59 protein-coding genes (2 of these 59 only partly in view) are annotated in these 54,031 nt (G+C 63.5%); 33 read left to right on the forward strand and 26 right to left on the reverse strand.

The window, feature by feature from the left end:
• Positions 1 to 157, reverse strand: the 5' end (the start) of a protein-coding gene (locus ACIQUB_RS14630) for an MFS transporter (RefSeq protein ID WP_113239285.1). It extends 1,142 nt beyond the left edge of the window; 157 of the gene's 1,299 nt are visible here — the first part of the coding sequence; it begins with the start codon at positions 155 to 157; its stop codon lies beyond the left edge, outside the window.
• 95 nt (positions 158 to 252) lie between these two features.
• Here ACIQUB_RS14630 and ACIQUB_RS14635 point away from each other — a divergent pair, with 95 nt between their 5' ends.
• The gene (locus ACIQUB_RS14635; RefSeq protein ID WP_113239284.1) at positions 253 to 1,125 is read left to right on the forward strand and encodes a LysR family transcriptional regulator; all 873 of its coding nucleotides are present in this window, start codon (positions 253 to 255) and stop codon (positions 1,123 to 1,125) included.
• Here ACIQUB_RS14635 and ACIQUB_RS14640 read toward each other — a convergent pair whose 3' ends face one another.
• Positions 1,126 to 2,031, reverse strand: a complete 906-nt coding sequence (locus tag ACIQUB_RS14640; RefSeq protein ID WP_113239283.1) for a LysR substrate-binding domain-containing protein — start codon at positions 2,029 to 2,031, stop codon at positions 1,126 to 1,128. It lies immediately after the preceding gene.
• Between the two features lie 124 nt (positions 2,032 to 2,155).
• On the opposite strand from ACIQUB_RS14640, the gene ACIQUB_RS14645 reads away from it, so the two are divergent.
• Positions 2,156 to 2,920 carry an SDR family oxidoreductase gene (locus ACIQUB_RS14645; RefSeq protein ID WP_113239282.1) on the forward strand — a complete coding sequence of 255 codons (765 nt, stop codon included), beginning with the start codon at positions 2,156 to 2,158 and terminating at the stop codon, positions 2,918 to 2,920.
• Positions 2,921 to 3,048: 128 nt separating this feature from the next.
• Positions 3,049 to 3,798 carry an SDR family oxidoreductase gene (locus tag ACIQUB_RS14650; RefSeq protein WP_113239281.1) on the forward strand — a complete coding sequence of 250 codons (750 nt, stop codon included), beginning with the start codon at positions 3,049 to 3,051 and terminating at the stop codon, positions 3,796 to 3,798.
• Between the two features lie 61 nt (positions 3,799 to 3,859).
• Here the strand turns inward: ACIQUB_RS14650 and ACIQUB_RS14655 are convergent, their stop codons facing one another.
• The gene (locus tag ACIQUB_RS14655; protein WP_113239280.1) at positions 3,860 to 4,714 is read right to left on the reverse strand and encodes an NmrA family NAD(P)-binding protein; all 855 of its coding nucleotides are present in this window, start codon (positions 4,712 to 4,714) and stop codon (positions 3,860 to 3,862) included.
• 112 nt (positions 4,715 to 4,826) lie between these two features.
• Between ACIQUB_RS14655 and ACIQUB_RS14660 the strand changes: the two genes are divergently transcribed.
• Complete coding sequence (locus tag ACIQUB_RS14660; protein WP_402930409.1) at positions 4,827 to 5,726, forward strand: LysR family transcriptional regulator; 900 nt, start codon at positions 4,827 to 4,829, stop codon at positions 5,724 to 5,726.
• A gap of 37 nt (positions 5,727 to 5,763) precedes the next feature.
• Here ACIQUB_RS14660 and ACIQUB_RS14665 read toward each other — a convergent pair whose 3' ends face one another.
• Both ACIQUB_RS14665 and ACIQUB_RS14670 read right to left on the reverse strand, forming a co-directional pair.
• On the reverse strand, positions 5,764 to 7,131 hold the full coding sequence (locus ACIQUB_RS14665) for a PepSY domain-containing protein (protein ID WP_113239279.1): 1,368 nt from the start codon (positions 7,129 to 7,131) through the stop codon (positions 5,764 to 5,766).
• Between the two features lie 58 nt (positions 7,132 to 7,189).
• Positions 7,190 to 7,618 carry a DUF2946 family protein gene (locus ACIQUB_RS14670; RefSeq protein ID WP_402930411.1) on the reverse strand — a complete coding sequence of 143 codons (429 nt, stop codon included), beginning with the start codon at positions 7,616 to 7,618 and terminating at the stop codon, positions 7,190 to 7,192.
• Between the two features lie 306 nt (positions 7,619 to 7,924).
• On the opposite strand from ACIQUB_RS14670, the gene ACIQUB_RS14675 reads away from it, so the two are divergent.
• Together ACIQUB_RS14675 and coaBC are read left to right on the forward strand one after the other, a co-directional pair.
• Entirely contained in the window at positions 7,925 to 8,848 is a 924-nt protein-coding gene (locus ACIQUB_RS14675; protein ID WP_113239278.1) for a DMT family transporter, read from the forward strand.
• An 87-nt stretch (positions 8,849 to 8,935) separates the two neighbouring features.
• A complete protein-coding gene (gene coaBC / locus ACIQUB_RS14680) occupies positions 8,936 to 10,147 on the forward strand; it encodes a bifunctional phosphopantothenoylcysteine decarboxylase/phosphopantothenate--cysteine ligase CoaBC (protein WP_113239277.1) in 1,212 nt (403 codons plus the stop codon).
• Here the strand turns inward: coaBC and ACIQUB_RS14685 are convergent.
• Entirely contained in the window at positions 10,134 to 10,943 is an 810-nt protein-coding gene (locus ACIQUB_RS14685; RefSeq protein ID WP_113239276.1) for a class II glutamine amidotransferase, read from the reverse strand. The genes coaBC and ACIQUB_RS14685 overlap by 14 nt on opposite strands.
• 39 nt (positions 10,944 to 10,982) lie before the next feature.
• Between ACIQUB_RS14685 and ACIQUB_RS14690 the strand changes: the two genes are divergently transcribed.
• From ACIQUB_RS14690 to otsA, 6 genes are all read left to right on the forward strand, one after another.
• Positions 10,983 to 11,258, forward strand: coding sequence for a hypothetical protein (locus ACIQUB_RS14690; RefSeq protein ID WP_402930414.1), 276 nt, complete (start codon positions 10,983 to 10,985; stop codon positions 11,256 to 11,258).
• Between the two features lie 533 nt (positions 11,259 to 11,791).
• The gene (locus tag ACIQUB_RS14695) at positions 11,792 to 12,469 is read left to right on the forward strand and encodes a FadR/GntR family transcriptional regulator (protein ID WP_402930416.1); all 678 of its coding nucleotides are present in this window, start codon (positions 11,792 to 11,794) and stop codon (positions 12,467 to 12,469) included.
• Complete coding sequence (locus ACIQUB_RS14700; protein WP_113239274.1) at positions 12,466 to 13,761, forward strand: MFS transporter; 1,296 nt, start codon at positions 12,466 to 12,468, stop codon at positions 13,759 to 13,761. The genes ACIQUB_RS14695 and ACIQUB_RS14700 overlap by 4 nt, the downstream gene beginning before the upstream one ends.
• A gap of 82 nt (positions 13,762 to 13,843) precedes the next feature.
• Complete coding sequence (locus ACIQUB_RS14705; protein WP_402930418.1) at positions 13,844 to 15,373, forward strand: S10 family peptidase; 1,530 nt, start codon at positions 13,844 to 13,846, stop codon at positions 15,371 to 15,373.
• Positions 15,374 to 15,463: 90 nt separating this feature from the next.
• The gene (otsB, locus tag ACIQUB_RS14710; RefSeq protein ID WP_113235951.1) at positions 15,464 to 16,261 is read left to right on the forward strand and encodes a trehalose-phosphatase; all 798 of its coding nucleotides are present in this window, start codon (positions 15,464 to 15,466) and stop codon (positions 16,259 to 16,261) included.
• A gap of 58 nt (positions 16,262 to 16,319) precedes the next feature.
• Positions 16,320 to 17,696: an alpha,alpha-trehalose-phosphate synthase (UDP-forming) gene (otsA, locus tag ACIQUB_RS14715; protein ID WP_113235950.1), complete on the forward strand. Its 1,377-nt coding sequence runs from the start codon at positions 16,320 to 16,322 to the stop codon at positions 17,694 to 17,696.
• Between the two features lie 26 nt (positions 17,697 to 17,722).
• Here otsA and ACIQUB_RS14720 read toward each other — a convergent pair whose 3' ends face one another.
• Positions 17,723 to 18,622 (reverse strand): choline sulfate utilization transcriptional regulator, encoded by a 900-nt coding sequence (locus ACIQUB_RS14720; RefSeq protein WP_113235949.1) that lies wholly within the window; start codon positions 18,620 to 18,622, stop codon positions 17,723 to 17,725.
• Between the two features lie 99 nt (positions 18,623 to 18,721).
• Here ACIQUB_RS14720 and ACIQUB_RS14725 point away from each other — a divergent pair, with 99 nt between their 5' ends.
• Genes ACIQUB_RS14725 through ACIQUB_RS14735 form a run of 3 tightly spaced genes read left to right on the forward strand, consistent with a single transcriptional unit; the run spans position 18,722 to position 21,477 of the window.
• Positions 18,722 to 19,672, forward strand: a complete 951-nt coding sequence (locus tag ACIQUB_RS14725; protein ID WP_113010949.1) for a choline ABC transporter substrate-binding protein — start codon at positions 18,722 to 18,724, stop codon at positions 19,670 to 19,672.
• Between the two features lie 23 nt (positions 19,673 to 19,695).
• Complete coding sequence (betC, locus tag ACIQUB_RS14730) at positions 19,696 to 21,210, forward strand: choline-sulfatase (protein WP_113235948.1); 1,515 nt, start codon at positions 19,696 to 19,698, stop codon at positions 21,208 to 21,210.
• Positions 21,211 to 21,267: 57 nt separating this feature from the next.
• Positions 21,268 to 21,477, forward strand: a complete 210-nt coding sequence (locus tag ACIQUB_RS14735; RefSeq protein WP_018898137.1) for a molybdopterin-binding protein — start codon at positions 21,268 to 21,270, stop codon at positions 21,475 to 21,477.
• Between the two features lie 27 nt (positions 21,478 to 21,504).
• Here ACIQUB_RS14735 and ACIQUB_RS14740 read toward each other — a convergent pair whose 3' ends face one another.
• The 6 genes from ACIQUB_RS14740 to ACIQUB_RS14765 all read right to left on the reverse strand — a co-directional run bounded on the left by ACIQUB_RS14740 (position 21,505) and on the right by ACIQUB_RS14765 (position 27,225).
• Positions 21,505 to 21,792 (reverse strand): putative quinol monooxygenase, encoded by a 288-nt coding sequence (locus tag ACIQUB_RS14740; RefSeq protein ID WP_113235947.1) that lies wholly within the window; start codon positions 21,790 to 21,792, stop codon positions 21,505 to 21,507.
• A gap of 350 nt (positions 21,793 to 22,142) precedes the next feature.
• Positions 22,143 to 22,667 carry a tRNA (N6-threonylcarbamoyladenosine(37)-N6)-methyltransferase TrmO gene (gene tsaA / locus ACIQUB_RS14745; protein ID WP_113235946.1) on the reverse strand — a complete coding sequence of 175 codons (525 nt, stop codon included), beginning with the start codon at positions 22,665 to 22,667 and terminating at the stop codon, positions 22,143 to 22,145.
• Positions 22,667 to 23,452 (reverse strand): ABC transporter ATP-binding protein, encoded by a 786-nt coding sequence (locus tag ACIQUB_RS14750; RefSeq protein WP_113235945.1) that lies wholly within the window; start codon positions 23,450 to 23,452, stop codon positions 22,667 to 22,669. The genes tsaA and ACIQUB_RS14750 overlap by 1 nt, the downstream gene beginning before the upstream one ends.
• 10 nt (positions 23,453 to 23,462) lie before the next feature.
• Positions 23,463 to 24,494 carry a FecCD family ABC transporter permease gene (locus ACIQUB_RS14755; RefSeq protein ID WP_402930424.1) on the reverse strand — a complete coding sequence of 344 codons (1,032 nt, stop codon included), beginning with the start codon at positions 24,492 to 24,494 and terminating at the stop codon, positions 23,463 to 23,465.
• On the reverse strand, positions 24,491 to 25,528 hold the full coding sequence (locus ACIQUB_RS14760) for an iron ABC transporter substrate-binding protein (protein ID WP_402930426.1): 1,038 nt from the start codon (positions 25,526 to 25,528) through the stop codon (positions 24,491 to 24,493). The genes ACIQUB_RS14755 and ACIQUB_RS14760 overlap by 4 nt, the downstream gene beginning before the upstream one ends.
• A 113-nt stretch (positions 25,529 to 25,641) precedes the next feature.
• Complete coding sequence (locus ACIQUB_RS14765) at positions 25,642 to 27,225, reverse strand: peptide chain release factor 3 (RefSeq protein WP_065689223.1); 1,584 nt, start codon at positions 27,223 to 27,225, stop codon at positions 25,642 to 25,644.
• A 90-nt stretch (positions 27,226 to 27,315) separates the two neighbouring features.
• Here ACIQUB_RS14765 and dut point away from each other — a divergent pair, with 90 nt between their 5' ends.
• Positions 27,316 to 27,786 (forward strand): dUTP diphosphatase, encoded by a 471-nt coding sequence (gene dut / locus ACIQUB_RS14770; RefSeq protein WP_113235942.1) that lies wholly within the window; start codon positions 27,316 to 27,318, stop codon positions 27,784 to 27,786.
• Positions 27,786 to 28,685 (forward strand): GNAT family N-acetyltransferase, encoded by a 900-nt coding sequence (locus tag ACIQUB_RS14775; protein WP_113235941.1) that lies wholly within the window; start codon positions 27,786 to 27,788, stop codon positions 28,683 to 28,685. The genes dut and ACIQUB_RS14775 overlap by 1 nt, the downstream gene beginning before the upstream one ends.
• Positions 28,686 to 28,694: 9 nt before the next feature.
• Here the strand turns inward: ACIQUB_RS14775 and ACIQUB_RS14780 are convergent, their stop codons facing one another.
• Entirely contained in the window at positions 28,695 to 29,153 is a 459-nt protein-coding gene (locus ACIQUB_RS14780; protein WP_113235940.1) for an Lrp/AsnC family transcriptional regulator, read from the reverse strand.
• 102 nt (positions 29,154 to 29,255) lie between these two features.
• Here ACIQUB_RS14780 and ACIQUB_RS14785 point away from each other — a divergent pair, with 102 nt between their 5' ends.
• Positions 29,256 to 30,161, forward strand: a complete 906-nt coding sequence (locus ACIQUB_RS14785; protein WP_113235939.1) for a DMT family transporter — start codon at positions 29,256 to 29,258, stop codon at positions 30,159 to 30,161.
• A gap of 22 nt (positions 30,162 to 30,183) precedes the next feature.
• Here ACIQUB_RS14785 and ACIQUB_RS14790 read toward each other — a convergent pair whose 3' ends face one another.
• The gene (locus tag ACIQUB_RS14790) at positions 30,184 to 30,699 is read right to left on the reverse strand and encodes a Dps family protein (RefSeq protein WP_018902719.1); all 516 of its coding nucleotides are present in this window, start codon (positions 30,697 to 30,699) and stop codon (positions 30,184 to 30,186) included.
• 256 nt (positions 30,700 to 30,955) lie between these two features.
• Here ACIQUB_RS14790 and ACIQUB_RS14795 point away from each other — a divergent pair, with 256 nt between their 5' ends.
• The 3 genes from ACIQUB_RS14795 (at position 30,956) to ACIQUB_RS14805 (ending at position 33,101) form a co-directional block, all read left to right on the forward strand.
• Positions 30,956 to 31,573 carry a LysE family translocator gene (locus ACIQUB_RS14795; RefSeq protein WP_047506924.1) on the forward strand — a complete coding sequence of 206 codons (618 nt, stop codon included), beginning with the start codon at positions 30,956 to 30,958 and terminating at the stop codon, positions 31,571 to 31,573.
• 132 nt (positions 31,574 to 31,705) lie between these two features.
• On the forward strand, positions 31,706 to 32,668 hold the full coding sequence (cysK, locus tag ACIQUB_RS14800) for a cysteine synthase A (RefSeq protein WP_112987792.1): 963 nt from the start codon (positions 31,706 to 31,708) through the stop codon (positions 32,666 to 32,668).
• A 133-nt stretch (positions 32,669 to 32,801) separates the two neighbouring features.
• Positions 32,802 to 33,101: a putative quinol monooxygenase gene (locus ACIQUB_RS14805; protein WP_113235938.1), complete on the forward strand. Its 300-nt coding sequence runs from the start codon at positions 32,802 to 32,804 to the stop codon at positions 33,099 to 33,101.
• A gap of 77 nt (positions 33,102 to 33,178) precedes the next feature.
• On the opposite strand, the gene ACIQUB_RS14810 is transcribed toward ACIQUB_RS14805, so the two are convergent.
• The 10 genes from ACIQUB_RS14810 to ACIQUB_RS14855 form a co-directional block, all read right to left on the reverse strand.
• Entirely contained in the window at positions 33,179 to 34,711 is a 1,533-nt protein-coding gene (locus ACIQUB_RS14810) for a YifB family Mg chelatase-like AAA ATPase (RefSeq protein ID WP_113235937.1), read from the reverse strand.
• Between the two features lie 637 nt (positions 34,712 to 35,348).
• Complete coding sequence (gene gshB, locus ACIQUB_RS14815; RefSeq protein ID WP_018899338.1) at positions 35,349 to 36,296, reverse strand: glutathione synthase; 948 nt, start codon at positions 36,294 to 36,296, stop codon at positions 35,349 to 35,351.
• Between the two features lie 133 nt (positions 36,297 to 36,429).
• Positions 36,430 to 36,918 carry a cupin domain-containing protein gene (locus ACIQUB_RS14820; RefSeq protein ID WP_112981616.1) on the reverse strand — a complete coding sequence of 163 codons (489 nt, stop codon included), beginning with the start codon at positions 36,916 to 36,918 and terminating at the stop codon, positions 36,430 to 36,432.
• 149 nt (positions 36,919 to 37,067) lie between these two features.
• Positions 37,068 to 38,171, reverse strand: a complete 1,104-nt coding sequence (locus ACIQUB_RS14825; protein WP_402930432.1) for a sn-glycerol-3-phosphate import ATP-binding protein UgpC — start codon at positions 38,169 to 38,171, stop codon at positions 37,068 to 37,070.
• Between the two features lie 2 nt (positions 38,172 to 38,173).
• Positions 38,174 to 39,022 (reverse strand): sn-glycerol-3-phosphate ABC transporter permease UgpE, encoded by an 849-nt coding sequence (gene ugpE / locus ACIQUB_RS14830; protein WP_018899335.1) that lies wholly within the window; start codon positions 39,020 to 39,022, stop codon positions 38,174 to 38,176.
• Between the two features lie 14 nt (positions 39,023 to 39,036).
• Entirely contained in the window at positions 39,037 to 39,921 is an 885-nt protein-coding gene (ugpA, locus tag ACIQUB_RS14835; RefSeq protein ID WP_113235935.1) for a sn-glycerol-3-phosphate ABC transporter permease UgpA, read from the reverse strand.
• Positions 39,922 to 39,987: 66 nt separating this feature from the next.
• Positions 39,988 to 41,316, reverse strand: a complete 1,329-nt coding sequence (gene ugpB / locus ACIQUB_RS14840) for a sn-glycerol-3-phosphate ABC transporter substrate-binding protein UgpB (RefSeq protein WP_112981618.1) — start codon at positions 41,314 to 41,316, stop codon at positions 39,988 to 39,990.
• A gap of 123 nt (positions 41,317 to 41,439) precedes the next feature.
• Positions 41,440 to 41,823 (reverse strand): YraN family protein, encoded by a 384-nt coding sequence (locus ACIQUB_RS14845; RefSeq protein WP_113235934.1) that lies wholly within the window; start codon positions 41,821 to 41,823, stop codon positions 41,440 to 41,442.
• Positions 41,813 to 42,673, reverse strand: a complete 861-nt coding sequence (gene rsmI, locus ACIQUB_RS14850; protein ID WP_051110797.1) for a 16S rRNA (cytidine(1402)-2'-O)-methyltransferase — start codon at positions 42,671 to 42,673, stop codon at positions 41,813 to 41,815. The genes ACIQUB_RS14845 and rsmI overlap by 11 nt, the downstream gene beginning before the upstream one ends.
• 56 nt (positions 42,674 to 42,729) lie before the next feature.
• Positions 42,730 to 42,903, reverse strand: a complete 174-nt coding sequence (locus ACIQUB_RS14855) for a hypothetical protein (RefSeq protein ID WP_402930437.1) — start codon at positions 42,901 to 42,903, stop codon at positions 42,730 to 42,732.
• A gap of 99 nt (positions 42,904 to 43,002) precedes the next feature.
• On the opposite strand from ACIQUB_RS14855, the gene dnaN reads away from it, so the two are divergent.
• The 7 genes from dnaN (at position 43,003) to ACIQUB_RS14890 (ending at position 47,966) form a co-directional block, all read left to right on the forward strand.
• Entirely contained in the window at positions 43,003 to 44,121 is a 1,119-nt protein-coding gene (gene dnaN, locus ACIQUB_RS14860; protein WP_026283155.1) for a DNA polymerase III subunit beta, read from the forward strand.
• Between the two features lie 109 nt (positions 44,122 to 44,230).
• A complete protein-coding gene (gene pmtA / locus ACIQUB_RS14865) occupies positions 44,231 to 44,827 on the forward strand; it encodes a phospholipid N-methyltransferase PmtA (protein ID WP_018899329.1) in 597 nt (198 codons plus the stop codon).
• A 1-nt stretch (position 44,828) separates the two neighbouring features.
• Complete coding sequence (locus tag ACIQUB_RS14870) at positions 44,829 to 45,416, forward strand: histidine phosphatase family protein (protein WP_402930440.1); 588 nt, start codon at positions 44,829 to 44,831, stop codon at positions 45,414 to 45,416.
• 1 nt (position 45,417) lies between these two features.
• Positions 45,418 to 46,125 (forward strand): orotidine-5'-phosphate decarboxylase, encoded by a 708-nt coding sequence (pyrF, locus tag ACIQUB_RS14875; RefSeq protein ID WP_113235932.1) that lies wholly within the window; start codon positions 45,418 to 45,420, stop codon positions 46,123 to 46,125.
• 29 nt (positions 46,126 to 46,154) lie between these two features.
• Positions 46,155 to 46,442, forward strand: a complete 288-nt coding sequence (locus tag ACIQUB_RS14880) for a DUF1330 domain-containing protein (RefSeq protein WP_112820396.1) — start codon at positions 46,155 to 46,157, stop codon at positions 46,440 to 46,442.
• 109 nt (positions 46,443 to 46,551) lie between these two features.
• Complete coding sequence (locus ACIQUB_RS14885; RefSeq protein WP_113235931.1) at positions 46,552 to 47,532, forward strand: complex I NDUFA9 subunit family protein; 981 nt, start codon at positions 46,552 to 46,554, stop codon at positions 47,530 to 47,532.
• A gap of 284 nt (positions 47,533 to 47,816) precedes the next feature.
• A complete protein-coding gene (locus ACIQUB_RS14890) occupies positions 47,817 to 47,966 on the forward strand; it encodes a hypothetical protein (protein WP_018899325.1) in 150 nt (49 codons plus the stop codon).
• Between the two features lie 61 nt (positions 47,967 to 48,027).
• Here ACIQUB_RS14890 and ACIQUB_RS14895 read toward each other — a convergent pair whose 3' ends face one another.
• Entirely contained in the window at positions 48,028 to 48,825 is a 798-nt protein-coding gene (locus ACIQUB_RS14895; protein WP_113010933.1) for an undecaprenyl-diphosphate phosphatase, read from the reverse strand.
• A gap of 282 nt (positions 48,826 to 49,107) precedes the next feature.
• Here ACIQUB_RS14895 and ACIQUB_RS14900 point away from each other — a divergent pair, with 282 nt between their 5' ends.
• From ACIQUB_RS14900 to ACIQUB_RS14920, 5 genes are all read left to right on the forward strand, one after another.
• Positions 49,108 to 49,800 (forward strand): glutathione S-transferase family protein, encoded by a 693-nt coding sequence (locus ACIQUB_RS14900; RefSeq protein ID WP_047506891.1) that lies wholly within the window; start codon positions 49,108 to 49,110, stop codon positions 49,798 to 49,800.
• A gap of 11 nt (positions 49,801 to 49,811) precedes the next feature.
• A complete protein-coding gene (gene queG, locus ACIQUB_RS14905; protein ID WP_402930445.1) occupies positions 49,812 to 50,972 on the forward strand; it encodes a tRNA epoxyqueuosine(34) reductase QueG in 1,161 nt (386 codons plus the stop codon).
• On the forward strand, positions 50,972 to 51,844 hold the full coding sequence (locus tag ACIQUB_RS14910; protein WP_113235929.1) for an SDR family oxidoreductase: 873 nt from the start codon (positions 50,972 to 50,974) through the stop codon (positions 51,842 to 51,844). Before queG ends, ACIQUB_RS14910 begins: the two co-directional genes overlap by 1 nt.
• Before the next feature lie 406 nt (positions 51,845 to 52,250).
• Positions 52,251 to 52,613 carry a septal ring lytic transglycosylase RlpA family protein gene (locus ACIQUB_RS14915; protein ID WP_113235928.1) on the forward strand — a complete coding sequence of 121 codons (363 nt, stop codon included), beginning with the start codon at positions 52,251 to 52,253 and terminating at the stop codon, positions 52,611 to 52,613.
• Between the two features lie 162 nt (positions 52,614 to 52,775).
• Positions 52,776 to 54,031, forward strand: partial view of an RsmB/NOP family class I SAM-dependent RNA methyltransferase gene (locus ACIQUB_RS14920; RefSeq protein ID WP_113235927.1) — the 5' portion only. Its footprint extends 34 nt past the window's final position; 1,256 of the gene's 1,290 nt are visible here — the first part of the coding sequence; its start codon is at positions 52,776 to 52,778; the stop codon falls past the right edge of the window.

Genomic DNA, 54,031 nt, shown 5'->3' on the forward strand with positions numbered 1-54,031 from the left:
TGCTGGCGCGCCTGTAGGCCGGCGTGCCGCGCAGCAGGAACTGCTTTTCCTGCGGCTCGCTTCCCTGCTGCTGGGAGGCGACATTCTCGATGACGATCAGATAGGGACGGGAGGAGATTTCCGAGGAGACGGACTGCTTGTCTGCGGCGCGTGGCATTGAGGACCAACCTTTCACGCCCTTTGATCTAGCCAACCGATCATCATTTGTCCAATATATGAAACTGGCTTTCTTGATATGTTTTGGAGATACCGATGGAGCTGCGCCATATCCGCTATTTCCTTGCGGTGGCCGAGGAGCAGAATTTCACCCGCGCCGCCGCCAAGCTCGGCATCGGCCAGCCGCCGCTCAGCCAGCAGATCCGCGATCTCGAAAACGAGATCGGCGCCGCGCTGTTTCACCGCGTGCCGCACGGCGCCGAGTTGACGGAGGCGGGATCGGCGTTTCTGCCGGAGGCGCGGGCCGCGATTGCCTCGGCCGAAAAGGCGAAGCTGGCGGCCCAGCGGGCGACGCGCGGTGAGACGGGGCGGCTGGCGCTCGGATTCACAGCGTCGTCGGCCTTCAACACCGCCGTCAGCGGCACGATCCGCCGGTTTCGCGGGCAATGGCCCGATGTCAGCCTGTCGCTCACCGAGATGAACAGCAACTGGCTGATGGAAAAGCTGATGCGGCAGGAGATCGACGCCGCCTTCATCCGCCCCGGGCTGGAAGACCCGAGAGATGTGCACCTGAAGCGGCTGGCGGACGAGCCGATGCTGATCGCGCTGCCGGCGCACCATCCGCTGGCGAAGCTGAAGACCGTGCCGCTTGCCGCACTTGCGGGCGAGCCCTTCATTCTCTTCCCGCGCACCGTCGGGCTCAGCCTCTACGACGATATCGTGCGCGGCTGCCGCGATGCAGGCTTCGAGCTTGTCGTGACGCAGGAGGCGCCGCAAATCCCGTCCGTCATCAATCTGGTCGCAGCCGATCTCGGCGTGTCGATCGTGCCGGGTTCGCTCGCGCATCTCAAACTCGACGGCGTCGCCTACCGGACGATCGAGGGACCGCCGCTGGTGGCGCGGCTGGGGCTGGCGATGCTGAAGGCGCGGCGGTCGCGCGTCGTCGGCAATCTGATGAGCCTGATCTGATCAGCCTGATGGATCCCAGTAAGGCGGATCGCCGAAGGTCTTGCGCAGATGATCGGCGACGGCGCGCAGCTTGGCGGAGGGATTGCGGCCCTCGGGATGAGCCATGTAGATGAACTCGGCCTCAGGCTTGTAGCCGACGTCGATCTCGCTCAACCGCCCCTCGCTCACCGCCGGGCCGGCGATGAAGGCGGGGAGCAGCGCGATGCCGAGACCGGCCACCGCCGCATCGCGGATCATGTCGCCATTGTTCATGCCGAGCACCTGGCTTGCGCGCACGACGATCGCGCCATCGGGCGTCTGGAAGCGCCAGTCGGAGACGCCGCGATTGGTGTAGAAAATCCCCTTGTGGCCATCGAGATCATTGAGCGTCTTCGGCGTGCCGTGTCGCTCCAGATAATCGGGTGACGCGACCAAGAGACGGCGGCTGCGGCTGAGCTTCCAGACGACGAGGCGGGAATCGACGATCGGTCCGTTGCGGACGATGGCGTCATAGCCTTCCGAGGAGACATCGACGCGGCGGTCGTCGATATCGAGCACCAGCTGGATCTCCGGGTGTTTGGCCAGAAACGGATAGAGCGCCGGGCCGAGATGCATGCGGCCGAAGGTGACAGGGGCAGCGATCCTGAGCGGCCCGGAGAGCGTGCCGCGCCGCTCGGCCATCTCGGCCGTGGCGTCCTCGATCTCGCGGACGATGCGGGCGGCGCGTTCGAGAAAGGCGGTGCCATCCTCTGTCAGCGTCAGCTTGCGGGTGGTGCGGTGGAGCAGCATGCCGCCCAGCGAGCGCTCCAGTTCGGCCAGCCTTTCGCTGACCACCGACTTCGACAGGCGAAGGCGCCGCGCCGCCTCGCTGACGGAGCCGGATTCCACCACCGACACGAATGCAGTTATTCCCTCAATCCTGATCATCGTTCGGCATTTCCGAATTCGAGTTCCGCTATTTGGAGACTAATCCGAACAAAAGGAAAATGCCATCTTCCACTCATCGAACGGGGTGGCAAACGCCACCCCAACCCAAAAAGGAGATGGAAGAATGAACCGCTTGAATGGAAAAGTCGCCATCATCACTGGTGCCAGCGCCGGCATCGGCCGCGCAACGGCCAAGCTCTTTGCCGCCGAAGGCGCCAAGGTCGTGGTCGGCGCCCGCCGTCAGGCCGAGCTCGACAGCCTGGTCGAGGAGATCAAGGCAGCCGGCGGAGACGCAGTCGCCGTAGCCGGTGACGTGCGCTCGGAAGATTACCACAAGGCGCTGGTCGCCGCCGCTGTCGAACGCTACGGCAAGCTCGATATCGCCTTCAACAATGCCGGCATCCTCGGCGAGGCCGGCCCGAGCACAGGCGTGTCCGAAGCCGGATTCACCGAAGCGGTGACGATCAACCTGACGGCCTCCTTCCTTGCCGCCAAGCACCAGATCGGCCAGATGGAACAGAATGGCGGCGGCTCGGTGATCTTCACCTCCACCTTCGTCGGCTACAGCTTCGCCTTCCCCGGTGTGGCAGCCTATGCCGCCAGCAAAGCCGGCCTGATCGGCCTGACCCAGGCGCTGGCCGCCGAATACGGCCCGAAGAACGTGCGCGTGAACTCCGTGCTCCCCGGTGCCGTCGACACCGACATGTATCGCGAGATGAACGATACGCCGGACAAGCAGGGCTTCGTCACCAACCTGCATGCGCTGAAGCGCGTGGCAACGCCTGACGAACTGGCCCGCTCGGTGCTCTACCTCGCCTCCGACGATTCGAGCTTCGTAACCGGCACGGCCTCGCTGGTCGATGGCGGCGCCTCGATCACCCGCACCTGATACGCATACCCGCTCGATCACCTTCGCCTTTCGGAGGGGGTGATCGCAACCGAACCGCAAGGCATTCTGCCGACCGCCCCCCACAACACATCACGGGCGAACCGCCCACCCCACAAGGATATCAATCCATGTCACGCCTTCTGAACAAGACTGCCCTCATCACCGGCGGCACCAGCGGCATCGGCCTTGAAACCGCCCGCCAGTTCATCGCCGAGGGCGCCCGCGTCGCCATCACCGGCAGCAGCGCCAACAGCGTCGCCGCCGCCCGCGCCGAACTCGGCGACAAGGCAATCGTCATCCAGGCCGATGCCGGCAATGTCGCCGGGCAGCAGGTCGTCTCCGAAGCCATCAAAAACGCCTTCGGCCATCTCGACATCCTCTTCGTCAATGCCGGCGTGGCCGAGTTCGGCCCTGTCGAGCAGTGGAGCGAGGCCGCCTTCGACAAGTCGATCGCGATCAACGTCAAGGGTCCGTTCTTCCTGATCCAGGCGCTGCTGCCGATCTTCTCCAAGCAGGCCGCGATCGTGCTCAACACCTCGATCAACGCGCACATCGGCATGCCGAACTCCAGCGTCTATTCGCTGACCAAGGGGGCGCTGCTGACGCTCGCCAAGACGCTGTCTGGCGAACTGATCGGCCGCGGCATCCGTGTCAACGCCGTCAGCCCCGGCCCGATCGCCACGCCGCTCTACAGCAAGCTCGGCGCATCGGAAGCGGATTCCAAGGCGATGGCCGATCATATCCAGTCGCAGATCCCGGTCGGCCGGTTCGGCGACGCCGCCGAAGTCGCCAAGACCGTAATCTTCCTCGCCTCCGACGAGGCCGCCTATATCGTCGGCAGCGAACTCGTCATCGATGGCGGGATGAGCAATCTCTGAGATCGGGTATCAAGCTCGCACGAAAGGCCGCGGATGTTTCGTCCGCGGCCTTTCGTTTGTGTCAGGCGGCTTCGACCAGCCGACGGATGGCTGTCTCCAGCGTTGTCGACCCTCTCTCGGGCTGGCCTTCGAAGCGGATCCAGCCCTCGTTGAAACCATCGATCATGCGGATGCGCGGCATCGGGTTGCGCATGCCCTGCCCCTTGAACAGCGCCTCCCAGCTCTCGCGCGCGACGATTTCCGCGCCGACCGGCTTGCCGAGAACCTTGGAGAAGGCGGCTGCGATGTCGGCGGGTGTTACCTTCGCCGGTCCCTGCAGCTCGACTATGCGCTTGCCGCTCCAGCTCTCCCGCAACAATGACGCGGCCCTTTCGCCGACATCGGCGACCGAGACCATCGGATAGGCCTGGTCGAGCGGCTGGAGAAAGCTTGCGATGACGCCAGCCTCCCGCGCGGCGGCCACATCCCAGGCGGCGTTCTCCATGAACCAGGCGGCGCGGAGGAAGGCGATCGGTAGCGGCAGCGTCGAAAGCTCCTGCTCGACGAGACCCAGCTGGCTGAGCAGATTCAGCTCCTCGGCCTGCGCGCCGATCGTGGAGAGGCAGACGACCCTCTCGGGCCGCGCCCGCAGCAGCGCCGTCTTCAAGGCGGCAATGACGGCACGCACTTCCGGGAAGCCTGATGTCGGGTCGAAGGTCGGCGGGATCAGCAAAAAAACGCCCTCCGCACCGGTGAAGGCGGCGGTCAGCGCATCTGCATCGGTCATTTCGGCCAATGCCAGTTCGGCGCCCTTCTCGCGCCAGGCCTTGCCTTTTTCGGCGTTGCGAAGGATGGCGCGGACCGGCAAGCCGGCCTGCAGCAGCTGCGTGGCGACGATGCCGCCGACCTGTCCGGTTACTCCTGTAATGGCGAACATTGGAAACTCCTTTGGTTCAGTTTTCCGTTCGCCCGCAAAATGATCCTTTCCGATCTTTGATTGAAGTGCGCATATGTCATAGTATTGGTGACTGAAAATCATGGATGGATCGATGTTCGACGGACCATTGCTGAACGGAGTGAGCGTGCTGGCGGCGGTGATCGAAAGCGGCAGCTTCGCGCGGGCGGCGGACGCGATGGGCTTGTCTCCGTCAGGCGTCAGCCGCGCCATCGCCCGGCTGGAGGGCCGCATCGGTCTGCGTCTGCTCGACCGCACCACCCGCACCATGCGCCTGACCGACGACGGCGCCCGCTTCTACGAGCAGGTGGCGCCACTGCTGAGCGGCATAGAGGAGGCGGCGATGGCGGCCTCGGGCGTGGCGCAGTCGGTGCGCGGGCGGCTCAGGGTCAATGTCGATCCGTATTTTTCGCGACTGGTTCTGGGGCCGAGGCTGGGCGCGTTTCTCGATCTCTATCCCGAGCTGCAGATCGAGATCATCACCCGCAACGAGATCGGCGATCTGGTGGCAGACGGCATGGACGTGGCGGTGCGCTTCGGCGATCCCGCGCAGACCACGCTGATCTCGCGGCTGTTGATGCGCACGCGGGTGATTACCATCGCAGCGCCTGCCTATCTCGCCAAGCATGGGCGGCCGGCGGCGCCCGGCGATCTTGCCGACCACACCTGCATCCAGTTCCGAGATTCGCTGACGGGCCGCCCCTTCGAATGGGAATTGCGGCGTGGTGCCGAGGTCGTGCCGATCGAGACGCGCGGGCGCATTCTCGTGAACGACGCCGGCACGACGCTCGCCACCTGCCTTGCCGGGATCGGCGTCGCGCAGGTGTTTTCGCTTGGGATGCAGGACTATCTGGAAAGCGGCCAGCTGATCGACCTGTTTCCGGATTGGCCCGACGAAACCTTCCCGCTTTACGCCTTCTATCCGTCGCGCCAGCATGTGCCGGCGAAGGTCAGGGCGTTCATCGATTTCTGTGTCGGGATCGTTCAAGAGTAGGGAGTGAGGAGGCAGCGACGATGCCTCCTCACGGCTTTCAGATCGATCGGCGGCGGCGGGTTCTCACATAGATCCAGTCGAGCGCCAGCATGACGACGAGCGACAGGCCGACCAGCGGGAAGATGATGCCGCCGATGGCGAGGATGGCGATCAGCCCGCGAAACACCCGCTTGTCCGCCGGCATGGGCGGAACGGCGAGCGAGCCTGCCGGGCGGCGCTTCCACCACATGACGCCGGCGGATATGGCGAGCACTGCGATGCCGATGCAGGCGGTGAGCAGGACGAGCTGGTTCGCCAGTCCGAACTCCTGCCCCATATGGACGTTGACGCTCCATTCCAGCGCCTTGCCGAGTGGGCCGTAATCGGCGTAGCTCATGTCGATCAGCGGTTTTCCGGTGAACTGATCGAGATGGACGACGCGCTGCTCGGCGAGATCGTCAGGATAGACGGAGCCGGTGTAGACGCCCATCGCATCCACGGGGATGTTGACGGCATAGCCGCGATGCAGGCCGAGGCGGTCGAAGGTGGCGACGGCTTCGTCCAGGCTGATCGGCACCGCGCCATGCTGATGGCCCGGGGATTGCGGGACCTGCGCCTGTTCGAGCGACCATGTGGTCTTGGCGATATGGTCGATATGTTCGTCCGACATGGGGACGGCGACGCGTACGCCGGCAGGATAGCCGAAGTTGTTTCCATTCGCCCACTCGTTGACCTTGGCGCCCCAGACGCCGGACCAGGGCATGCCCGTGACGGCGAGGAAGACGATGACGCCACCGACGAAAAGGCCGAGGACGGCATGGGTGTCGCGCCAGAAGACGCGCTTGCGCGGCGTGCCGCGAATGCTGAGCACCCCTCCGGTCTGTTTGCGTGGCCACCAGAGATAGATGCCTGTGCCGACAAGCAGGATCGCCCAGCCGGCCGCGATCTCGATCAGCGAGCGGGTGAAGGAGCCGAAATATTTGAGGCTGTGGAGATAGCGCACCGTCCACATGATCGTTCCGCGATCGGGCAGAGCGCCGAGGACCTTGCCGCTATAGGGATCGACATAGACGGCGATATTGCCCTCGGCCGCGGTGTTGATGGTGATTTCCGCCGATGCGCCGGGATCGACGGGATCGGTGAACTTGATGGCCGTGCCGGGATGGGCGGCAAGGGCGGCGTCCACCATCGCGGATGGTGGTCGCGTTGCCTGCTCGCTGATTGCGACGCGCTTCAGATCGGCATGAACGACATTGTCGATCTCGTCCTTGAAGAGATAGAGCGCGCCGGTGACGGCAAGCGAGAGCATGAAGGGCAGGACGAGAAGACCTGCGTAGAAATGCCAGCGCCAGACGGCGCGGTAAAGATCGGACGGGGAGCGCACGGCAGCGCTCGCACCTTCCCGACCGATGGTGAAATCGGACATGATATGTCTCCTGATGATAAAAAAGGAAGCCGGCACTGAGAGCGCCGGCAATCGGACGTCAGGAGATTTGTGGTGGCGCGCGCGGTTGGCCGATCAGGCCACGCAGGGTGGGCGTGATGGCGCTTTCGGCGGTGACTACGATCGCGGTCGCGCCGACGGCATCGACGCGGAGGATCGCTGGATCCGCACCGAGGATGGCCGGCACTGCGTGGGCGGCGAGACGGCAGAGCGTGCAGCAGGGGCAATCGGCGGCCTTGCCATGCGATCGATCATGCGATGTGCCGTCGTTGGTGTTTTCGGCATGATCGACGTGGTCGATGATGCTTTCGCCTGCCATGGAGCAGATCGATTGCAGGGGATCCATGGCGGCGCTCGCCATCGACCCCTGTGCCTGGCCCGACAGCAGGCCCTGGATCAGCAGCAGGAGGGCGACGAGCAGCGTGATGGCGCTTGCCGATGCCCTATCCCCCAAAACTGTCCTGATCATCCCCATATCCGCTGCATGCCACAGCGCGCGGATAATGTCACGCTTGCCGCCGGCGACGCCAAAGCTGCATTCTTTCCATTTAATCATCAACTTAGGCGATTGACGTCGGGGGATGCGACCTTTGGCCACCTCGCGGCCGGATCATTCACGGACGATTTGCGATCGTGACCTGTCCCCTTCCCGCCTGCGCCATGTCGTAGGTGGACGCTTGCACCTATTCGATATCAGGCATAGTGGCATTTCAAGCTCTTCGCCTATCCTGATTCCTTCCCATTTCCTGCGGCTCTATCCGTTCCGGAGACCTCCATGCTGTTCGGCATTCTCTGCGGCATCGCCACCTGCGCCTTGTGGGGGCTGACCTTTGTCGTGCCGCGCGCCATCGCGCCATTCACGACGCTCGATCTGACCGTGGCGCGGTACGGGCTGTTCGCACTGACCAGCGTGGTGCTGATGGTCCATCCGCGTTTTCGGCCCCGCGGCATCAAGCTCAAGCCGATGATCACCGCGCTGCTGCTCGGCGGTATCGGCTATGTCGGCTATTTCATCAGCGTCGCCTATGCGGTCCGGTTCGCCGGCGCCGCCATTCCGCCGCTGGTGATCGGAACCATGCCCGTGATCCTGGCGATGATCGCCAACTTCCGCGATCGTTCCGTCTCGTGGCGTCTGCTTGCACTGCCGCTGATGCTGATCGCGGCCGGGATCGCCTGGGTCAACGTCGCCGTCTTCGCATCGACGCCAACGGGCGACCGAGTGATGATCGCCTATGGCATCGCGTCCGCGGCGATCGGGCTTGTACTCTGGGTCGTCTATGGGTTGGCCAGCACCGCCACGATGCAATCGCCCGATGCGCCGGACATCCTGCAATGGACGGGCCTGCAGGGCATTGGCGCCGGGCTTGGCAGCCTTGTGCTGATCCCGCTGACATCGCTGAACACGCCGATCGTCTTTACAGACATAGATCTCATGCGCTTCCTGCTATGGTCGCTGATCATGGGGCTCGCCGGCGCATGGCTGGCCACGCTCTTGTGGATGATCGCCTCGAAGAGGCTGCCACTGGCGCTCGCCGCCCAGCTGATCGTCGCCGAAACCGTGTTCGGCCTCATCTTCGGCTTCGTCTTCGAACAGCGCCTTCCAACCCTTGCCGAAGCCGGCGGCTCGTTGCTGCAGCTTGCGGGCGTCGGCATGGCGATCGCGATCTTCAGCCATGTCAGGCAACAGCAGCACGCGTGAGAGGTGGCACGAACCGCTCGCGTCGATTGCTTATTATCCGCCAAAGGCTTAGGGTTTTCGCAGCAAACTCTACGTTGGACAAGCGGCATGGTTCTCGGCGGCAAACGCATCCTCCTCATCATCTCCGGCGGCATCGCGGCCTATAAGAGCCTCGATCTGATCCGGCGCCTTCGCGAACGCGGCGCCTCGGTCCGGCCGGTGATGACAGCGGGCGCGCAGCAGTTCATCACACCGCTTGCGGTTGGTGCCGTGGCGGCGGACCATGTGTTCACCGATCTGTTTTCACGGCAGGACGAGCAGGATGTCGGCCATATCAGACTGGCGCGCGACTGCGACCTCGTGCTGGTGGCGCCTGTGACCGCCGACCTGATGGCGAAGATGGCGAACGGACTGGCCGACGATCTCGCCTCGACGGTGCTGCTCGCCACCGACCGGCCGGTGCTTCTGGCGCCGGCAATGAACCCGCATATGTGGAGCAACGCCGCAACCAAGCGGAATGTCGCGACGCTCCATAGCGATGGCATCCATTTTATAGGACCGATGGCCGGCGAAATGGCGGAAAGCCGCGAGGCGGGCGTGGGCCGCATGGCCGAACCGCTCGATATCGCCGCCGCGGCGGAACGATTGCTCGACACCAACCCTAAGCCGCTTGCGGGGCAAAGGGCGATCGTCACATCTGGGCCGACGCATGAGCCGATCGATCCGGTGCGCTATATCGCCAATCGCTCATCCGGCCGGCAGGGCCACGCGATCGCTTCGGCGCTGGCACGGCTTGGCGCGGATGTGACGCTGGTCTCGGGCCCGGTGACGATCGCCGATCCCGCCGGTGTGAAGACCATCCATGTCGAGCGCGCCGAGGAGATGCGCGACGCGGTGCTGACGGCACTGCCCGCCGATATCGCGGTGATGGTCGCGGCGGTCGCCGACTGGCGCGTGGCATCCGCGTCCGATCAGAAGATCAAGAAGCATCCCGGAGAGTCCATTCCGACGCTGGCCCTGACCGAAAACCCCGACATCTTGAAGACGATCGGGCATCACACATTGCGGCCGAAACTCGTGGTCGGCTTTGCCGCCGAGACGCAGGATGTCGACAGCAATGCGAAAGCCAAGCTGGAGCGCAAGGGCGCGGACATGATCGTCGCCAACGACGTCTCGCCGGCAACCGGCATCATGGGCGGCGTGCGTAACCGTGTGAAGATCGTCACGCGCGATGGCATCGATCAATGGCCCGACATGGCCAAAGAGGATGTCGCGACGAAGCTTGCGGAACTGATCGCCGAACGGCTCAGGCGGGGATAGCGACGGGCGTGGCTTTGGCCGGCGCTGCGACCGGCTGGAACGGCGTGACGTCGAGGCCGCTATCGGTCAGCGTGACCGCGCTGCCATCTGGAATTTCCGCCCATGCATCGACATCATCGTTGAGCGGCTCGGAGACGAGGCAATAGCCTTTGCCAACAGGAGATGCGTAGAGCGTCGGCGCCTTGCGATCGGTCGCGTAGCGGATGGCATAGAGCGCGTTGCCATCGGAAAAGGCCGCCGTGTAGCGCACCAGCGCGGAGCCGAGAATGTTTTCCGACAGGCCCTCGACGAAGCGGATCATTTCCGACATGGCCGCGATCGGCGTCTGGCGTAGGCCGAACTGGAGCGCGAGCAGAAACATCAGCTCGGAATCGGTGGTGCCGCCGCGCGCGTTGAAAAGATCGTCGTCAAGCATCGCTTCCATCGACCGGCGCAGGCGCTCGAAGCCCGCTATCTGGCCGTTGTGCATGAAGGACCAGTTGGCGAAAACGAAGGGATGGCAGTTATCGCGCCGCGTTCCGCCGCCGGTCGCGGCCCGGACATGGGCTAGGAACAGCGGCGAGCGAATCTGCCGTGCTATGCTTTTCAGGTTGCAATCCGACCAGGCCGGCAGCGTGTCGCGATAGCGGCCGGGCTCGGGGTGATCGCCGTACCACGCGATGCCGAAGCCATCGCCATTCGTCGCCGTCTTGGCGCGGGTGGCACAGTGGGATTGCTCGATCAGGGAGTGCGCAGGCGAAGAGACGAGCTCCTCCAGATAGAGGGGTTCTCCGCGATAGGCTGCCCAGCGACACATGCTATTCACTCCGCAACCCGCCCTGATCGTGGCGGGACAATGCTGAAACGCATCGACGATTGTCGAATCCGATGGTTAATAAGAACTAAACAAGCATGTGGCTTGCAAGCCGAACATGACGTTTTTCTGACATTGACGGCGATCAACTTCCGCAATGCAGCATTTTGTTTTGTGAACGTGGTTGTGAGCGGCCCGCGCGAACCGGGTGCGCAATGCCAGCATTGCGCGCGGTGTCTTGATGAAAGTCGAGGTATGGCTTATATTCAAGGAGTGGAAGGCAGGTTGGTGCCTGCCTTCCACTTGCTTAGGCTTTGAAGCTAACCCGGACCTCAAGCAGCCAGCTGGTCCGGGTTTTTCTTACCCTAAACGTGAAGCTAAGTGGCAACCACATAGCTCACCTCCTTGTGAGAGGGCGAGGCCGATCGCCGCGGTCGAGGTTGCCCATCTTCCCCGATCCCGCCGGCTGGCGCGGCGGACGCTGCTTTGCCACTCACGCCGCAAGCAATATCATCCCTTGGTTGCAATCTCCATTACCACCAAATTAGGCCTTGCATCCCGCTGAAATGCTCTTACCTTTCTTCTATCGGAAACAGAACGAAAGGAAGGTGATCCAATGTCTAATGAGATTTCGGACCTCGTAACGGGCTTGGAAGTGGTGACGAAGGCGAGGCAGCCCTCGCTCTGAAACCCGCCTTCCTGGGATCGCCATAGCGGTCCGGCCGGTTTTACAGGCCAAAACTCATGGAAAGGGTCGCTAGCGCGGCCCTTTTTCCGTTTCAGGTCGCTAATTGACCAAAGGCAATTCCATCGCTATTCATAAAGTCATCAGATGACTTTATGAGGCGCCCATGCAGCCGCTTTCGAAAACCAATCTCGCGGAAACCGCGACAGAGGCGATCCGCGCTGAGATCCTTTCCAAGCGCTGGGCCGTCGGTGACAAGCTGCCCAATGAGGCCGCGCTCTCCGCCACGCTCTCCGTCAGCCGCGGCACGGTGCGCGAGGCCGTGCGGGTGCTCGTCTCGCAAGGCCTGCTTGAGACAAGGCAGGGGTCGGGCACCTATGTGCTTTCGACCACCGATACCGCATTGCCGTTGACCATGGCGCGGCGCGCCGGGCTTCGCGATCTCTTCGAGGCGCGATGCGCGCTCGATGTCGAGGCAGCCAGACTGGCGGCGCTGCGCCATACGCCGCAGACGATCACGACGCTGCGCAAGCTGCTTGTCAGCCGCGGCAATTTCGAGGGCGGCGACAAGATAGCCTTCATCGAGCGCGACCTCGCCTTCCACAAGGCGATGATCGCCGCATCCCAAAACCGCGCGATGATCGAGATCTACGACTTCTTTTCCGCCTCGATCGCCGAGACCATCGAGGCGACCCTGGGCGAGGATATTCCCGAGCCCGACATGCAGGCCCACGCCGCCATCATCGACGCGATCGCCACCGGCGACGCCGAAAAAGCCGATGCGGCGGTGCGCGCCTTCATGGCTCCCGTAGTTACAGCTCTCGACCGGATGATCCTTTCATGACTACGCCTTTGCAAGACACCGCCCATCTCTACGATCACGCCGAGGAGCAGCTGATCGATGCGGAAGCAGACAGCGTGCCGCAACCGCAGCCGCCGATCGGAACGAGCGCGACGGGACGGTTCATGCTCGGTGCCAGCCTCGTATTGATCGCGTTCAACCTGCGGCCGCTGTTTTCCAGCGCCTCGACGCTACTGCCCGAAATCCGCAGCGAGCTTGGCCTGTCGGCGCTGGGCACCAGCTTGCTGACGACACTGCCTGTTGTCTGCCTCGGCGCCTTTTCGCCGCTGGCCCCGAAGCTCGCGCAACGCATCGGCGCCGAGCGGACGCTGCTCGGTGTGCTCCTGCTGCTGGCGCTCGGAACGGCGCTGCGCGGCCTCTCCTCCATCCCGCTTCTGTTTATCGGTTCGGCGCTTGCCGGCGCCTGCATTGCCATCGGCAATGTTCTGCTGCCCGGTCTGGTGAAGCGTGACTTTGCAGATCGTGCGGCGCTAATGACGGGTTTTTATACAATGGCGCTCTGCGCAGGTGCGGCTGGCGCTGCCGGATTTACGCTACCGATCGAGCGCGCCTTCGGCGGTTCGATGGCGGCGGCACTGGCGATCTGGGCTCTGCCCGCCCTCGTCGTCGGCCTGATCTGGCTGCCGCAGGTGCTCTCGACGAAAGCGCAGGTGAAGCGCAGCGGCTTTTCCGTCGAGGGGCTGTGGCGGGACAGGCTTGCATGGCAGGTCACGCTGTTCATGGGGCTGCAGTCGGCGCTCGCCTACTGCGTCTTCGGCTGGCTGGTGCCGATCCTGCGCGAGCGCGGCATGGATGGCGTCACGGCCGGCGCGATCGTTTCCGTCTCGGTCATGGTGCAGGCAGCCTCCTGCCTTGTCGCGCCGCAGATTGCGGTGCGCGGCAAGGATCAGCGGGTCATCAACGCGGCGCTTTGCGGCATTGCCGTGGTCGCGCTGCTGGGGCTGCTCTTCGCGCCGCTTTCGACGGTTTGGCTCTGGGCGGTGCTTCAGGGGATCGGCCAGGGTGGGCTGATCGCGGCGGCGATGACGACGATCGTGCTGCGCTCGCGCGATCCGCATGTGGCGGCGCATCTTTCCGGCATGGCGCAATGCGTCGGCTATCTTCTGGCCGCCATCGGGCCACTCGTCGTTGGCCTCATCCGTGGTTGGACGGGGAGCTTTGCCTGGTGCGCGGTGCTGTTCGTGGCGCTCGGAACGGGGGCCGCCATCAACGGCTGGAATGCCGGGCGGGCGATGCATGTGAATGCGCGGACGGTCGAAAAAACCGCTGATTAAGGCCTTCACCATCTGTTGATGCCCTCTGCGGCTGCGCCGATGCTAGGCTCCGGGCAAAGATGGCATTCGCGGAGGAACAATCGTGCGCTTTCGATCCATTGTCCTGGCCACCATCCTGGTCACCGGGCTCACCGCCGCAATCGGCCCATCCCTGACCTATGCGCAAGACGCGGCGCGACCATCCGCTGGATCGCGCGAGGGCGTGCTCAAGCTGCTGCCGGCGGATTCCGTCACCGAGCATGAGATCACCCTCGACGGCCGCAAGCTCGCCTATACCGCGACGGCCGGAACGCTCGACATGTTCGGCCAAGATGGCGCGCAGACGGCGGCGATCTTCTACACCGCCTACGTGAAGAAGGATGGCGGGGCCAACCGGCCGCTGACGTTTGCTTTCAACGGTGGCCCCGGTGCTGCCTCAGCCTTCCTGCATCTCGGTCTCGTCGGTCCCCGGATCGTCGACTTCGGGCCGAAGGGCGATGACGGCGCGGAAGCCAGGCTGGTCGACAACCCCAACAGCTGGCTCGATTTCACCGACCTCGTGCTGATCGACCCTGTTGGTACCGGCTGGAGCCGGACGGTGAAGCCCGACGACGCCGCCAAATACTACAATGTGAATGCCGACGCCGAGAGCGTGGCCAAGGCGATCGCACTCTACGTCACGCACAACAACCGCGCGTCCTCACCGAAATATCTGCTCGGCGAGAGCTATGGCGGGTTCCGGGCGGCGAAGGTTGCGAGTGCGCTCAAGGACACGCAGGGCATCATCGTCTCGGGCGCGGTGATGCTGTCGCCGCTCCTCGAGGGGCAGCTGATGTTCGGAGCGGACGAGTTCGCGCTCGGCGCGGCGCTGGAGCTGCCGTCGCTGGCGGCGGCCGAGATGGATCGGCGAAAGGCGTTCGACGAGACGAAACAGCGCGAGGCCGAGCGGTTCGCGCTTGGCGACTATCTGGCGACGCTGGCCGGCGCGGCGCCCACGGGCGATGCGGCAAAAGCGTTCTATTCCAAGCTGTCGGCCATGACCGGGATTCCGGAGGATGTGGTCGAAAAGAACCGTGGCTTCCTCGGCAACGCCTTCGCCAAGGAGATCGGCAAGAGCGACGGACTGGTCGCGAGCGCCTATGATGCGGTCTTTACCACGCCCGATGCCTTTCCCGAGACAGCCGACGCAAGGGGGGACGATGCCATTCTTGACGGCTTCACCCGCGCTTATGGCGGCGCCTTCGCCGACTACGCCCGCAACGAGCTCGGCTTCAAGACGGAGATGACCTACTCGCTGCTCGACAGCGACATAAACCGCCAGTGGGAATGGGGTCGCCGGGGTGGCGGGTCGCGTCTGCAGGCAAGCGTGACGGGCGATATCAGGCAGTTTCTCGCCGCTGTTCCGAGCTTCCGGCTGCTGATCGCGCATGGCTACAGCGATCTCGTCACTCCCTATGGCGTCAGCCGCTATGTCGTCGACCATCTGCCGGCCTCGCTTGCCGCCAACCGGGTGGGACTGAAGGTCTATCAGGGCGGGCACATGTTCTACACACGCAGCGATCAGGGCGCTTTGTTCACGCGCGACGCGAAGGCCTTTTATGCGGCCAATGCCCCTGTGACGCCGGGAGATTGAGCGGCTGCGAACGCCTGCGCGCGGCCCTGCCAAGAGACCGCGATGACTTTTTAGGGTTGCCATCGGGGTTTGCTGCCACATTTAGACCACATGTCCTATCCAGCGCAGCCATCCCGAACCCTGAAGCCGCAGCAGGTTTCCGGGACCTCGTTTCTGTTCAATCTGCTCCGGTCCTCGGCCGCCGATTGGGCGCTGTTTCTCGATATAGACGGCACCTTGATCGATCTCGCCGACACGCCCGATGGCATTGTCGTGCCCCCTGCCCTGCCGCAGCAACTCGATCAGCTGTCGCGCAAGCTCGGCGGCGCCGTGGCGCTGGTGACGGGACGGGCGCTGCCCTATGCCGACAAGCTCTTTACCCCCTACCAGTTTCCGATCGCCGGCCTGCATGGAGCGGAACTGCGCCGCGCGAACGGACGGATCGAGCAGGCCGAGCCGACGGCGCAGTTCGAGAAACTGAAGGCCGAACTGCGCAAGGAAACTTCAGGCTTCGATGGCGTGCTGATCGAGGACAAGGGGGCCGCGGTCGCCGCCCACTACCGGCTCGCGCCGCAGCGGCAGGCCGAGCTCGAGCCTCTGATGGAGACGTTCCTCGCCAAGGCCGGCGAGAACTGGACGCTGCAGCGCGGCAAGATGGTGCTCGAAATTCGCCCTGCCAGCGCCGACAAGGGGCATGCGGTGGAGACATTTCTCTCCGAGGCGCCGTTCGCGGGCCGCCGTCCGATCGCCATTGGCGACGACATTACCGACGAGGCGATGTTCCATGTCGCCAACCGGCTGGGCGGGCATTCGATCCGCGTCGGGACACCGCTTTCAGGCACGGCCGCGCAACTGACGCTGCCGACCGCTGTTGCTCTGCGGGAACTCATCGCGCATCTCGCCGTTTGATGATCGCGACCTATCGATTGCCATTTTTGCGTACTGCCGTTTTTGAAAGGAATATTGCGTGAGCCGTCTTGTCATCGTTTCCAACCGTGTGCCCGTTCCCGAAAAGGGCGGAGCGGCAGCGGCGGCCGGCGGGCTTGCCGTGGCCCTGCAGGCAGCGCTCCAGCAGCGCGGTGGCATCTGGATGGGCTGGTCGGGCAAGTCGAGCGGCGACACCGAGCCAGGTCCGTTGCAGATCAGCGAGGATGGCCGGATCACCTATGCGCTGACCGACCTCACCGAAAAGGATGTCGAGGAGTATTACTTCGGTTTTGCCAACCGCGTGCTCTGGCCGATCTGCCACTACCGGCTGGATCTGGCAGAATACGGCCGCAAGGAGATGACGGGGTATTTCCGCGTCAACCGCTTCTTCGCGCACCGGCTGGCGCCGATGCTTGAGCCCGACGACACGATCTGGATCCACGATTATCACCTGATTCCGCTCGCCGCCGAGCTCCGACAGATGGGGATCAAGAACCGCATCGGCTTCTTCCACCACATCCCCTGGCCGCCGGCGGACGTGCTTTTCACCATGCCTGTGCATGAAGAGATCATGCGCGGGCTTGCCGCCTACGATCTCGTCGGCTTCCAGACCGACCACGATCTCGAGAACTTCGCCGGCTGCCTGCGCCGCGAGGAGATGGGCGACGCGCTGGGCGACGGCCGCTTCAACTCCGGCGACAAGATCTTCAAGGGCGGCGCCTATGGCATCGGGATCGAGACCGAGGCCTTTGCGAAATTCGCCCGCAAGGCGGTCAGCCACGCCATGGTGCACAAGGCGAAGGAGAGCATCATCGGCCGTGACCTGATCATCGGCGTCGACCGGCTCGATTACTCCAAGGGTCTGACGCAGCGTATCGACGCCTTCGAGCGCTTCGTGCTCAACAACCCGGCCCACCAGCGCAACGTGACCTATCTGCAGGTGACGCCGAAATCGCGCTCGGAGGTGCCGGAATACGAGCAGATGCAGCGCACCGTCGCCGAACAGGCGGGCCGGGTGAACGGGGCGCTCGGCACCGTGGACTGGGTGCCGATCCGCTATATCAACCGGTCGCTCAGCCGGCCCATCCTTGCCGGGCTCTATCGCCTCGCGAGAGTGGGCCTCGTAACGCCGCTGCGCGACGGGATGAATCTCGTCGCCAAGGAATATGTCGCGGCGCAGGACCCAGAGGATCCGGGCGTTCTTGTGCTTTCACGCTTCGCGGGTGCCGCCCGCGAACTGAAGGGCGCTCTTCTGGTCAACCCTTATGACATCGAGGGGACCGCCAACGCGATCGCGCGGGCGCTGAACATGTCGCTCGAGGAGCGCAAGGAGCGCTGGCAGCGGATGATGGATTATCTCACGGTCCATGACGTTTCGCGCTGGTGCGACGACTTCCTGCAGGATCTGGCCGCCTGACCTTCTGCCGCCTCAGCATGAACATGTCAGAGACCGGCTTCGGCCAGCATCCAGGCGCCGAGCTCGTCGCTCCCGGGCGTGCGGCTTTTCGGCTGCAGCAGAAAATAGCCGCGATCCGGTGCTTCCAGCGTCGGGCCGGCGAGAGAAAGAATGCCGGTCGACAGCAGCGTGTCGACCAGGCCCATCCAGCCGAGCGCCAGCCCCTGTTCGCCAAGCGCTGCCTGCACCACCAGCGAATAGGTGTTGAAGCTGAGATCGCCCTGCCCGGCAAAGGCCTCGCGCCCAACACCGAGTTCGGCGAAATAGCTGCGCCAATCAAACCAGGGGGATGGCGCCGCCGTGTCGAGGTGGATCAGCCTGTTGCGGGCGAGATCGGCGGGCGTCTCAAACGGGCCGTTGCGCTCTATGAAGCCGGGGCTGCAGACGGGCGCCACCTTTTCCGGCAGCAGCAGCTTCGCGTCGCGGCCAAATTCGGCGCGGGTGCCGAAGACGACGGAGACGTCGCCCTCGCCCGAGCGATGACGCTCCATGCGCTGCGTGGCGATGATCTGGATGTCCGTATCCGGATGGACCAGCCGAAACGCATGCATGCGCGGGATCAGCCAGAGCGCGGAAAAGGCATAGTCCGTATGCAGGCGGATCGAGGGGCGCTCCTTTTCGCTGCGCAGCCTGCGGGTCAGTTGATCGATCTCATCGACGCTTCTTGCAACGAGATCGAAAAGCCGCTGCCCCTCGGGCGTGAGCTCGACGCCGCGATGCTGGCGCTTCAACAAGGTTACGCCGATCTGCTCTTCCAGCCTGCGGATCTGATAGCTGACGGCGGGCTGGGTGAGGCCGAGCGCGGCGGCTGCGGCCGACAGGCTGCCGGCGCCGCCGATCTCCGCGAAAATGCGCATCCACCCCAGATCGATCGGCCGCTCTGCCATAAAAAATCCTGTTGGGAACTATCGAAAAAAGCTGCCTTCACAGGGACGATGCTAGTGTTGTTCAATAAAACTATCAAATGACAAAAAAGGGGAAATGAGATGACAGCAGTTTCCATGATCCGCCGTCTTGCCGCCGGCGTTGTGCTTTCCGCTCTGGCCGTTGGGTCGGCCGCTGCCGCCGACGATGCGTCGTGCAAGACGATCCGCATGTCCGATCCGGGCTGGACCGACATCACCGCCACCAATGGCGTGACCTCGGTGATCCTGACGGCGCTCGGCTACGAGCCCGACGTCAAGACGCTCTCGGTGCCGATCGGCTACCAGTCGATGAAGAACGGCGAGATCGACGTCTTCCTCGGCAACTGGATGCCGGCGCAGAAATCCTTCATCGACGACCTTAACGCCGCCAAGGCGGTCGAGGTGATGAACAAGAACCTCGAGGGCGCGAAGTTCACGCTCGCCGTGCCGACCTATGTGGCCGACAAGGGCATCAAGGATTTCGCCGACCTGCAGAAGCATGGCGACGAGTTCGGGAAGCAGATTTACGGCATCGAGCCGGGGGCGCCTGCCAACGGCAACATCCAGAAGATGATCGACGCCAACGACTTCGGCCTCAAGGACTGGAAGCTGGTCGAATCCGGCGAGCAGGCAATGCTGGCGCAGGTCGAGCGCGCCTCCAAGGACAAGGGTGCTGTCGTGTTCCTCGCCTGGGCGCCGCACCCGATGAACGAGAAGTTCCAGATCACCTATCTCTCCGGCGGCGATGCCTATTTCGGCGCGAACTTCGGCGGCGCCGAGATCTATACGCTGGCGCGCACCGGCTGGTCGGCGAAATGCCCGAACGCGGCCGCGTTCATGAAGAACCTGAAGTTCGACCTCAGCATGGAAAACGTGCTGATGGGCTCGATCCTCGGCGGCGAAGACCCGAAGGCAGCGGCGACCGCATGGCTGAAGGCCAATCCGACCGCTATCGACCCATGGCTATCAGGCGTCACGACGCTTGACGGCAAGCCCGCCGCGGATGCAGTCAAGACTTCCCTCGGCCTCTGATACTTCAAGGACACTAGAACAGCATGTCGCGCCCGAATTTTCTCATCCTGATGGTCGACCAGTATAACGGGACGCTGTTTCCCGACGGGCCGGCCGAGTTTCTTCACGCGCCGCATCTGAAAGCCCTGGCGAAGCGCTCCGTGCGCTTTGCCAACACCTATACGGCAAGCCCGCTCTGCGCGCCGGCGCGGGCTTCCTTCATGTCCGGCCAGCTGCCAAGCCGCACTCGCGTCTACGACAACGCCGCCGAATTCGCTTCCGATATTCCGACCTTTGCGCATCATCTGCGCGCGGCCGGCTATCACACCGCACTTTCGGGCAAGATGCACTTCGTCGGCCCCGACCAGTTGCATGGCTTCGAGGAGCGGCTGACCACCGATATCTACCCGGCCGATTTCGGCTGGACGCCCGACTATACCAAGCCCGGCGAGCGCATCGACTGGTGGTACCACAATCTCGGCTCGGTGACGGGCGCAGGCGTGGCCGAAATCACCAACCAGATGGAATATGACGACGAGGTCGCCTACAACGCGACCCGCAAGCTCTATGACCTCTCGCGCCGGCAGGACGATCGCCCCTGGTGCCTGACGGTCAGCTTCACGCATCCGCACGACCCCTATGTGGCGCGCCGCAAGTTCTGGGATCTCTATGAGGATTGCCCTCATCTCGACCCTGAAGTCGGCACGATCCCGTTCGAGGAGCAGGACCAGCATTCGCAGCGGCTCTTGAAGGCCTGCGATTACGACGCCTTCGAGATCACCCGCGAGCAGGTGCGCAACGCGCGGCGCGGCTATTTCGCGAACATCTCCTATATCGACGAGAAGGTCGGCGAACTGCTCGACGTTCTCGAACGCGGGCGGATGGCCGAGGATACCGTCATCCTCTTCGTCTCCGACCATGGCGACATGCTGGGCGAGCGCGGTCTCTGGTTCAAGATGTGCTTCTTCGACGGCTCGGCGCGCGTGCCGCTGGCAATCGCTGCACCCGGCTGGGAGCCTAAGCTGATCAGCCAGCCGGTCTCCACGCTCGACGTGACGCCGACGCTGGCGTCGCTTGCCGGCATCGACATCACCAAGCTGAAGCCCTGGACCGACGGCGAGGATCTGACGCCGCTTGCCAAGGGAACGGGAAAGCGCGGGCCGGTGCCGATGGAATACGCAGCCGAAGGCTCGATCGCGCCGCTGGTCGGCCTTCGCGACGGCAAGTTCAAGCTGACGCTCTGCGACAAGGACGCGCCAATGCTGTTCGACCTCGACGCCGACCCGAAGGAATTGAGGAACCTCGCCACCGATCCCGCCTATGCGGACACACTGGCGCATCTGACCGCGCAGGCGGAGAAGCGCTGGAACCTTGCAAGCTTCGATGCCGCCGTGCGCGAAAGCCAGGCGCGTCGCTGGGTGGTCTACGAGGCGCTGCGCAACGGCGCCTATTATCCCTGGGACTACCAGCCGCTGCAGCGCGCCTCGGAACGCTACATGCGCAACCACATGGATTTGAACGTGCTGGAAGAAAACCAGCGCTATCCGCGCGGCGAGTGAGATTGCCGTTTCGGTGGCGAATCGCTAAGTTCCGCCATCGAAACAGGGAGAAAACTCATGAAAATCAGCGCTCGCAATCGCCTCAAGGGCAAGGTCGTCGAAATCACGCTCGGCGCCACGACGGCGCATGTGCGCATCGATATCGGCGGCGGCTCGATCGTTACGTCGTCGATCACCAACGAGGCGGTGAAGGAACTGGGGCTGACCGTTGGCTCCGACGCCTATGCCGTGGTCAAGGCCTCCGACGTGATGGTCGCCGTCGACTGAAGTCAACGGCGACATGTTCAGAATGCCTCAGGCGTGGACCTTGAGGTTATGCAGCTTCAGCGGCTCGGCCAGGATGTCCTTGTGGAGTTCCACGAGCGCTTTCAGGTAGGGCTGCTCGAAATGCGCGGTCAGGGCTGCCTGGTCGCGCCAGCTTTCGCGGATGAAGAAGGTGCCGGGCGCATCCGTGTCCTCATGGACGACAAACTGGATGCAGCCTTCCTCGCGACGGGTCGGCTCGACGATGGCGAGCGTCGCTTCACGCAGCTTGTCCTCGCTGCCGGGCTTTGCACGGAAGGCGGCAATGACTTCGATCATATTGATTGCTCCTAATCGATAAAACAACGGCTGCCCATGCTGGAAGGCTGGGCGGGCCGTGGGACGATAGCTACCGTTCGGATGCCATCGGGACAATGACGGATGGGCGGCAAAGCGTTCACAATGGCGATAGGTCGCAGCGGGTGATGGTTTTAGGTGATCGCGCGCTTGGATGATGGCTGGTGGGCCGTGTGCCGTGTGGCCCCCCTCATCGCCTCGCTGGCGCTCCGGCACTTCTCCCCGCTGGGGAGAAGAGACTCGTGGCGGCGCTTTGCCGTCATCCCCTTCTCCCCTGCGGGGAGAAGGTGCCCGAAGGGCGGATGAGGGGGCCGCGGGCGCAGCGTCAGCGATCACGCCTTCTGGCAATAATGCGCCGTGCCCTCGTCGCCTGTCTGGAAATCGCCGGGCTGCGGTGGGGCGATCGGTTTGAAGAGGGTGCGGTCCGGCTTCACGTCGAGCAGCGGCGTGCCGTCGAGGCAATCCATGCCGCGCACCAGAAGTGTCGATCCTTCCACGGCTTCCAGCTTGACGATGGAGGTTCCGATCGGGTTGGGGCGGACGGGGGAGCGGAGCGAGAAGGTGCCGTGCACCTTGCCCGAATTGGCCGGGCTCTGGAGCACGAGATCGCGGCGGGAGCGATCCAGCCAATAGAGGATTTCCAGCCGCTCGAAAGCCTCGACGCCCTGCAGCGCCTGCGTCCAGGGCTCGAAAATCTCGATCCGGCAGATCGGCCCGTCATGCCGCCCCTGGCGCGGGGTTTCCATGCGGGACGTCCAGGGCGTGCGGATGCGGCCGATGAAGACCAGACCAGCATCGGTCGCAGCCGGAGCATCGACCGCCACTTCGTTTTTCCGGATTTCGTTTTCGCGCACCATCAATCTTCTCCTACATCCAGGCGTGGCGAACAGACGGGCGCATTGCCACCCGGCAGGACGCCCATGACCACATCGACATCATAAAGCTGCTTGATCCGCTGCGGCGTCAACACCGTTTGCGGCGGCCCGAGCCCGGCGAGCGTTCCCTCGTGCAGCAGGGCCACCCGATCGGCGACCATGAATACGTGGTCTGGATTGTGGGTGGAGAGCACGATCGACATGCCCTCCCGCGCCAGCCGGCGGATATGCGAGAGCACGCGCATCTGGTTGCCGTAATCAAGGCTCGCGGTCGGCTCGTCCATGATGAGAATGCCCGGCTGTTGCGCCAGCGCGCGGGCGATCAGCACCATCTGCCGCTCGCCGCCCGATATCTCCGTATAGGGGCGATCGGCCAGATGCGTCATGCCGAGCCGGGCGAGTGCTGCGTCGGCAATCGCGCGATCCTTGGCGCCGGGGGCGGCGAAGGGCGACAGGTGTGCGGCGCGGCCCATCAGGACCACGTCGCGCACATTGAAGGGAAAGAGTGCTGCATGCGCCTGCGGGACATGGCCGATACGCTTGGCGCGATCGGCCCGGCTGAGCGAAATGAGCGGCACGCCGTCTAGGACGATCTCGCCCGCCTGCACCGGCAGCAGGCCGAGCATGGTCTTGAACAACGTCGTCTTGCCGGCGCCGTTCGGCCCAAGCAGCGCCAGAACTTCGCCCCTTGCAAGCGTCAGAGTGACACCCCGACCGACCGACCGGGCGCCATAGCCGAAAGCGAGATCGCGCAATTCCAGCGTCATGGCCTAACCCTCATGACCAGCCCCTTCTACCTGACGCAAGCAGGAACAAGAAAAACGGTGCGCCGACGACGGCCGTCAGGATGCCGAGCGGGATCTCGATCATCGCGATGCTGCGGGCCAGCGTATCGACGACAAGCAGATAGGCGCCGCCGAGCAGGATCGAGGCGGGCAGCAGCCGGCGGAAATCGGGTCCAACCAGCAGCCGCGCGACATGCGGAATGACGAGGCCGATCCAGCCGATGATGCCGGCGATCGAGACGGAGGCGGCGGTGATGAGCGTTGCTCCTGCTATCAACGCCAACCTTGTTAGCCGGGTATCGATGCCGAGCGTACGCGCCTCCTCATCGCCCAGGGTCATGACGTTCATGCGCCAGCGCAACAGGACAAGCGGGACAAGGCCGAGGATGATCGCCGGCAGGATGGAGCCGACATCGGCGCGGGTGACGGCGGTCAGGCTGCCGAGCAGCCAGTAGGTGATGGCGGGCAGCTGGTCATAGGGATCGGAGAGGATCTTGATGAGCGATATGCCGGCGCCGACCAGAGCGCCGATAGCCACACCCGCCAGAACCAGCGTCAGCACCGGATCGCGCCCACGCACGGCGGCGCCCACGGCGTAGACCGCGCCGACGGCAAGAAGGCCGCCGCAGAAACTCATGAGCTGGATGAGCGCAACCGGCATTTCCATGAAGATCGCCAGTACCGCGCCGAGGCTGGCGCCGACGGAGACGCCCAGAATATCCGGCGAGACCAACGGATTGCGAAACAGGCCCTGATAGGTGGCGCCGGCGGCCGACAGCGCCGCGCCGATCAGCAGCGCGGCGGCGACCCTCGGCAGGCGTACGTTCCAGATCACCGTCTGCTGGATCGGATCGATATAGGATGGCGTGCCGGTGATGCCGGCTGCCAACGCCCGCAGGATGGTCGAGGGCGGGACGGCATATTTGCCGATCGCCATGGAAAGCACCGCCAGCAGCAGCACGAACGCAGCCCCGAAAACGATCAGTTTCCAGCTTCCGCTGGCGGTTTGCCTATCCTTGCTCATTTCGACGAGGGTAGCGCGCCTTTCAGCAGCGTGTCGAGATCAGCATCGCTCACATCGACCTGATAGAACAGCTTGAAGAATGCCCGCACGTCGGCTTTCAGATCGCTGTCGAAGCTTTGAGGATAAAGCAGCGTCTCCAGCCAGCGGATGCCGATCAGGCGGTTGATGCCGGGCGGAGAATCGAACCAGCCGAAGGGAAGCGCGGGCGCGGTGAATACCTTGCCGCTCTTTATCGCCTCGATGCTTGCCCAGGATGGATCGCTTTTTACGGCTTGCGCGAACTTGGGCGAGGCCGCGAGGATGATATCGGGGTTCCAGCCGAGAACCTGTTCCAGTGAGACATTTGTGAGCCCGCCCTGGCCGGCGGCGGCCGCAACATTGTCGGCGCCGGCCGCCTGAAGCATCTCCATGTTGATGGAGCCCGACAGGCCGGTCTCAAGGCCTTCCGGACCGCGCCCGTAATAGACTCTTGGGCGCTTGTCCGAGGGAAGCTTCGCCAGGCCGTCGTGAAGGGTCTTCAGCGTCGTCTCGGCATAGCTGGCCAACTCCTGCGCGCGCGGCGCGACGCCGAGCAGGTCGCCGACCTCTCGCAGCGTCTGCGGCGTCTTTTCAAAGCTCCCGTCGATCAGCACATAGGGAATGCCGGTCTGCTGCTGCACCTTGTCGGCCAGCGAGACATAGGTCGGATTGACGGTGCCGACATCGATGATGAGATCTGGCTTGGCGGCGATCACCGCCTCCATGTTGGCGGTGCCGCCCTGCCCCGTCAGCCGGCCATAGGTGGGCAGGTTCTGCACCGATGGCGCCAGGAACTGCTTCTCCTCCGCGCTCGGCTCGCGCACCCAGCCCGTGAGCTTGTCCGGCGCCAGCACGTAGACCAGCACCGAGGCCGGCGGACCGGCCGTCAGCACGCGGGTGACGTGATCGGAGATTTCCACCGTGCGGCCGCCCGCATCGGTGAACGGACGGGCGAAGGCTTCGGCGCTGAAGAGCGTGAAAAGGGCGGCAAGGATCGTGCTGGCGAGTTTGAGCATGGTGGCTTCCCGATGAAATCGGAGCCACTATGTCACGACGCTATATCCGATGGAATATGGCGAAGCGCTGCAAGCAGCGCCCCTTTCCACTCATGACGAAAGCTTGACCAGAATCACGCCGCCTTGGCGACGTGATATTCCTTGATGGCGACCATCTTGATCGCCGGGAAGCGTTCGGATTCGTAGCGCAGCGAGAAGCTGTCCTGCGCCAGGAAGACCGGGTCGCCGTCGAGGTCGCGGGCGATATCGCCGCGCTTGACGTTCAAGAACTTGTCTAGCTCGGCCGGCTGGTCGGACGAGATCCAACGGCAGACAGAGAAGCGCGACATTTCGAACGAGACCGGCAGCGTGTATTCGGCCGACAGGCGCTCCTTCAAGACATCGAGCTGCAGCGCGCCAACGACACCAACGATAGCCGGCGAACCATCTTCCGGTGAGAAGAGCTGCACGACGCCCTCTTCGGCCATCTGCTGCAGCGCTTCCTTGAGCTTCTTCGCCTTCATCGCATCCTCAAGCCGCACGCGGCGCAGGATTTCCGGCGAGAAGTTCGGCACGCCCTGGAACACCAGCGCCTCGCCTTCCGTCAGCGTATCGCCGATCCTGAGCGTTCCGTGGTTCGGGATACCGACGACGTCGCCGGCAAAGGCGGTATCGGCCAGCTGGCGCTGCGAGGCGAAGAAGAACTGCGGCGCGGTGAGGCCGAGCTGCTTGCCGGTGCGGGCGAGACGCGCCTTCATGCCGCGCTCCAGCTTGCCGGAGCAGATGCGGGCAAAGGCAATGCGGTCTCGGTGGTTGGGGTCCATGTTGGCCTGGATCTTGAAGACGAAGGCCGTCATCTTGTCTTCGGCGGCATGCACGGTTCTGATATCGGCGACCTGATCACGCGGCGGCGGCGCGAATTCGCCGAGCGCGTTGATGAGATCGCGGACACCGAAATTGCGCAGCGCCGAGCCGAAGAAAACAGGCGTCAGGTGGCCTTCGAGGAAGGCCTTGCGGTCAAACGGGCGGCAGGCTTCGATCGCCAGTTCCGTCTCGTCGACGAAGGCCGAGCGCTCGTTTTCCGGCAGGCGATCGGCAACAGCCTGCGGGCCGTTGACCTTGGTGGGCGTCACTTCCGTATCGGAGCCGCGCACCGTGTTGTCGGCCAGGTGATAGGAGCCGCAGAAGGTCTTGGAGCGGCCGATCGGCCAGGTGACCGGAGCGGTGTCCAGCGCCAACTTTTCCTCGACCTCATCCAGGATCTCGAAGGGATCGCGGCTTTCGCGGTCCATCTTGTTGATGAAGGTGATGATCGGGATGTCGCGCATGCGGCAGACTTCGAAGAGCTTCAGCGTTCTGGGCTCGATACCCTTGGCGGCGTCGATAACCATGACGGCCGCATCCACCGCCGTCAGCGTGCGGTAGGTGTCGTCGGCGAAGTCTTCGTGACCGGGCGTATCGAGAATATTGAAGACATTGCCTTCATATTCGAAGGTCATCACCGAGGTGACGACCGAGATGCCACGCTCGCGCTCGATCTTCATCCAGTCCGACCGGGTCTGGATGCGATCCTTCTTCGCCTTGACTTCGCCGGCGAGCTGAATGGCGCCGCCGAACAGCAGCAGCTTTTCGGTGAGCGTCGTCTTGCCCGCGTCCGGGTGGGCGATAATAGCGAATGTGCGGCGGCGGGAAACCGCCTCGGCGAGACTTTCGGCCATGCTATGAATCCTGTGGAGTTGCGGCGTATCTAGCGATTTAGGCGCCGCTTTGCAATTGACCTTGGCCTTGCGGGGGCAAAGTAATGGCGCATGACCATTCACACAGATACCCGCCCGACCCTCAATCTCCTGCGTCTGCCCCATGGCGAAGGCATCGAGCTGCCCGCCTATGAAACCAAGGGCGCCGCCGGCATGGACCTGCGCGCCGCCGTAGACGACGGTGCACCGATGGTGCTTACATCAGGCAAGCGGGCGCTGGTGCCGACAGGGCTGATCTTCGAGATCCCCGAGGGTTTCGAAGGCCAGATCCGCCCGCGCTCCGGCCTCGCCTTCAAGAACGGCATCACCTGCCTCAACACACCGGGCACGATCGACAGCGATTATCGCGGCGAAGTGAAGGTGCTGCTTATCAATCTCGGCGAGGAGCCGTTCGAGATCACCCGCGGCATGCGGATCGCCCAGATGGTGATCGCGCCGGTGACGCAGGCGCGCGTCGCCGAGATCACCGAGGCGAGCACCACGGCGCGCGGCGCCGGCGGCTTCGGCTCCACGGGCGTGTGATGGAGAAGGCGACCGATAGCTCCGGCCTCACCTTCCGGCAGGACTATTTCGCCGACGACAAGGCCTGGGCGGCGCTGGTGTCGCTTCTCTCCGACACGTTCGGTATCGATCTCGACCCGCTGAAGCGTCTCGGCGGCGCCGACCCCACCAGCATGCCCTTCGGCTGGTTCGACGAGACAGGACTTCTCGCCGCCAATCTCTCGGCCTTCGCCATGCCTCTCGTGATCGAGGGACGCAAAATCAACGCCGCCGGCCTGCAATCGGGCGCCGTGCGTCCGCCATGGCGCGGGCGCGGGCTTTATCGCGACGTGACCAAAAAGGCGCTCGACTGGTGCGCGGTCCGGGGCTTCGAGGCGGTGGTGCTCTATACGGACAAGCCTGATCTCTACACGCCCCATGGTTTTCGCTCGCTGCCGATGCATCTTTATGCCGGCGCGGCGCCGGAGCCTGCGATGGCGGCCATGCCCGCGCGGACGCTCGACCCGTGGAAGCCCGAGGATCTTGCGCTGCTGCAGCGGGCGCTGCGGTCCCGCACACCGGTTTCCGACGCTCTCGCAGTCTGCGAGAGCGCGGCGATGTTCCTGATCAACACGCAGTTCGATCCGGATGTGCGGTTGAGCTGGCTGGAGGACCGGCAGGCGGTGATCGCCTGGAAAGTGGGGAATGACAACACATTCGTGCTGTCGGATGTGATTGCTTCGACCGTCCCGTCGCTCAGCGCCATCCTGGGTGGCCTCGGCATCGCGCCGCTAGGGGTCGAGGTTCTGTTTTCGCCCGACAAGCTCGGCTGGCAGGGCGAGGCGCGGCTGATCGACGGCGGCACGCATTTCATGATCCGCACCGATCTCCACATCAGTCTCGACCGGCCGGCGATGCTTTCGCCTATGGCGGATTTCTAGGCTAGGCTTTCAGCTTAGCGGCGGCAGGCGGCGCTTCACCGGCGAGGCCTTCACCATCGATGTGCTGGTCTCGGCCTTCTCCGCGACCTTGTCGAGGATCGTGTCCAGCTGCGCCATGGAACGGACGACGAGGCGGGCGACGAAGCAATCATCGCCGGTGACCTTGTCACATTCGACGAACTCCGGCGTCTCCCGGATGATCCGCTCCACCACATGCAGCTGCCCCGGCAGCGGCCGGACGCGGACGATCGCCTGCAGGGGATAGCCGAGTGCCGCGGGATCGATATCCACGGTGAAGGCGGAAATGACGCCGCGCTCTTCCAGCCGGCGCAGGCGTTCGCCGGCGCTGGGCGAAGAGAGACCCGCTGCCTGCGCAAGCTCCTTCAGCGACATTCGCGCATCGGCGGCCAGCGCCTGAAGAATGCGGCGGTCGATGTCGTCGAGATCATTGTTAGGTTGAACGCTCATTTCGCCTCACGATCAAAGGTGAAAGCCGCCATTCGGAGCCTCAAGATTATATAAATGGCGCGGGGACCGCAATATTCTCATTCTCAACAACGGGAGGCGGGAATGCAACAGGATATCCGCAGCGGCAGCATTGAGATGGCGGCGGCGATGCTGATTTCGGGGACGATCGGCTGGTTTGTCGTGATGTCAGGTCAGCCAGTGAGCGGCGTCGTCTTCTGGCGCTGCCTGTTCGGGGCGATCAGCCTGCTCGTCGTCTGCGCGGCGATGGGATTGCTGAAGCCCGGCACGATCGGGCTGCGTGCCTTTGCGATCGCGGTGTTCGGGGGTGTCGCCATCGTGCTCAACTGGCTGCTGCTCTTCGGCGCCTATGGGCATACGTCGATCTCGGTCGCGACCACCGTCTACAACACGCAGCCCTTCATGCTGCTCGGGCTAGGCGCCCTGTTTCTCGGCGACAGGATCACGGCGGCGAAGCTGTTCTGGCTGGTACTGGCATTCACAGGCATGATCGGGATCGTCGAGGGCAAACCGCAGGTGGCCGGCGCGGGCGGCGATTATGCCATCGGCATCGCCATGGCGCTGGGCGCAGCCTTCTTCTACGCGCTAGCGGCGCTGGCCGCGAAATGGCTGAAGGGCACGCCACCGCATCTGATCGCGCTGATCCAGGTTTCGACCGGCGTGGTGATGCTGGCGCCGATGACGGACTTTTCCGCCCTGCCCCATGACAGCGCGACATGGGCGCTGCTGGTGACGCTGGGCGTGGTGCATACGGGGCTGATGTATGTGCTGCTTTACGGCGCAATCCAGAAGCTGCCGATCCACCTGACCGGCGCGCTGTCCTTCCTCTACCCGATCGCGGCGATCGTCGTCGACCGGGTCGCCTTCGGCCATGCGCTGCAGCCGCTGCAGATCGCCGGCGCCGCCATCATTCTTCTGGCGGCGGCGGGCATGAACCTTGGCTGGACGCCCGCGCGGCTGAAAGGTGTGCTGCGGGGTGTCCGGACCTGAGCGATGGGCTCAATGATGGCGATTATTTCGCCTGGCGGGTGATCTCGAAGAGGAACCAGTGGCGGCGCTCGGCTTCGTCGATCCAGTTTTCGAGAAGGCTGGTCGTGGCGACGTCATTGTGTTCGGAGCAGACGTCGTGGGTCTCGCGCATCAGCGAGATCAGCTGGCGATTGTCATCACGCAGTTCGGCCAGCATGTCCTCCGGCGTCACATAGTCGGCGTCGTTATCGGCCAGGCGCTGCAGGCGGCCGATATGGCCGATGGAGCGCAGCGTCGTGCCGCCGATCTTGCGGGCGCGTTCGGCCATTTCATCGGTGATGGCGAAGATCTGCTCGGCATGCTCGTCCAGCAGCAGATGATAATCGCGGAAATGCGGGCCGGACATGTGCCAGTGGAAATTCTTGGTCTTGAGATAGAGCGCGAAGGTATCGGCCAGAAGCGCTGCCAGCGCGCCCGAGATATCCTGGATGGCGTTGCTCTTCAGATCGGTCGGGGTTGCGAGGGCCGCGGTCTTGCGCTTTTCGACGGGTGTCGACATGAAATTTTCTCCTTCGCCAGATCGGCGTGATACGGGTGCCGGAACGGGTTGCGTCCCCCATGTGGCCGACAATTCCGGCTCCGGCTACGGCCAGACATCCGCCACCAACCGAGAACTAGAACCGCGACCCGAGGCGTCAATAGCAGACGCCCGTGACAGAATGCCCGCGTCGGAAATCCGCCCCGTTGAGGCTACCCAACGGCCTGTTGAAACGGTCCTGCAAGAGGCGTAGAACACAGCCGATTGGGAGGCTCACATGTCGTTCACCGCACTCTTCGCCTATGCCGCGGCGCTGTTCATCGCCGCCGCCATTCCCGGCCCCGGCATCACCGCCATCGTTGCCCGCGCGCTAGGCTCGAACTTCCGCGAGACCTTCTTCATGGGCCTTGGGCTGGTGCTCGGCGACATGACTTATCTCACCGCCGTGATCCTCGGCCTCGCCTTCGTGGCGCAGACCTTCACCGAGGTGTTCATCGTCATCAAGATCCTCGGAGCGCTCTATCTCGGCTATATCGCCTACAAGCTGTGGACTGCGGGCCTGCTGCCGCAGGACATTGCGGCGAAGAAATCCAGCAATATCGGCATGAGCTTTCTTTCCGGCCTGCTGGTGACGCTCGGCAATCCGAAGACCATGCTGTTTTACGTGGCACTGGTGCCGACGCTGATCAGCATCGACAGCGTCGGGATGCGCGAATACGGCCTGCTGCTATTGACCACCTTCGTCGTGCTTCTGGTGGTGCTGATCCCCTATATGCTGCTGGCCTCGCGGGCGCGCACGTTGCTCAAACAGCCGCGCGCGCTGCAGGCGCTGAATCGGGTGGCGGCGAGCATTCTGGCGGGCACGGCGGCCTTCATCGCCACCCGCGCGGCCTGAAAAAATCATTCGGCAAACCGTGGTTCGCAAAGGGTTTTTTCTCTGAACCACAGGGGTGGCGGGTGAAGCTACTCTGGCCGACCACCGGCTTAGACCCTATTCTCACTCTATATTTCATCAAGGGAGCTTATCATGTCGAAGAAACCGGGCCGCGGCCGCATCTACTCCTCGATCACGGAAACGATCGGCGATACCCCGATCGTTCGACTGGACAAGCTCGCCAAGGAAAAGGGCGTGAAGGCCAACCTTCTGGCCAAGCTCGAATTCTTCAACCCGATCGCCTCGGTGAAGGACCGCATCGGCGTGGCGATGATCGAATCCTTGGAAGCGCAGGGCAAGATTTCGCCCGGCAAGACGACGCTGGTCGAGCCGACCTCGGGCAACACCGGCATCGCGCTCGCCTTCGCCGCCGCCGCCAAGGGCTACAAGCTGATCCTCACCATGCCCGAGACCATGTCTGTCGAGCGCCGCAAGATGCTGGCGCTGCTCGGCGCCGAACTGGTGCTGACCGAGGGCGCGAAGGGCATGAAGGGCGCGATCGCCAAGGCTGAGGAGCTGGCCGCGACGCTGCCCGACGCGATCATTCCGCAGCAGTTCGAAAACCCCGCCAACCCCGAGATCCACCGCAAGACGACGGCCGAGGAAATCTGGAACGACACGGATGGGACGGTCGATATTCTGGTGTCGGGCATCGGCACCGGCGGCACGATTACCGGCGCCGGCCAGGTGCTGAAGTCGAAGAAGCCGGAGATCAAGGTGATCGCCGTCGAGCCGGAGGAATCGCCGGTTCTCTCCGGTGGCCAGCCGGGACCGCACAAGATCCAGGGCATCGGCGCCGGCTTTGCGCCCGCCATCCTCGACACCCATATCTATGACGAGGTCGTCACCATCAACAGCGCGACCGCGCTCGAAACCGCCCGCCACGTCGCCCGCCTCGAAGGCGTGCCGGTCGGCATCTCCTCGGGTGCGGCCCTTGCCGCCGCGATCAAGATCGGCTCCCGCGAGGAAAACGCCGGCAAGAATATCGTGGTGATCATCCCGTCATTCGCCGAACGCTACCTCTCGACGGCGCTGTTCGAAGGCCTCGGCGGCTGAGGATAGGGCTGAAGCGTGTCGCGGTTCACAGCATCCGCACTTCCCGCTTCACTTCGCTATCAAGAGGGCGCTTCGGCGCCCTCTTTACTGTTTACGATCCCGCACCAACCTCCAACCGGACGCAAGCCACGCCATGCTGTTGATCGTCGGAACCATCCGCCTCCCCCATGAGAACCTCGCGCTCGCGCGCCCCGTGATGCAGCGCATGGTGGAGATGAGCCGCGCCGAAGACGGCTGCCTGGATTATTCCTACGCCGAGGACGTGCTCGAGCCCGGCCTCATTCACGTCACCGAACGCTGGCGCGACCAAGCCTCGCTCGACCGCCATTTTCAAACCGCGCACCTGAGCGACTGGCGCGCCGCATGGCCAGCACTCGGCATCCACGACCGCAAGCTCCAGAGCTACGAGGTCGGCGCAGCGCGCGAGACCTGAGGCACCGGACTGCTCCCCTCCGCCAAGCTAGCGACGGCGCTCCCACTGCGTCTCCGCTTTCGATCGCCCCCTCCCCCTCATGCCACCGCCGTCAGCCGCTCGCCCGCCATGCGGTAGGAGATCGCCTCGGCCAAATGGATACGGCCGACCATCTCCTGGCTATCGAGGTCGGCCAGCGTGCGGGCGACCTTGAGGACGCGGTGGTAGCCGCGGGCGGAAAACTTCATCTTTTCGGCGGCGTCGCGCAAAAGCTGCAGGCCGGATGCATCGGGGGCCGCATAGGTCTCGATCATCGCGGTGGAGCAGCGGGCATTGGTGCCGGTCTCGCCAAGGCCAACGGCGCGGAAGCGGTCTCGCTGCAGGTCACGGGCGCGGGCAACGCGGCGGGCGACGTCGGCGCTCTTTTCGGCCGGCGCCGGGCGGATCAGGTCGAAGGCGGAGACGGCGGGCACGTCAATCCTGATATCGATGCGATCCATCAGGGGGCCGGAAATGCGGGCCTGGTAATCCGCCATGCAGCGCGGGCCGCGCGCGCAGCTATGGCCCGGCTCACCCGCCATGCCGCAGCGACACGGGTTCATGGCCGCCACCAGCTGGATGGTGGCGGGATAGCTGACGCGGTGATTGGCGCGGGCGATGATGCACTCGCCGGTTTCCAGAGGCTGGCGCAGCGCATCCAGCGCCTGCGGCGAGAATTCCGGAAACTCGTCGAGGAAGAGCACGCCGTGATGGGCAAGCGACGCCTCCCCCGGACGCGCTCGGAAACCGCCGCCGACGAGGGCCGCCATGGTGGCGGAGTGATGCGGGGTGCGAAACGGTCGGCGGTCGGAGAGCTTGCCTCCGGAGAGCTGGCCGGCGATCGAATGGATCATCGAGACTTCAAGCAGTTCGGCGGCCGAAAGCGGCGGCAGGATCGATGGCAGACGGGCGGCGAGCATCGACTTGCCGGAACCGGGAGGTCCGACCATCAACAAATTATGGCCGCCGGCGGCCGCCACTTCCAGCGCCCGCTTGGCGCTCTCCTGGCCCTTGATATCGGCGAGATCGGGAAGATTGGCGGCGGTGGCGCGGATCGACGGCTCGGGGCGCGAGAGCACCTGGGTGCCGCGAAAATGGTTGGCGAGCGCGATCAGGCTGCGCGGCGCCAGGATGTCGAGCTCGGCGCCGGCCCAGGCGGCCTCAGGGCCGCTTTCGGCCGGGCAGATCAGGCCTTTCCCCATCGCGTTGGCGCCGATCGCGGCCGGCAGCGCGCCGTTGACGGCGGCGATCGTGCCGTCGAGATTGAGTTCGCCGATGACGACATAGCCCGAGAGCGCATCCGCCGGAATGGCGCCGAGGGCCGCCATCAGGCCGAGCGCGATGGGAAGGTCGAAGTGGCTACCTTCCTTGGGAAGATCGGCGGGGGCGAGGTTGACGGTGATGCGTTTGGCGGGGAGCGCCAGGCCGGAGGCATGGAGTGCCGCATGCACCCGCTCGCGGCTTTCGGCCACCGCCTTGTCGGGCAGGCCGACGATCTGGGTGATCAGCTTGCCGGGCGCGACCATGACCTGGACCTCCACCGGAACCCCTTCTATGCCCTGGAATGCAACCGTGCTGACGCGCGCCACCATGCCCAACCCCTTGGCCCAGATCCCCTGCGGTGCAACCCCTTGCACCTGAAATCGCGACCCATCATGGTCGCGGATTGCAATCTGGCATAGAAATTGGAATGAAACAAGAACAATAAATGAACAATTGCGCGCCATTGATGTGGGGCGGTTGTGGCGGGTTGTATGGGTGGAACAAAGGTGGGGAGAAAGAGGATCGCAACGGTGGTCTCGTCGCTTGGCCGACGGAGCCCGCGTGTGCAAGCTATCCATTCACGCCGAAGTCGTTGCGGCGTGCTTAGATGCTCGGGACGGGCCCGAGCATGACGGTGGAGGGTGCGGCGGCTGTCGCCTCTCAGAACGAGATGCTGGCGCTAAGCGATTGACGAGACGAGGCTTTCCTCACGCGCGGCGTCATCCTCGGGCTCGTCCCGAGGATCTAAACACGTGTCCACGGATGCAAGGGTGCAGATGGGTCTCGCTTGCAGCCACCATGGTGCAAGCTATCCACTCACGTCGAGCAAGTTGGTTGCTTAGCAGATCCTCGGGACGAGCCCGAGGATGACGGTAGAGAGTGGGGCCGCCGCGTTTACAATAGCTGGCGTTGCCGGCAATGGGTGGACGGGGACCTCAGGCGTCGCCGCCCGTCCCCTCGCCCACCTTACGCGCGCTTGCGCTCGATCGCATCCCACAGGAGGCTGGCGATGTCGGCGCCGCCGAATTTCTTGACTTCGCGGATGCCGGTGGGCGACGTGACGTTGATCTCGGTCATGTAGTCGCCGATGACGTCGATGCCGACGAGCAGGAAGCCGCGTTCACGCAGTGCCGGGCCGATGCGGGCGCAGATTTCCTTTTCGCGGGCGGTGAGCTCGGTCGCCTCGGCGCGGCCGCCGACGTGCATGTTGGAGCGGCTGTCGTGCTCGGCCGGAACGCGGTTGATGGCGCCGACGGGTTCGCCGTCGACGAGGATGATGCGCTTGTCGCCCTTGCGCACGTCAGGCAGATATTGCTGGGCGATGTAGGGTTCGCGGAAGAGCTGGCCGAACATTTCGAGCAGCGAGGAGAGGTTGCGGTCGTCCTTGGTCGAATGGAAGACGCCGGCGCCGCCATTGCCGTAGAGCGGCTTCAGGATGATATCGCCCATCTCGTCGCGGAAGCGGCGGATTTCGGCGGGATCCTTGGTGATCAGCGTCCGCGGCATCAGGTCGGAAAATTCGGTGACGAAGATCTTCTCCGGCGAATTGCGTACCCAGGCCGGGTCGTTGACGACGAGCGTCTTCGGGTGGATGCGCTCCAAGAGATGCGTCGAGGTGATGTAGGACATGTCGAAGGGCGGGTCCTGGCGGAGCAGGATCACATCCATGGTCGACAGGTCGACGCGCTCGGGCGCGCCGAGATCGAAATGGTCGCCCTTGATGTCGCGCAGCGTCATCGGCTCGACGGAGGCGTAGAGCTTGCCGTCGAGGAAGCTCAGGCGGTCGGGCGTATAGTGGAAGAGCTTGTAGCCGCGGGTCTGCGCCTCGAGGCTCATGGCGAAGGTGGAGTCGCCCGCGATGTTGATGGAGGCGACATGGTCCATCTGGACCGCTACGTTCTTGATCTTGGCCATTTCTGTCCCTTAGCGATTGCCGGACAGATGTAGGCCGCGGAGGGCGCGAACGCAACGGTCAGTGGACGGCTTTTGTGCGGTGCGCCGGCGCAATTGGCCGGCGTTCCCATCAGGCTTCAACTCAAGCCGTGTTTCAGGCCGCGATGCCCTGCTGGCCGCTGCCGCGCAGCAGGTTGCGCAGGCGATAGGCGAGCGCCACCGGCTTCGGGAAAGGCTTGCGCAGGAAGGCGACCTTGCGGACGTAATCGTCGACGCGCCAGCTGGCCCAGGTGCCGCCGGCGAAGAAGGCGACGTCGCCGGCGCGCAGCACGCGCTCGGTGCCGTCGTCGGCGGTGATGTGAACCTCGCCCTCGAGGATCATCACCGTTTCGTCCCAGCCGAAGAACCAGCGGAACTCGCCGGCCGTGCAGTCCCAGATCGCCGTCAGCGCCGCGTCGTCGTGTCCGCGCGAGTGCTCGCCGGTGCGCGCCTGCGGGTCACCGGCGACAATCCAGTCGGGATTGATCGGCGTCGATTTCATGGCGATGAGATCGCTCGAATGCGCGACGAAGGACTTGCCGCGCGGAAATGCCACGATGTCGGGCATGGAGCGGGCGGCCAAGGCCATCGCGCTCGCGAACATAAGATGCAGTGATGCCACCAGAACCCCCTGAGTACACTATCCCCTAGAGTGGGAGATATCAGGGAGTCCTGACGGAGCCGTTCAGACATTCGCTAAAGTTGTAACGAGTGTCACGATAATGCACGCCCGCCAAAGCGCGGGCGCTGTCTTCAAGCGGGCTGGGCAGCCATGGCCGGCGTGGACGCGCCATCGGTGTCGGCGGCGGCAATGCGCTTGCCTGTGTCGGCCGCGAAGAAGTGCAGCTTTTCGGGCGCAATGGTCAGGCGCAGTTCGGCGGGAATGTCGATATCCGGCGCCAGCACCGCGGTGATCGGCTGATCGCCGAGCAGGCCGTGGACCAGCCGCTGGGCGCCGAGTTCCTCCACATACTCAACGCTGACCGGCATGGCGTGCTGGTCGGGACCGGCAAGGCACAAGTCCTCGGCGCGGATGCCGACGGTGACGGCCCCCGAGGTCGGAGCGCAGCCGGAAAGGTCGATGAGGCTCGGCCCGAGCGCCAGCTTGTCGCCGTGCAGCTCGCCCTTCAGGAGGTTCATGGCCGGAGAGCCGATGAAGGAGGCGACGAAGGTGGAGGCCGGGCGGTGGTAGACATCGAGCGGCGAACCGACCTGCTCGATCTTGCCGCCGTTCAAGACGACCAGACGATCGGCGAGCGTCATCGCTTCCAGCTGGTCGTGGGTGACGTAGATGGAGGTGGTGCCGAGGCGGCGCTGCAGGCGCTTGATCTCGCCGCGCATGGAAACGCGCAACTTGGCATCGAGGTTGGACAGCGGCTCGTCGAAGAGGAAGACGGCCGGCTTGCGGACGATGGCGCGGCCCATGGCGACGCGCTGGCGCTGGCCGCCGGATAGTGCCTTCGGCTTGCGCTCGAGATACTGGTTGATCTCCAGCATGCGGGCGGCCTCGGCCACGCGCGCATCGATCTCGGCCTTCGGCGTCTTGCGGTTCTTCAGGCCGTATTCCAGGTTCTGGCGCACGCTCATATGCGGATAGAGCGCGTAGTTCTGGAAGACCATGGCGATGTCACGATCGGCGGGCTCGACATTGTTGACGACGCGCGCACCGATCTTCACCTCTCCTTCGGAGATTGTCTCGAGGCCGGCGATCATGCGCAGCAGGGTCGACTTGCCGCAGCCGGAGGGGCCGACGAGCACGATGAACTCGCCATCGGCAATCTTGAGTTCGATGCCGGAAACGGCGCGAACGCCGCCGTGATAGATCTTGCCGACATTATCGACGTCGATGGAGGCCATTGTTACTTCTCCGTCTCAACCAGGCCTTTGACGAAAAGGCGCTGCATGAAAATGATGACCAGAACCGGCGGCAGGGCCGCGAGGATGACGCCTGCCATCACCAGGTTCCATTGTGTATCGCCATCCAGCACCGCGGCCAGGCGCTTGATGCCCATGACGACGGTGTAGTAGCCGGGTTCGGTGGTGATCAGCATCGGCCAGAGATACTGGTTCCAGCCGTAGATGAACATGATGATGAAGAGCGCCGCGATATTGGTGCGCGACAGCGGCAGCAGGATATCCCAGAAGAACTTCATCGGGCCGGCGCCATCGACGCGCGCCGCTTCCATCATCTCTTCGGGAACCGTCAGGAAGAACTGCCGGAACAGGAAGGTGGCGGTGGCCGACGCGATGACGGGAATGACGAGGCCGGAATAGGAGTTCAGCATGCCGAGATCGGCGACGACCTTGTAGGTCGGCAGGATGCGCACCTCGATGGGGAGCATCAGCGTCATGAAGATGATCCAGAAGGCGACGGTGCGGAAGGGAAAGCGGAAATAGACGATGGCGAAGGCCGAGATGATCGAAATGGCGATCTTGCCGATCGCCACCAAAATGGCCATCGCCAGGCTGTTGCCGAGCATCAGGAGGAACGGCGGTGCGCCGGCGTTGGACGCACCGGTGCCGAGCAGCACGCCGTAGTTCTCCAGCATCTGGTGGCCCGGCGTCATCGGCACCACGCCGGTCAAGAAGTCCGAGGGACCGCGCGTCGAGGCGATGAAGGCGAGGTAGACGGGAAACACCACCATGCCGATGCCGATGATCAGCACGAAGTGGGTGAGGAAATTGAGGAAGGGACGGTTCTCGACCATGGCTGGCTCTCGCTTCAATACTGCACTTTGCGCTCGATCCAGCGGAACTGGACGACGGTCAGGACGACCACGATCAGCATCAGCACGACCGACTGCGCGGCCGACGGGCCGAGATTGAGACCGACGAAACCATCGGCATAGACCTTGTAGACAAGGATGTTGGTCGATTGCGACGGACCGCCAGAGGTGGCCGCGTCGATGATCGGGAAAGTGTCGAACATCGCGTAGGTGGTGTTGATGACAGCCAGGAAGAAGGTGGTCGGCGACAGCAGCGGGAAGACCACCGTCCAGAAGCGCTTGATGGGACCGGCGCCATCGATCGCGGCGGCTTCGGTCAGCGAATGCGGGACCGACTGCAGGCCGGCGACGAAGAACAGGAAATTGTAGGAGATCTGCTTCCAGGCGGCGGCGATGATGATCAGGATCATCGCGTTGTTCGGGTTCAGGCGGTGGTTCCAGCTGTAGCCGAAATGTTCCAGCACATAGGGAATGATGCCGACGCTGGGGTTGAACATGAACCACCAGAGCAGGCCGGATGCGGCCGGCGCCACGGCATAGGGCCAGACCAGAAGCGTCGTATAGAAGCGCTGCGAGCGGATCACGCGGTTGACGCAGATCGCGAAGAGCAGCGACAGCCCCATCGACAGCACGGTGACACCGATCGAGAAGACGAAGGTGACGGTCAGCGAATTCAGATAATCCGGATCTTGCAGCAAGCGCGTGTAGTTCGCCAAACCGACGAAGGTGTCCTTCAGACCGAAGGGATCCTGGCGCAGGAAGGACTGCCATACGGCCTGAACCGCCGGCCACACGAAGAAAACGATCGTGATGAGCAGCTGCGGTGCGATCAGGAGATAAGGCAGGAGACGGCTTTGGAAGACGGTGCGTTTGGTTTGCATGCATGACCCCTCAAGGAAAATGCCCTCCCCGGACGGACCGGAGAGGGCTGACGGAGGGAGAGACCCTTAGTTGGAATTCGCGGCTTCGAATTCGCGCAGCTTGGCATTGCCCTGCTTTGCGGCTTCGTCGAGCGCTTCCTGACCGGTCTTCTTGCCGTTGAGAACGGCTTCGAACTGCTGGTCGATAACGTCGCGGATCTGCGTCAGGTTGCCGAAGCGAACACCCTTGGAGTTCTCGGAAGGCGTGCCGCGCATGATCTGCTTGATGGCGATGTCAGAACCGGCGTTCTTTTCGTAGTAGCCCTGCTTCTGACCAAGCTCGTAGGCAGCGTTGGTGATCGGCAGGTAGCCGGTGAACTGGTGCCAATCGGCCTGGACTTCAGGCTGCGACAGGTAGGTGAAGAACTTGGCGGCGCCCTTGTAGACAGCCTTGTCCTTCTGACCGTTCAGAACCCACAGCGTTGCGCCGCCGATGATCGAGTTCTTCGGATCCTGGGTGACCGTGTCGTCGTAAGGCATCGGTGCGAAGCCGACCTTGAAGTCCTTGGCGTTGTTGATGACGCCGGCGCGCGAAGCGGACGAGTTCATGTAGGCTGCGCACTGCTGCGAGTAGAAGAGCGGAGCAGCGTCGGCACCGGCGCTCGGGCCACCGTACTTGTAGACGCCTTCATCCTGCCAGGTCTTCAGGTGATCCCAGAACTTGGCCTGGTTCGGACCGTTGAAGGTGAACTCGGCGTTCATGCCGCCGAAGCCGTTCTGCTGGGTACCGTAAGGCAGGTTCTGGATGGCGGAGTAGTTTTCCAGGCCAACCCAGGTCGCGCCGTAGGACATGGTGAAGCCGCACTTGGCAGCGCCGGAGGAGACGATCTTCTTGCCCATTTCGGCAAGCTCGGCCCAGGTCTTCGGCGCGACTTCAGGATCGAGGCCGGCCTTCTTGAAGACGTCCTTGTTGTAGTAGAGGATCGGGGTCGACGAGTTGAACGGCATCGACAGGATGTTGCCCTCAGCGTCGGAGTAGTAGCCGACGACCGGCGCCAGGAACTTCGACGGATCCCAAGGCTCACCCTCGTCCTTCATCAGCTGGTAGACCGGGTAGACGGCGCCCTTGGCGGCCATCATCGTGCCGGTGCCGACTTCGAAAACCTGAACGATGGCGGGCTGCTGGCCGGCGCGGAAAGCGGCGATAGCGGCCGTCAGCGTCTCGGGATAGGTGCCCTTGTAGACAGGAACGATCTTGTATTCGCTCTGGCTGTCGTTGAACTTCTGGGCAACTTCCTCGAGCTTCTTGCCAAGCTCGCCACCCATGGCGTGCCACCAGGTCACTTCGGTTGCAGCGAAGGACGCGGAAGCGGACAAAGCAACCGCAGCAGCGGCCAATGAAATCGACTTAAACATGAAAAACCCTCTCCACCGTTGTTGGCGTGAGGACGCAATAGAGGCCTATTGTGACACCTCCTTAACGCTTTCATGACAGGCCGATTACAAATTCCGAAAATGTTAACCGACTAACGAAAGCAATCAGAACGCATCGCGCAAATGGACGGGCCATCGCCCCGGCAAGATGGCGACGATGTCGTAGCGTTGAGACAGGCGGGCTTGGTCGCGCTGGCGGGCAAGCCAGAGATCGCTGGCGCCACGGATGCGGGTTTGCGCGAGATGCGAGACGGCATCGACGGCCGCGCCTTGGTCGCGACGCGCCTTCACCTCGACGAACACGGCCAGATCGCCCTTGCGGGCAATGATGTCGATCTCGCCGAGCCGCGTGCGATAGCGCAGCGCGACGATGCGGTAGCCTTTGAGAATGAGGTAGAAAGCGGCGATGTATTCGGAGACATGGCCCCGACGCAGTGCCTTGCGGCGAAGACCCTTTTGATGCGGGTCCGTGGCGTCGTTACCTGACATCGCCCGCCTTTCTGTCGAGAAGGCGCTGATAGAGTTCCTTGCGGGGGAGACCGGTGATGCGGGCGGCCTCGGCGGCGGCCTTGGCGGTCGGAAGCGTTTGCGAGAGGTCGGCGAGGATGGCGTCGATATCCGTCTCCTCGATGGCGCGCTCCGGCGCCGGGCCGATGACGAGGACGATCTCGCCTTTGACGTTGTCGACATCGGCATAGTGAGCGGCGAGCTCGGCGAGCGTGCCCCGGCGGAACTCCTCGTAGCTCTTGGTCAGCTCGCGGCAGACGGAAGCCGGGCGATCGCCGCCGAGAACGTCGGCGGCGGCAATGAGCGTGGCGCCGATGCGGTGCGGGGATTCGAAGAACATCAGCGTCGCCGGCGTGGCGGCGAATTCGGACAGGCGGTCGCGGCGAGCCTTGTCTTTCGTCGGCAGGAAACCGGCAAAGAGGAAGGCATCGTTCGGAAGGCCGGAGCCGACAAGGGCTGCCAGCGGCGCCGAGGCGCCTGGGATCGGGATCACCCGATAGCCGGCTTCGATCGCCGATTGCGCGAGGCGGTAGCCGGGGTCGGAGACCAGCGGCGTGCCGGCATCGGAGACCAGCGCCACGGACTTGCCCGCTTCGAGCGCGGCAAGCAGCCGGGGACCAGCTTCGTCGGCATTGTGCTCATGATAGGCGTAGGGGCGGTTCTGGATGCCATAGCGATCGAGCAGCACGCGGGTGACGCGGGTATCCTCGCAGGCGAGCACATCGGCGCCGGCCAGCGTTTCCAGCGCACGCAGCGTTATGTCGCCGAGATTGCCGATCGGCGTCGCGACGAGGTAGAGGCCGGGCTCCTGCGGGCGGGCGGGAACGGCCATGTTGTGCAGGCGGAAGCTGCGCTGCCTGCCGCCCTCTGTCGTCGTCTCGTCATTGCTCAAGATATGTCTGCCCTTTCTGGCTTCCGGCCTTTATGGGCGACACCCATCTCTTCGGCAAGGGGCAGGACTTCGCCGGTAACGGTGATTTCTGTGAGCATCCGCAGCGAAAATGGCAATTGCAGAGGCAGCGACCTTTGCGCCTCTTGCATTCGTCCGCAAAATTCTGCCATTTTGCGCGTCCAATCCTCCGATCCCAGCTTTTGGGAAAGGCATTATTCAGGCGTGTGCAAGCGCGCCCGGGCAGTAACGGTCGAAAGCGGTAGCATCCCATGCGTATTACTATTGAGCGGTCCAACCTTTTGAAGTCGCTGAACCACGTTCACCGCGTGGTTGAACGCCGCAACACGATCCCGATCCTGTCGAACATCCTGCTGCGCGCCGATGGCCAGAACCTCGACATGAAGGCGACCGACCTCGATCTGGAAGTGACGGAAGCGACGCCCGCCAACGTCGAGCAGCCCGGCGCCACCACGGTTCCCGCCCATCTTCTCTACGACATCGTGCGCAAGCTCTCCGACGGCTCGGAAGTGCTGCTCGCCACCAGCCAGGACGGCGGCTCGATGACGGTTCAGTCCGGCCGCTCGAAGTTCTCGCTGCAATGCCTGCCGGAATCCGACTTCCCAGACCTGACGGCCGGCACCTTCACGCACACCTTCAAGCTGAAGGCGACGGATCTGAAGATGTTGATCGATCGCACCCAGTTCGCGATCTCGACGGAAGAGACCCGCTACTATCTGAACGGCATCTTCTTCCACACGATCGAAAGCGAAGGCGACCTTAAGCTGCGCGCCGTCGCCACCGACGGCCACCGCCTGGCGCGCGCCGACGTCAACGCTCCCTCGGGCTCCGAAGGCATGCCCGGCATCATCATTCCGCGCAAGACGGTCGGCGAGCTGCAGAAGCTGGTCGACAATCCGGAAGCGATGGTCACGGTCGAAGTTTCCGACGCCAAGATCCGCCTTTCCATCGGCTCGATCGTCATGACCTCGAAGCTGATCGACGGCACCTTCCCCGATTACCAGCGCGTCATCCCGACCGGCAACGACAAGGAAATGCGCGTCGATTGCACGAGCTTCGCGCAGGCCGTCGACCGCGTCTCGACCATTTCTTCGGAACGCGGCCGCGCCGTGAAGCTGGCGCTTTCGGACGGACAGCTGCTGCTGACCGTCAACAACCCGGATTCGGGCAGCGCGACGGAAGAAGTGGCCGTCGGCTACGACACCGATGCCATGGAAATCGGCTTCAACGCCAAATACCTGCTCGATATCACCGCGCAGCTTTCCGGTGATCAGGCAATCTTCCTTCTGGCCGATGCCGGCTCTCCGACGCTCATTCGCGACACGGCCGGTGACGACGCCCTTTACGTGCTGATGCCGATGCGCGTGTAGCGCGTCGCATTTGCCGTTCAAACTTTGTCAATTGCGACGCTCTGCCTTGTTTTAGCGCCGTATTGCCTGCACATAAGCATGCAGCATGTGCTGCACGAAGGAGAACGGCATGGGTGGCTTGCGCCTCAAGGAACGGCTGGGCAAGAAATTCGACGAGGAGATCCGGTTTTTCAAGGGGATGATGCAGGGGCCGAAGACAGTCGGCTCGATCGTGCCGACGTCGTCGATCACGGCGCGCAAGATGGCAAGCGTCATCAACCCGAACTCCGGCCTTCCGGTTCTCGAACTCGGGCCCGGCACCGGCGCTATCACCAAGGCCATCCTGCAGCGCGGCGTGAAGCCTGAAAACCTCGTCGCGATCGAATATTCGACCGACTTCTACGAACATCTGGTGCGGCTCTATCCCGGCGTGAACGTCATCAATGGCGACGCCTTCAATCTCGACAAGACACTCGCCCATATGGACGGGCAGAAATTCGACAGCGTCGTTTCCGCCGTGCCGCTTTTGAACTTCCCGATGCAGGCGCGCATCGCCATGCTGGAAAGCGTGCTGGACCGTTTGCCAGCCGGACGCCCCTTCGTGCAGATTTCCTACGGCCCGGTTTCGCCGATCATCGCGCGGCCCGAGCGCTACCACATCCAGCACTTCGACTTCATCGTCCGCAACATTCCGCCGGCGCAGCTCTGGATCTACCGCCGAGGCTGACGTGTTCGGTCTCTATATCACCCACCCGCAAGTGAAGATCGACGCCGCCGTCCCGGTTCCCAAATGGGGCTTGTCGGATGTCGGCGCCGCACGCGCGCGGCTGGCGGCGGACAAGCCCTGGGCGTCGCAGCTCAAGCGCATCATCAGCAGCGACGAGACCAAGGCGATCGAAACCGCCGCGATCCTGGCCGCGCCCTCCGGCGTTTCGGTCGAGATCGTCGAGGACATGCACGAGAACGACCGGTCGGCGACCGGCTTCCTGCCTCCATCAGAATTCGAGAAGGCGGCGGACTGGTTCTTCGCCAATCCGGAGAAGAGCTTCCACGGATGGGAGCGGGCGATCGATGCGCAACGCCGGATCGTCGCTAACGTCGAGCGCATTCTCGCCACGCATGATACCAGCCTGCCGATCGCATTCGTCGGCCATGGCGGCGTGGGGACGCTTTTGAAATGTCACCTTGAGGGTCGGCCGATCGGGCGGGATCGCGACCAGCCCGGCGGCGGCGGCAATCTCTATTGTTTCCGTCTTGCGGATCGGCGCCTATCATGCGACTGGACGCCTATCGAAGACTGGCAGGGATGGATGTGAGATGGACGCGCGCGAACGGTTGATCGTCGGACTGGATGTTCCAACACTCGGTGAAGCCGAAAAGATGGTCGCAACGCTCGGCGATACGGTCTCCTTCTACAAGATCGGCTACCAGCTGGTGTTTGCCGGCGGCTTGGAATTCGCCCGCGATCTTGCCAAAGACGGCAAGAAAGTCTTCCTCGACATGAAGCTGCTCGACATCGACAACACGGTCGCCTCGGGCGTCGAGAACATCGCCAAGATGGGCATGTCGATGCTGACGCTGCACGCCTATCCGAAGGCGATGCGCGCCGCCGTCGAGGCCGCAAAGGGCTCGGGGCTCTGCCTGCTCGGCGTCACGGTGCTGACCTCGATGGACGAGGCCGACCTCACCGAGGCCGGCTACAGCGGCGATCCGCGCTCGCTGGTGCTGCGCCGCGCCGAACAGGCGCGCGAAGCCGGCATGGGCGGCATCGTCTGCTCGGCCGAGGAATCTGCTGTCGTGCGCGAAGTCGTCGGCCCCGACATGGCGATCGTTACCCCCGGCATTCGCCCGAGCGGCAGCGAGCGCGGCGACCAGAAGCGGGTGATGACGCCCTATGACGCACTGCGCGCCGGCTCGACGCATCTCGTCGTCGGCCGCCCGATCGTCAAGGCGCCGGAACCTGAGCAGGCGGCCAAGGCCATTCTCGACGAGATGGTGCTTGCGCTCTGGCCGGCCAACCGCTGATCTTACGACATAAACCAGGAGGAGACACCATGGCCAAGGGATACTGGATCGCTCGCGTGGATGTGCGCGATACCGAGCGCTACAAGGATTATGTCGCCGCCGCCAAGCCGGCCTTCGAGAAATACGGCGCCAATTTCCTCGCCCGCGGCGGGGCGCTGACGGAGCTCGAGGGCAAGGCACGGGCGCGCAATGTCGTCATCGAGTTCCCCTCGATGCAGCATGCGGTGGATTGCTACAACTCGCCTGAATACCAGATCGCCGCCAAGATCCGCCAGGAAGTGGCCGACGCGGAAATGGTTGTCGTCGAAGGCGTTTGAGGCAGATCAAAGTCGTGGCAAGCGTGGTGCGATAGGTCTTTTCGTCGCACCCTGATTGGGCTAAGACGAGATCACCCGCCAATCACATCAGCCTTCCGAGGAACCTGCCATGACCCTTGCCAACCTGCCGCCACTCGTCACCGTGTTCGGAGGCTCCGGCTTCGTTGGCAGGCACGTCGTACGCGCGCTGGCCAAGCGCGGCTATCGCATCCGGGTTGCCGTGCGCCGCCCCGATCTCGCCGGCTTCCTGCAGCCGCTCGGCAATGTCGGCCAGATTTCCTTCGTGCAGGCCAACCTGCGCTACCGCCAGTCGGTCGACCGCGCCGTCGAGGGTGCGTCCTACGTCGTCAATTGCGTCGGCATCCTGTTTGAAAGCGGCCGCAACTCGTTTGAGGCCGTCCAGGAATTCGGCGGTCGCGCCGTGGCAGAAGCCGCGCGCGGCGTCGGCGCCAAGCTGGTTCACATCTCGGCGATCGGCGCCAACGCTAACTCCGATTCGTCCTACGCCCGCACCAAGGGCCGCGCCGAAGCCGCGATCCACTCGGTCGCGCCTGATGCCATCATCTACCGTCCGTCGATCGTGTTTGGCCCGGAAGACGGCTTCTTCAACAAGTTCGCCGGCATGGCGCGCTCGGCGCCGTTTCTGCCGCTGATCGGCGGCGGCAAGACGAAGCTGCAGCCGGTCTATGTTATGGATGTCGCGGAGGCTGTGGCCAAGGCTGTCGAGGGCAAGGTTGCCGGCGGCAAGATCTACGAACTCGGCGGCCCGGAAGTGCTGACCTTCCGCCAGTGTCTCGAAGCGGTGCTGAAGTCGACTGCGCGCACGAACCCGCTGGTCTCGCTTCCCTTCGGCGTTGCCTCGCTGATCGGCAGCGTTGCCTCCATGATCCCGCTGATCGCCCCGCCGATCACCGCCGATCAGGTAAAGCTCTTGAAGAAGGACAACGTCGTTTCCAAGGAAGCGGAAACCGAGGGACGGACGCTGCGGGACCTTGGTATCGCGCCGACGATGGTAAGCTCCGTCATCGATGGCTACCTCGTGCAGTTCCGCCCGCAGGGCCAGTATACGAACAGCGGCAAGGCTGCCTGAGCTACGCCGATTTTCTTAACGACAACGCCGCCCGCGGACCCCGCGGGCGGCGTTGCGCTTTTCGAGGCAGGGGCTAAAAAACAGGCTGAACCACCAGCTTTTGCAGGATTATGCACCGCCGGGCGTTGCATAAAAGTCGCATGAAAAGTTTAGCGGAATTAACAGGAAATTTAGCAGGAACATTTATTGCTATTTCCCATTCCTCTGACTACACACCCCGCGCGTCTGTGCTTGGACTCAGCGCCTCAAACAGGCGCGCTCAAACGACTTGAAAGGTTACTTCGATGGGTAGGTCAATTGCGCTGCTTTTTGCTTCCGCGGCGCTGGTGATTCTGGCTGGTTCTTTCGTGGCGCCCGGTTCGGTCGCTGCCGTGAAGGGCGAATGCTCGCCGGCCTACGGCGTCGATCCCTGCGAAACCGCAGCTCTCAGGTAAAAGAAAAACCGGCGCCCCAAGACGCCGGTTTCTTTTTTGGTCGGGGAGCTTTGCTTCCCGATCAGGCGATCATACCGACCGATGCCATGCCGAGAAGAATGGCGCCGAGAATGATGCGGTAGATTGCGAAGGCCGTGAACTTGTTGCTCTGGATATAGGAGAGCAGCCACTTGACGGCGACGAAGGCAACGATCGTCGAAACGACGAAGGCGATGCCGAGAGCGGTCCAGTCTTCATTGGCCGCGCCACCATCCTTGAACGTCTTCAGCAATTCATAGGCGCTTGCCGCATACATGGTCGGGATACCGACCAGGAAGGCGAATTCCGTGGCGGCCGCGCGGTTGCCGGTGCCAGCAAGCATGGCGACGAAGATCGTGGACGCCGAACGCGAGGTGCCCGGAAACACGCCGGCGACGACCTGCGCGATACCAACCAGGATGGCGACCAGCCAGGTGATTTCCTTGTGCGGCGGACGGCGGGCGGCAAGCCATTCGGCAACCATCATCCAGATACCGCCGATGATCAGCGCCCAGGCGATCGGGGTGGCCGTGCTGGGGAGCTCGAAGCCGAGCTTCTTGACGATCAGGCCGAGGACGGCGGTGATCAGGAAGGCAAGGATAAGCTTGAAGAGATAGGAACGGTTGGCGGGATCCTGCCAGCCGAGCAGAAGCGTCATGATACGGCGCCAGTAGATGATGGTGACGGCGAGGATGGCGCCCGCCTGAATGACGATGTTGAAAAGATCAGACCGGTGGCCGAGCCATTGCTCGGCAATGATGAGGTGGCCGGTGCTTGAAATCGGTAGAAACTCGGTAATGCCTTCGACTATGCCTAGGATTATCGCGTTTATGTAATCCATCAATTGTCTCCGTTTCGGGGTTCGGTCAGACGGGAATTGCGCTGTGCCGCTGGGGGAACGACACCAATTTTCACCAGACGAGGATGCGACGAGAACCTCTGATCGGTTGTCGGCGATTTTTGGGCGAGGTCGATTTCCTTCGTCAGGGTTACGGGCGGCCCGACTCGCTTGTGTTGGAGGGGCCAAACTTCTATAGCTTCAACGAATGAGTCATGACTAGGGCGCTATAATCATCGCGTCCATGCGACGTGCACCCCCAGCCATCCAAAAATCCGAGTCTCGATGCCCACGCTCTATCATCACCCCATGTCATCCGCATCACGCTTCGTCCGGTTGATCCTGACGGAGTATGGCTATCAGGCAGACCTGATCGAAGAGCAGACCTGGGAGAAGCGCCGGGATTTCCTGGCGCTCAACCCGGCCGGCACGCTGCCCGTCTATGTCGACGACAGCATGCGCGCGCTCTGTGGGTCCACCGTGATCTCCGAATATCTCGACGAGACGCACGGTGTGCTGAAGCGCGATCGCCGACTACTGGCCGAAGACCCGTTCCAGCGCGCCGAAATCCGGCGGCTGACCGAGTGGTTCATGGTCAAGATGGAAACCGACGTGACCCGGCCGCTGGCGCGCGAGCGCGTCTACAAGCTGCAGATGACGGCCGACCAGGGCGGCGGCGCACCGGATTCGAAGATCCTGCGCACGGCGCGCGCCAATATCCGCCAGCACATGAAATACCTGACGTGGCTCTCCGGCTCGCGCCAGTGGCTGGCGGGCGACCGGATGAGCTATGCCGATCTGGCGGCTGCGTCTTCCGTCTCCATTCTCGATTATCTCGGCGAGATCGACTGGACGGAATCGCCGCTCGTCAAAGAGTGGTACCAGCGCATCAAGTCGCGCCCGTCCTTCCGCCCGCTGCTCACCGAGCGCGTGCGCGGCCTGACCCCTGTTTCGCATTACGCCGACCTGGATTTCTGACGGGGCCTCTCATGCCCGAACGATCCGCACAGACCAAGGAAGACAAACGTAGAGAGACGCTGACCACCTTCGTCAAGGCGGAAGCGCAGGCGCTCGGCTTCGATCTCTGTCGGATCACGCGGCCGGACAGCATTCCCGAGGCGAAGGAACGTCTCGGTGAGTTCATCGATGCCGGCAGGCACGGGACGATGGAGTGGATGGCCGAGACGCGCGAGCGGCGCGGCGATCCGCGCACGCTGTGGAGCGACGTGAAGTCGGTCGTCGTCTTCGCGATGAATTACGGGCCCGAGGAAGACCCGCGCGGCATTCTCGAGAAGCCGGACAAGGCGGCGATCTCTGTCTATGCGCGCAACCGCGATTATCACGACATCATCAAGGGCCGGCTGAAAGAGATCGCCACGCGGTTTGCGGCGCGCGCCGGTGAAGACGTGAAGGTGTTCGTCGATACGGCCCCCGTCATGGAAAAACCGCTGGCGGCGGCAGCCGGGCTCGGCTGGCAGGGCAAGCACACCAATCTCGTCAGCCGCGCGCATGGCTCCTGGCTGTTTCTCGGCTCGATGTTCACCACGGCAGACCTCTTGATCGACGCGCCCGAGATCGATCATTGCGGCTCGTGCCGCGCCTGTCTCGACGCCTGCCCGACGGCCGCTTTCCCGGCGCCCTACCAGATCGACGCGCGGCGCTGCATTTCCTATCTGACAATCGAGCACAAGGGGCCGATCGATCCCGCCATCCGGCCGCTGATCGGCAACCGCATCTATGGCTGCGACGACTGTCTCGCGGCCTGTCCCTGGAACAAGTTCGCAAGCGCTGCTTCCGAAATGAAACTGAAGGCGCGCGAGGATCTGCAGGAGCCGGATATCGCCGCGCTGCTTTCGCTCGACGATCCCACCTTCCGCAGCTTCTTCAGCGGCTCTCCGGTCAAGCGCATCGGCCGCGACCGCTTCGTGCGCAATGTGCTGATCGCGGCCGGCAATTCCGGCGACCGCCAGTTTCTCGATGCCTGCCTTTCGCTTGCCGCCGATGCCTCGCCTGTCGTCCGCGCCATGGCGGTATGGGCACTGTCGCGGCTGATGGAGGCTGGCGAATTTAAGCGCTTTGCGGCACAAAGGCCCCAGGATGAGTCGGACAGCGATGTGCTGAACGAATGGAGACTGGCGGGAGCGACGTGATGCATCTTGTGATTTTCGGTTGCGGCTATTCCGGCACGGCAATCGCCAAGGCATTCATGGCCGAGGGTTTCCGCATTTCCGGCACGACGCGCTCGGAAGAGAAGGCAGCCGCGCTGAGAGCGCAGGGTATCGAGGCCTTCGTGTTTGACGGCGAGACGCTCGACGCGACGCTTGTCGACGCCATGCGCTCGGCCACGCATCTGGTGCAATCGATCGCGCCACGCGAGGCGGGCGATCCGCTGCTGAAGCTCGCCGGTGAGCGCATCGAGACGCTCATGCCTGAGCTTTCCTGGATCGGCTATCTCTCGACGGTCGGTGTGTACGGCGACCACAAGGGCGAATGGGTGAGCGAGGAGACGCCGTGCGTGCCGGTCTCGGGTCGTTCGAAGGAACGGCTGGAGGCAGAGGCGGCGTGGATTGCGATCGGCGAGCGGATCGGCATTCCCGCAGCCGTGCTGCGCCTGTCCGGTATCTACGGACCGGGCCGCAATGCCTTCGTCAATCTGGCGCGTGGCACGGCGCGGCGGCTGATCAAGAAGGATCAGGTGTTCAACCGCATCCGCGTCGAGGATATCGGCGCCAGCGCGCGCTTTCTTTCCGAGCATAAACTTGGCGGCATCTATAATGTCACCGACGACCGCCCCGGCCCGCCGCAGGACGTCATCGTCGAGGCGGCCCGCCTGATGGGTGTCGAGCCGCCGCCGGAACAGGCCTTCGAAACCGCCGAACTGACGCCGATGGCGCGCTCCTTTTACGGCGAGAACAAGCGCGTTTCGAACGCCAAGCTGAAGGCCGCCGGCTTTACCTTCGCTTTCCCCACCTACCCACAATCACTCGCGCAGTTGTTGCAGAACGAGGCCTGGCGGGGCTGACTTAGACGCCCCTGATATCGCCATATCGCATGCGATGAAATGGTAGGAAATTCCTACTCCAGGCAGATTTCGTTAAAATTTGGCGCAAAATTTGGGCGGAAGCCTTGGAAATTGCCCAAATGGGGCGAGAATTATGACGCTTGCGCAAAATTATTTTCGTGATTTTTGTGATCGCGGGAGTCGTCAACGGCTTCCCGCAAAAAAAGTTCTAATTTTACTTGATTCAATTGCGCTTTTTTCATTCGAAACCGCTTGACGACGGTTCGAATCATTTTGCCGGCTCATCACATATATTTCAATGTGTAACACTCCGTGACCATTCGGGGCACTTTTCTGCCACTTTTCGACCGGTTTAAGCCCCCGCCGCCCACAAGGCGTAGGTTTAACAGTTGAGGGACACCCCGTTTTGAAGAAAATTTGCCGTTCTATTATCGCCGTCACAGCTATAGCAGCCTGTTCTACGATCCTTCCGATGGAAGGTTTTGCTGCAAATGGTTGTGGTGGCGCGTCGTGGTACGCACTTCACTCCAAAACCGCTTCCGGCGAACGCATGAACCCGACCATCAATACTGCCGCGCACCGCTCGCTCGCTTTCGGCACCAAGGTCAAGGTCACCAACCGCAACAACGGCCGCAGCGTCGTCGTCCGCATCAACGATCGTGGTCCTTTCATCCGCGGCCGCGTTCTCGATCTTTCCCGTGCAGCCGCCAGCAACATCGGCATGGTCAGCACCGGCACCGCCAAGGTCTGCTACGAAGTGATCGGCTAACACCTGATATAAGCCACCGCTTGCTCTTGCCGCCAATCGCGGATACCACGCGGTTGAGACTTGTGTACCATCCGCTGCGTCTGTCGCGCTTCCTGCGGATCGTTCACAAGCCGCCGGCCCTTAAAGGGTCCGGCATTGATCCAGGCAATAGGAGCGTTGTGAATGCGATTGGGCGGTAGGCTCGAAGGGGCGATTTCGGTTCTTGAAGACATCGATGCCCGCAGACGGCCTGTCGCCGATGCTCTCAAGGATTGGGGGCTCGCGCATCGGTTCGCCGGTTCCGGCGACCGCGCCGCGATCGGCAACATCGTCTACGACGCGCTTCGCATGCGCCTCTCGCACGCCTGGCTGATGGACGACGACAGCGCATCGGCAATCGCCCATGCCGTCATGTTCCGCCAGTGGGGCTTTACGCCCGAGACGCTTGCCGCCGAGCTTGCAGATGACAAGTTCGCGCCGGCAGCACTCTCTGAGGCAACGCTTTCGGCCTTTCACTCCCGTGATCTCAAGGACGCTCCTTCCCATATTCAGGGCGATATCCCGGAGTGGATACAGCCCACCTTCGAAAAATCCTTCGGCGACACCTGGCTGAGGGAAGCACAGGCGCTCGCCGAGCGACCGACGCTCGATCTCCGTGCGAACATCCTGAAGGCCACCCGCGAAAAGGCCGTCAAGGCGCTCGAAAGATCAGGCGCGCAGGAGGCCAGCATCGCGCGCTACGGCATCCGGATTGCCGCGGGCGAAGGAGCCTCTCGTCTTCCCAACGTGACAGCGGAGCTTTCGTTCCAAAAAGGTTGGTTCGAGGTTCAGGACGAGGGATCGCAGATCGTGGCCGATCTCGTGCTGCCCCAGGATGGCGAGCAGGTGCTCGACTACTGCGCCGGCGGCGGCGGCAAGACGCTCGCCATGTCGGCTGCGATGCACAACAAGGGCCAGGTTCACGCCTATGACGCCGACCGCAAGCGGCTGGCGCCGATCATCGAACGGCTGAAGCGCGCCGGCACCCGAAACGTTCAGGTGCACGACAATCCGAAGGCGCTGAAGAACCTCGAGGATCGTTGCGACAAGGTGCTGGTCGACGCGCCCTGCACGGGAACCGGCACATGGCGCCGACGCCCGGACACCAAATGGCGCCTGACGGCCAAGAACCTCGACGAGCGCACCGCCCAGCAGCAGGACGCACTGAGCCAAGCGAGCGCCTATGTGCGCCCCGGCGGCGAGTTGATCTATGTGACCTGCTCGGTGCTGCCACAGGAGAACGAGCAGCAGGTGCGCGCGTTTACCGCCGCCAATCCGGAGTTCGAGATCTCGGGTGCGCTTGAGGGCTGGGATCAGCTGTTCGGCAAGGATAGCCCGCATCCGCGCTCGTCGGACGGCCAGACAATTACGCTGACGCCCGCATCGACCGACACGGATGG

This window comes from Rhizobium sp. NPDC090275 (assembly GCF_044772225.1).
GTDB lineage: Bacteria > Pseudomonadota > Alphaproteobacteria > Rhizobiales > Rhizobiaceae > Rhizobium.

Bases quoted from the DNA above. Each gene is read 5' to 3' on its own strand.
- ACIQUB_RS14700 (WP_113239274.1), top strand. From the start codon at position 12,466: ATGACTACGCCTTTGCAAGACACCGCCCATCTCTACGATCACGCCGAG.
- ACIQUB_RS14765 (WP_065689223.1), bottom strand. From the start codon at position 27,225: ATGGCCGAAAGTCTCGCCGAGGCGGTTTCCCGCCGCCGCACATTCGCT.
- ugpE (WP_018899335.1), bottom strand. From the start codon at position 39,022: ATGGTCGAGAACCGTCCCTTCCTCAATTTCCTCACCCACTTCGTGCTG.
- ACIQUB_RS14880 (WP_112820396.1), top strand. From the start codon at position 46,155: ATGGCCAAGGGATACTGGATCGCTCGCGTGGATGTGCGCGATACCGAG.
- ugpA (WP_113235935.1), bottom strand. From the start codon at position 39,921: ATGCAAACCAAACGCACCGTCTTCCAAAGCCGTCTCCTGCCTTATCTC.
- ACIQUB_RS14670 (WP_402930411.1), bottom strand. From the start codon at position 7,618: ATGATCAGGACAGTTTTGGGGGATAGGGCATCGGCAAGCGCCATCACG.
- ACIQUB_RS14675 (WP_113239278.1), top strand. From the start codon at position 7,925: ATGCTGTTCGGCATTCTCTGCGGCATCGCCACCTGCGCCTTGTGGGGG.
- ACIQUB_RS14790 (WP_018902719.1), bottom strand. From the start codon at position 30,699: ATGTCGACACCCGTCGAAAAGCGCAAGACCGCGGCCCTCGCAACCCCG.
- ACIQUB_RS14650 (WP_113239281.1), top strand. From the start codon at position 3,049: ATGTCACGCCTTCTGAACAAGACTGCCCTCATCACCGGCGGCACCAGC.
- betC (WP_113235948.1), top strand. From the start codon at position 19,696: ATGTCGCGCCCGAATTTTCTCATCCTGATGGTCGACCAGTATAACGGG.
- ACIQUB_RS14685 (WP_113239276.1), bottom strand. From the start codon at position 10,943: ATGTGTCGCTGGGCAGCCTATCGCGGAGAACCCCTCTATCTGGAGGAG.
- ACIQUB_RS14740 (WP_113235947.1), bottom strand. From the start codon at position 21,792: ATGATCGAAGTCATTGCCGCCTTCCGTGCAAAGCCCGGCAGCGAGGAC.
- ACIQUB_RS14825 (WP_402930432.1), bottom strand. From the start codon at position 38,171: ATGGCCTCCATCGACGTCGATAATGTCGGCAAGATCTATCACGGCGGC.
- ACIQUB_RS14695 (WP_402930416.1), top strand. From the start codon at position 11,792: ATGCAGCCGCTTTCGAAAACCAATCTCGCGGAAACCGCGACAGAGGCG.
- ACIQUB_RS14660 (WP_402930409.1), top strand. From the start codon at position 4,827: ATGTTCGACGGACCATTGCTGAACGGAGTGAGCGTGCTGGCGGCGGTG.
- ACIQUB_RS14785 (WP_113235939.1), top strand. From the start codon at position 29,256: ATGCAACAGGATATCCGCAGCGGCAGCATTGAGATGGCGGCGGCGATG.
- ACIQUB_RS14910 (WP_113235929.1), top strand. From the start codon at position 50,972: ATGCATCTTGTGATTTTCGGTTGCGGCTATTCCGGCACGGCAATCGCC.
- dnaN (WP_026283155.1), top strand. From the start codon at position 43,003: ATGCGTATTACTATTGAGCGGTCCAACCTTTTGAAGTCGCTGAACCAC.
- ACIQUB_RS14845 (WP_113235934.1), bottom strand. From the start codon at position 41,823: ATGTCAGGTAACGACGCCACGGACCCGCATCAAAAGGGTCTTCGCCGC.
- ACIQUB_RS14820 (WP_112981616.1), bottom strand. From the start codon at position 36,918: ATGTTCGCGAGCGCGATGGCCTTGGCCGCCCGCTCCATGCCCGACATC.
- ACIQUB_RS14780 (WP_113235940.1), bottom strand. From the start codon at position 29,153: ATGAGCGTTCAACCTAACAATGATCTCGACGACATCGACCGCCGCATT.
- ACIQUB_RS14655 (WP_113239280.1), bottom strand. From the start codon at position 4,714: ATGTTCGCCATTACAGGAGTAACCGGACAGGTCGGCGGCATCGTCGCC.
- ACIQUB_RS14760 (WP_402930426.1), bottom strand. From the start codon at position 25,528: ATGCTCAAACTCGCCAGCACGATCCTTGCCGCCCTTTTCACGCTCTTC.
- ACIQUB_RS14855 (WP_402930437.1), bottom strand. From the start codon at position 42,903: ATGGCAGAATTTTGCGGACGAATGCAAGAGGCGCAAAGGTCGCTGCCT.
- ACIQUB_RS14795 (WP_047506924.1), top strand. From the start codon at position 30,956: ATGTCGTTCACCGCACTCTTCGCCTATGCCGCGGCGCTGTTCATCGCC.
- ACIQUB_RS14645 (WP_113239282.1), top strand. From the start codon at position 2,156: ATGAACCGCTTGAATGGAAAAGTCGCCATCATCACTGGTGCCAGCGCC.
- ACIQUB_RS14635 (WP_113239284.1), top strand. From the start codon at position 253: ATGGAGCTGCGCCATATCCGCTATTTCCTTGCGGTGGCCGAGGAGCAG.
- ACIQUB_RS14810 (WP_113235937.1), bottom strand. From the start codon at position 34,711: ATGGTGGCGCGCGTCAGCACGGTTGCATTCCAGGGCATAGAAGGGGTT.
- ACIQUB_RS14895 (WP_113010933.1), bottom strand. From the start codon at position 48,825: ATGGATTACATAAACGCGATAATCCTAGGCATAGTCGAAGGCATTACC.
- tsaA (WP_113235946.1), bottom strand. From the start codon at position 22,667: ATGGTGCGCGAAAACGAAATCCGGAAAAACGAAGTGGCGGTCGATGCT.
- queG (WP_402930445.1), top strand. From the start codon at position 49,812: ATGCCCGAACGATCCGCACAGACCAAGGAAGACAAACGTAGAGAGACG.
- ACIQUB_RS14720 (WP_113235949.1), bottom strand. From the start codon at position 18,622: ATGGCAGAGCGGCCGATCGATCTGGGGTGGATGCGCATTTTCGCGGAG.
- ACIQUB_RS14640 (WP_113239283.1), bottom strand. From the start codon at position 2,031: ATGATCAGGATTGAGGGAATAACTGCATTCGTGTCGGTGGTGGAATCC.
- dut (WP_113235942.1), top strand. From the start codon at position 27,316: ATGACCATTCACACAGATACCCGCCCGACCCTCAATCTCCTGCGTCTG.
- ACIQUB_RS14890 (WP_018899325.1), top strand. From the start codon at position 47,817: ATGGGTAGGTCAATTGCGCTGCTTTTTGCTTCCGCGGCGCTGGTGATT.
- ACIQUB_RS14805 (WP_113235938.1), top strand. From the start codon at position 32,802: ATGCTGTTGATCGTCGGAACCATCCGCCTCCCCCATGAGAACCTCGCG.
- ACIQUB_RS14725 (WP_113010949.1), top strand. From the start codon at position 18,722: ATGACAGCAGTTTCCATGATCCGCCGTCTTGCCGCCGGCGTTGTGCTT.
- ACIQUB_RS14885 (WP_113235931.1), top strand. From the start codon at position 46,552: ATGACCCTTGCCAACCTGCCGCCACTCGTCACCGTGTTCGGAGGCTCC.
- rsmI (WP_051110797.1), bottom strand. From the start codon at position 42,673: ATGGCCGTTCCCGCCCGCCCGCAGGAGCCCGGCCTCTACCTCGTCGCG.
- otsB (WP_113235951.1), top strand. From the start codon at position 15,464: ATGTCCTATCCAGCGCAGCCATCCCGAACCCTGAAGCCGCAGCAGGTT.
- coaBC (WP_113239277.1), top strand. From the start codon at position 8,936: ATGGTTCTCGGCGGCAAACGCATCCTCCTCATCATCTCCGGCGGCATC.
- ACIQUB_RS14750 (WP_113235945.1), bottom strand. From the start codon at position 23,452: ATGACGCTGGAATTGCGCGATCTCGCTTTCGGCTATGGCGCCCGGTCG.
- ACIQUB_RS14775 (WP_113235941.1), top strand. From the start codon at position 27,786: ATGGAGAAGGCGACCGATAGCTCCGGCCTCACCTTCCGGCAGGACTAT.
- ACIQUB_RS14665 (WP_113239279.1), bottom strand. From the start codon at position 7,131: ATGTCCGATTTCACCATCGGTCGGGAAGGTGCGAGCGCTGCCGTGCGC.
- ugpB (WP_112981618.1), bottom strand. From the start codon at position 41,316: ATGTTTAAGTCGATTTCATTGGCCGCTGCTGCGGTTGCTTTGTCCGCT.
- pyrF (WP_113235932.1), top strand. From the start codon at position 45,418: ATGGACGCGCGCGAACGGTTGATCGTCGGACTGGATGTTCCAACACTC.
- ACIQUB_RS14690 (WP_402930414.1), top strand. From the start codon at position 10,983: ATGCTGAAACGCATCGACGATTGTCGAATCCGATGGTTAATAAGAACT.
- ACIQUB_RS14735 (WP_018898137.1), top strand. From the start codon at position 21,268: ATGAAAATCAGCGCTCGCAATCGCCTCAAGGGCAAGGTCGTCGAAATC.
- pmtA (WP_018899329.1), top strand. From the start codon at position 44,231: ATGGGTGGCTTGCGCCTCAAGGAACGGCTGGGCAAGAAATTCGACGAG.
- gshB (WP_018899338.1), bottom strand. From the start codon at position 36,296: ATGGCCAAGATCAAGAACGTAGCGGTCCAGATGGACCATGTCGCCTCC.
- cysK (WP_112987792.1), top strand. From the start codon at position 31,706: ATGTCGAAGAAACCGGGCCGCGGCCGCATCTACTCCTCGATCACGGAA.
- ACIQUB_RS14755 (WP_402930424.1), bottom strand. From the start codon at position 24,494: ATGAGCAAGGATAGGCAAACCGCCAGCGGAAGCTGGAAACTGATCGTT.
- ACIQUB_RS14900 (WP_047506891.1), top strand. From the start codon at position 49,108: ATGCCCACGCTCTATCATCACCCCATGTCATCCGCATCACGCTTCGTC.